Genomic DNA, 42017 nt, shown 5'->3' on the forward strand with positions numbered 1-42017 from the left:
GGGTCAAATCCAGCCGATACCGACCAGACGATCAGCTGCTGGCCTTCCTCGAGTCGCTCTGAATATGCCGAATGACCGCATGGCCAAGGCCAACGTTCTCAAGCCGGGGCACTGGCCATGCGGCATAATCCCGATCCCGGCATAATATGCCCTGACCTGCTCCCGGCCGCGCCTCGACGCCTTCGGCGGTGGCGCGCATGTCATCGACCTCGGCGCGCGCAAATCCATCGGCTGGACCAGCAGCCAGCAATGGCTGGCCGCCGCGCTGAACGGGGAGGACGTCGATGCCTGAAGTCATCTGCACCACCGTCTACCAGTTCCCCGAACTCTCGGATGCCGCCAAGGAAAAGGCGCGCAGCTGGTATCGCGAACTCGGCCCCCACGACGACTGGTGGGATGCGGTCTATGACGATTTCGAGCGGGTCTGCGACATCCTCGGCATCCGTCTGAAGACCACCCCCGTCCGCCTGATGGGCGGCGGGACGAGGGCCAAGCCCAGCATCTGGTTCTCGGGCTTCTGGAGCCAGGGCGACGGGGCTTGCTTCGAAAGCTACTGGTCCCACGCCAAGGGCGCGGCCGCGCGCATCCGGGACTACGCGCCCACGGACGCGACGCTGCACGGCATCGCCGACCGGCTGCAGGCCATCCAGCGGCGGAACTTCTACCAGCTCGCTGCCGAGGTCAGCCATCGTGGCTGCTACTACCACGAATACACCATGTCGGTGGACGTCACGCGGGACAGCCCGACCTGGCAGCCGCCGACCGAAGACGCCGAGGAGATCGTGACCGAGGCGCTGCGTGATCTGGCCCGCTGGCTCTACCGCCAGCTTCAGGCTGAATACGACCACTTGACCTCGGACGAGGCCATCGAGGAGGGGATCATCTTCAACGAGTACACCTTCACCGAAGCTGGGCGACGGTTCGGGTGAGAGCGCGGGTGGTTCATTTGATCTTTACAAGCGGTCCATATGAACTATGTTGGAGCCATGGAGGACGCCATGTACGTTGCTGAGAAAATCCGGGAACCTGCACAGGTTAACGCCGTCGCGTTGAGAGCTTACGCCCGCGTGGCCGATGCCTGGGGCCTCAACCTGAACGAAGCGGCTAGCCTTGCCGACATGACGGTGAGCACGTGGAAGCGTGCCAAGAAGCCGGATTTCGCGGGGGAGCTGACCAAGGATCAACTGCTGCGGCTCAGTGCGGTGATCGGCATCTACAAGTCGCTCGAGCTCTACTTCTCCGAGCCGCTCGCGCGAAGCTGGTTCACCCGACCGAACAACGGCCCGCTGTTCGGGGGCCGCCGACCGGTTGACACCGCCATCGACGGGGGCTTGCCGCAGATCCTCGCGGTGCGGACCTATCTCGATGCGTTGCGTGGTGGGGCATGAAGCAGACCGAGGTTTCCGATCGTGGTCTCGTTCGTCTCCTGCCCGCCACCTACCACAAGCCACCGTCCTTGCGGGGTCTCGTCGATACCGATGACGAGATGGAGATTCTGGCGGAGATCGAGGGCCTGACCAGCGGCCGTCTTCTGGCGGAACGTGGCCGCAACCCGCATCTGGACCCGCGCGAGCTGGCCTGGCAGCGCCGAAGCCGAGATTTGCGCATCTATGGCGACAGTCATGTCAACGCGGCCTTCACCTATACCCGCGCCGGCGGAAACCGCTTCAACACCGAGGAGCGCGGCGCGTGGTATTGCGCATGGGATGTGATGGTGTCCGTCAGCGAAGTGGCCTGGCACCGCACCCGTGAACTCGGCTTTACCGGCAGCTTCCATGACAGCGCTCGCTATGTGGAACTTCTGGCGGATTTCATCGGGATCTTCGATGATCTGACCGATGAGCCGGAACACCCAGCGCTGCATCCCGATCCGGCTGTCGGCTATCCCGAGGGCCAGAGCCTCGCCCAACATCTCCGTCGAGCGGGATCCCGCGGTCTGATCTACCCTTCGGTCCGTGCTCCTGCACAGGGCGGGAATTGCCTCGTCTGCTTCGAGCCCCACGCCATCCAGAACGTCCGGCCGGGCGCATCCTGGGATCTTGTTTGGGATGGGACGCCGCACTACTCGGTTACGGCTGTTGCTTGACCGGTCAGATTCCGGGCGCCCTTGGAGGGCCTGAGAAATGAAAGCACCTGGCAGCAACAACCCCGACATCACAAACTTGAAGCCACGCGACTATCAGGCGTTCTTCGAGGATTTGGCTTCGCCGGCCTCACCGTCCGAGGCGTTGCGTGCTGCTTTTCGTCGACGGAAAGACTTCCCTGTTGGTCTTTTCGGTATCGAGCAAGCCGACGACTCGTAGTAGTCATCTGTTCCCGTCGATCCACTTCGACATCAGCCCCTTGTCGCGGAAGCATTCGTCCGGGACGGCGCGCCGTTTGATCCGGGCGAGTTTCTCCGCGAAGGCCACCTGCTTTGACGTAGGCAGCCGGTCCATTTCGGATACCGGCTTCAGCTGGGCCTGCGCCTCGATCCAGGCGCTCAGCGACCGGCGATCCTGCTGGACCTCCCAGGGCAAGAGGGTCTGATTGCGCAGGGCGAGCGAGCGCGCGTAGGCGATCTGCTTGGGTGTTGCGGGTACCCGGCAGATGCTGTTCCCGTGCTGGTTGGCCACTACAAGATGCAACCGCCCCGACGCCTGGACCATGCGAAGGCAGGTTGTCTCGATTATCCATCCGCCCCTTGCGTCTATCAGTGGCGTGGTGAAGGTGTTCTTAAACCAAGCAATATTGTTGCAGCAGACTGAAGTTCTGCAAATCGATCTTGCATCACCGTGACCCGCGTTTGCACCATGCTCGCATCGGTAATGCGAACGGGGGCCGCGTTGGCGGAAAGTCAAACTAATGATGCAAGTAGCCCTCGGATTTTCCATGCTACGAAATCGATGGCCGAGCGAAAATTCTGACCTTTTTCTTGACGATATCAACGTCGAAGCGCGTGATGGAATAGGGATGCTCGTCAAAGGTCATCTCATATTGCCCATCGTTCATGAGCTCGAGAAAACTTCTTAGGCAAACATCACGGTCGCGGATTTTTGCACTGTCTTGCAGTGTCACTGATGCTCTGAAGCTACGAGTGGGATCTGTGGCCTCTGGCAGCTCAAGATACTCAGGTCGCTTCATGCAATGCTCCAGCAAAGGGCTTGACGCTTGTGATCCTCAGGATGGCTGCGCCTACTTTCCCGTGCAAGCGGTTATGTCGACCGACGATAGGGCATCTGTCTGTCCGCTTTTGACGCGCGCCCATGAGACCTAATTCTGGTGAACAGGAGATCGCGTATGAATCCTCAGTCAAATATTTTGGGCGAGCATCAAGAGACCAAAATTTTCTACTGCCATGGTTGGGGGTCGCACTTCGACCCCACCAAGGGGAAAATCCGTAGTCTGGCCAGGATGGGCCACGTTTCCGGCATTACAGTCGATTATACCCTGCATCCGCAAACAGTCTTTGAAGACTATACGAGAGTCTTGAAGCAGCGCCCCCAAGCGTTGATCGTCGGAACAAGTCTGGGTGGCTTTTACGCAGCTTGGCTGGGTGCGGAACTTGGCCTTCCGTTCATTGCGATCAACCCGGCCGTAGAACCGAGCAAAACTCTGCGCGCCTACCTTGGTCGCGGTGTCAACCATGTCGGAGAGCATTTTGAACTGACAGAAAGCTGCGTGCTGGCCTACGAGGCGCTCAGCTTTCGCCTCGATGGATGTGGTACAATTTCCGTCGACTTGGGCGATGAAATCCTGGACGCACAGGCAACGCTTAATCTTGTCAATGGCCGTCTCCCTGTGGTCGCTTTCGAAGGTGGATCCCACCGGTTCGACCACATGGAAGACCTGATCGAGAGGCGACCAGATCTGTTTAACCCCCAGCGAACATCCAAGAACACTTAGTTCCAGATTGCGGCGCAAACCTGAAAACGCAGCAACGCAAGGGATCACAATGGCTGAAGAACTTGAAACTATTGACGGAATTGCGCGGCGTCTGAACCGAGACGTGTATTATCTTGCCCTCTTTGACGATGCGGGTGACTATCGCGATATCTACACGGATATCTCCGAAGCCACAGAATGGCTTGATGCTCATCAGATCGGCTGGAAACTCTGCTCTGGATTTAGCAAAGACACCGTTTGGCTTGAAGGTGGTCCAGGCTGCATCTTTCTAGATATTCACCCTGAGACGGCCACGGAAGCGATGCACCGGGTCGAAGCTCATTTCATGAATGCTGATGGCAACCCAGCCGTCCCAGGGTTTGCGCCAGCTGTGCTACGCATCGATGATGCGCGACAGTTTGCCTATAGGGACGATCCAGACTACTGGGAAAGATTCTAGGACTATGCCGACGAAACCGGCACCGTGCGTCAAGCGGATCGGCTTGTGCGCGCCTAAGAGAAGGAGCCCCGGTTGCTTGGAACCGTCGACCAAATAGCACGGCGAATGCGACCACGCGTCGGCGGATCAGCCAACGCATCTCATATTTAGGGGCAAGATAAATCAAAAAACGCGCCGCGTCTCGGATTTAAGGGCTCTGCCTCAATCTGTGTGGCGGAACGGTAGCATTCTCGCCCGCAACAATTCTGGACCAGCTCGACCGTACATGGCGCGTTTGAGCGTCTTCAGGCGATTGACCTGACCTTCTGCTTGGCCGTTGCTCCATGGCATCTCGATGGCGTTTTTGACTGCATCGAAGTCCCGGTTCAATGTGCGGGCAAAGCGCACGATGGGCGCCAGATCGGTTTCGATCGCGTTGTCGATCCATGCTGGGAGCGGGTCTGCTTGGCGGCTGCGCAGGATACCGTTGAACCGCATGGCGAGACTTCGCATCGTTGCGAAGGCGGGAGAACCGGCCTTGAGCGCGTCGACTTTCCGCGCCTGATCCGGGGTGAGCTTTCCGCGGGGTTTGATGCACAGCGCGGCCGCGATGACCGGGGAAATCGCGTGCCCCGTTTCCGGGTCCCGGATTGGCTTAAGGATTTTGTGCTCTACCTTGGGGCGGCTCCCTTGCTGTTCCGCTCTTCGCCAACCCGCCAACAGACGCTGCAAATGCGATTGGCTTCCCTCGTAGCCACGTTCTTGGATCAAACGAAACAGGGCGCTGCCAGTTCGAGTGCCCTCCTTCCAGCTTTGGCTCAGGAACTCTTCAAAGTACCATGGCGATGTCGGCTTCAAAGCGGCCCGCCTGCGGTCCGGTGGTGTCTCGAACTGCAACCACTTCGCGATGCTACGACGCGGGAACCCTGTTCGCCGCCCGATCTCGCTGCAGGAAAGCCCCTGATTTCGGAGCGCATGGATGGTGGCGAAAATCTCTTCCCGAGAAGTCCTGTGCGCAAGGCGTGACTTCAGAAGGCTGCCGGCGGCGGCTAAGTTGTCGGCGTCGGACAGCAGCGCCCTGCCGGTCGCACGGCCGTGAAGGTTCATTTGCTCCTCGATGGCCTGCCGCAGGTTTTGCACGATATGGAACCGGTCAGCGACCTGCTTCGCCTGCGGTGCGCCTTGCCGTGCAGCCTGGGCGTAGAGCCCACACCGATCTCTGCTGATCACTTCAACCTCGGGGTGTCGCTTCAGCCAGTTGGTGCAGGTGACGACATCTCGATCTTCGAGAATGTCGATGACCACGCGACGCTCCAAATCGACAATGATCGTGCCGTAGGTCTGCGACTTCCGCCAGCTCCAGTCGTCGATCCCAATGACCGTTGGCGACTCTGCGGCGCCGTGAGCACACCTCTTCAGCTGCCTGAGCACCGTGTCATCGCTGAGCCCAAGGCCCAAACGGTGCAAGAGCCGCTCGGCAGGCCGCCCGCCGGCCGCATGCCCAAGATGGCTGACAATCTCCCCGACACGCGAAGTACGACGTGCAAATGGATGCGCAATCGAGGCGATCTGGTCTGAGAAAGTCCGGCGTGGGCAAGCAGACGCCTGACATCGCCTACGGCAAATCGCTAGATCAACCGTTACCTCGCCTCCATGCGCGGGATAATCCTGCAGCCGCCGACGCCGCCAGCCGTGACGTCGGCGTGAATGCAATCCACAGTCTGGGCAAATGCCGTTGGGCGCCAAGACACCGAATACAATCCACCCGCCGCTTTCACTTCGCTCAACGCTTTGAACGGCAACATCGCTCCCGGGCGACCAGTGCTTCTTCGAACTCACAACTATCCCTCCTGACATTTCCCAGTTTCAGGATAGTTGCGCCACACAAAGTGAGGCAGAGCCGATTAAAGGGCAACGCGACACCAGGGAATTCCAGCCACAGGACGCGTCGACCGCGCCAGCCATGGCCATGTCATCGCCTTTCGCCAGCAATAACGTCGCACCCAGAGTTTCGAACCCGGCCAATGTGGCCGCGACATCCGCCTGGGCCTCTGCAACCCGTGCGTCGCAGATCTTCTTTGCATCACGCCAAACAGCTCCGACAATACGATCATGGGTCTCGACCACGGCGTCGGCGATCGCAGCCATCCATTCAACAACGCAGACAGCCAGGATGGCCAGTCGGCGTGCGCTCGTGATGTCCTGAAGGCCATCGGTGAAATACCGTTCACCCTGACGGCGAAGCCGCGTGACCCGGTGCGCAGGAATGTCGGCAAGCACGTCTGGCAACAGTTCGATCCCTTGCAGGAATTCAAGCCTGTCGAGCAGGCGATTGGCATCGGCGGAGTTCTTGCCGATCTCAAATTGCCGGAGCCAGACGAACCGGCTGGTGCGCCCATCCACCTTTTCGGCAAGCAGGCCGTTAAGGCGCATCCGCATTGTGCTGTCGAGGCGTGCGGCAATGCGGGCGTCGATTCTGCGCTCAGCCGCGACAAGCGCATCGGCGCAGCATCGCTCGATCGTGGCCGTGCTGGGTAAAATGATCATCCGCCGCCGGCATTCCTCGACAAACCCGCGCACCAAGCTTTCGCTGTTGACGGCAACCTCCGCTTCGCGGTCCAGCCAGGCGCGCATTTGCTTTGCGCGCTTACCCTTGAACATCACATACCCATAGATATTGCGCAGGGAGCCAAGATGTTCGCGCCGCGTTTTCTCGCGGATGGCATATCGCAGAAGATCATCAGGCTGCAGCCCCAGTTGCGCCGCCAGAAACCGGGATATTTCTTCCGGAATTACCTCACCCGGCCTGAGCAAGCGCCCGGGAAATCGAAACCCGCAAAGCTGAAGCGCAAAGCCGATCTGGTTCTCAGGGCGCCGGCGAGATCTAATATGGGCGATGTCGTCGTCATCCAGAATATAGTGCCGCAGCAGCGATGCTTCATCTGTGGGCAAGGCAAAGAGGTTTGCGCGCTGGCGCTCGGTCAAAACCGCTCGGTGAGCCATTGGCAGGTACTTTCATCTTCTGGGGCGTCGCGGAAAGTAGACATGGTGAGACCATTCGCTTGCCATGTCTTTTTCAATGTCTCAATATGGAAGTCGCGCAACCACTTAATCTAATCGAGACCCAATGGCCAAAGTCGGATACGCGCGCGTCAGTTCAGTAGGGCAATCTTTGGACGTGCAGCGAGAAAAGCTGGGTGATTGCGACAAACTGTTCGAGGAGAAGCGCAGTGGGACCACCGATGCTCGCCCCCAGCTCAAGCAGTGCCTCGACTATGTCCGCGATGGCGACCAGCTGATCGTCACCCGCATTGACCGTCTCGCTCGATCCACGCTCCATCTCTGCCAGATCGCCGAGACCCTAAGCGAGAAAGGCGTCGATCTGGTCGTCCTGGATCAGAACATCGACACGTCCGACGCGACTGGTCGCCTGTTGTTCAACATGCTCGGCGCCATCGGCCAGTTCGAGACCGAAATTCGAGCCGAACGCCAGATGGATGGGATCAAGAAAGCCAAGGACCGCGGGGTACAGTTCGGAAAACGGCCCGCTCTAAACGACGATCAGATCGCGGACCTGCGCGAAAAACGAAAACAGGGCGCCCTGATCAGAGAACTCATGACCGAATACCGCCTCTCAAAGGCAACGATCTACCGATATCTCGCCGAAAACGGCGCCTAACCGCAGTTTTGGAACCCGCAACCAACCTTAGCGCCCTATCTCACACTCTACCGGAATCGACCCCTAGGTCGCAATAGCTTGCAACCCTGTGCGGGATCAGGGACGAACGAGTTGATTTCATTGCCTGTCTTCCGATAGTCGCGGGGCGGCTGAGCTAGCGGAAGTATCGGCGCAACGGAAGAGCGTCGCTGCATCTTCTGATTGCGGGTTCAGTGAGAGCAATCAGGCTCTAGCGTAGTGCTGCGTCGTTGCAGATCGTACTCTGTCGTAGAATATCGTGCAAAATCGTAGAAATGGTTGCGGGGGCGCGCTACCTACGAGACCGACACTCGATCCAAGCGGCCATCTGACCGACCGTATATAGCCGCCTGAAAGCACCTGAGGCGTCCGATCAATCGTGTTGAAATCTCCGCACGAAACGCGGAAATCCCAACATGACTTATACAGGATCGCAGTTGGCAAGCTGACTTAGATAGTGGTCTAGATGGGACGCCAGCCGAATACCCCATCTGAACAACCAGGCAGCATTGCGTTCATCAGGGCGGTTTGCAGCATCTGTCGCTGATCCGCCTCGGGGATAGCCAGCAAATCCGCAGGCCCGAAAATCGCACGATGGGTCACGAAACCGCTGAGAAGGCTAAGCGCGAAATGCGCCCGTCCCGGATCCGCATGGCCAAACGCCCTGCTTAGAGGCAGGGCTAGTGACGTGCCAAAGAATTGCGCAATGATCGCCCGCGCCTCGCTGCAGAGGCTGGACTGTGTCAGTAAATGAAGCGGCCTGACATCTTCTACCTTGCGCGGATCACGCAGGAAGGCCAGATCGCAGATCCGGTTGATCATGGTCGCGCCATCGGGGTCCCCTGCGGCGATGTCATCGAGGGGCGCAAGCGCCAGCAAGGCCTGACGGAATATCTCGGCCTTCGACCCGAAGGCGCGATGGACATAGGCCACATCGACCCCAGCCGCGGCGGCGATGTCGCGCAGGCTGGTGTCGGAATAGGGCATCCGCGCGAAAAGCAGCATCGCCGATGCAAGAATGCGTTCTTTCCCGGTTGCCTGCCCCGGCATGCGGTCGGTCGAGTTGGCTGAGTTGAGCGTCCTTGGCATGGGTGGCTTGTGTTCGTCCGGTGGCTTCGACGCGAAGAAACTGAAAATGCTGCCCCGGAGCAGAGGTGCGGCAAGGTGCAGCCCACACCGGGTCGTGTTGTTTAGCTGGTTTTTCAACAGCAAACAACCAGCAGCCGCTTTTGCGCGACAATACAGGTTTTCACCCTGTCATTGAGCGTTGACAACAGGGGAGCGTAGGGCGAAAACCGCATCGGGACATGCGCGAAGCATCCATCAGCACAGCAATCAGAGGCAGATCATGGCAAAGCCCGGCAGAAACACCATTATTCTGGGCGGCCTGGCCGTTGTCGCCGTGCTTGGCTGGCTGGCCTGGGACCGGCTGCAACCCGCCGGTCTGCCGGCGGGTTTTGCCAGCGCCAATGGCCGGATCGAGGCGACCGAGGTGGATATCGCGGCGCTCACCGGCGGCCGAATCGCCGAAATCACCGCTGCCGAAGGTGACATGGTCAGCGCAGGCGATGTGCTGGTGCAGATGGACGTGGTGCAGCTGAACGCACAAAAACGTCAGGCCGAAGCGCAGCTTGCCCGCGCCGAAATCGGCGTCGAGACAGCAAGGGCGCTGGTCGCTCAGGCCGAGGCACAAGAGCGCGCGGCCCGGGCCGCGGTTGATCAGGCAGGCTCGGTTGCCGATGCCGCGTCGCGCAGGCTTGAACGCTCTGAGCAGCTTGCAAAGACCAGTGCGATCTCGCAGCAGGTGCTGGATGATGACCGCGCCCGGGACGCCCAGGCCCGCGCCGGTGTGGCCTCGGCCGAAGCCAGCCATGCGGCAGCGCTGGCAGGGGTCAGCAGCGCGCAGGCGCAGGTGGTCGATGCAAGTGCGGCCGTCGAGGCGGCAAAGGCGTCGATTGATGCGATCCAGGCCTCTCTGGACGACGCCACGCTGAAAGCGCCGCGCACGGGCCGGATCCAGTATCGCATCGCACAAGAGGGCGAGATTGTCGGCTCTGGCGGGCGGATCCTCAGCCTTGTCGATCTGGGCGATGTCTATATGACGGTTTTTCTGCCGACATCGCAGGTCGGCCGGGTGCAGGTCGGATCAGAGGTGCGCCTTGTCATGGATGCGGCGCGGGAATTCGTGATCCCGGCCACGGTTTCCTATGTTGCCGATGTGGCGCAGTTCACGCCAAAGACGGTCGAGACCGCCGATGAGCGCGAAAAGCTGATGTTCCGCGTCCGTGCCCGCATCGACCCCGAGCTGCTGTCGCGGCATATCGAATATGTCAAAACCGGCCTGCCGGGCATGGCCTATCTGCGGCTTGATCCGGATGCCGCCTGGCCTGACTTTCTTTCCAATGTCGTGAAATGACCGGCTCAGTTGCCGGGGTCTCCGGCCTGACGCTGCGCTATGGCAAGGTCACGGCGCTTGACAATGTGACGCTGGAGATCCCTGAGGGGCGCATGGTCGGGCTGATCGGGCCAGACGGGGTCGGAAAGTCCAGCCTTCTGTCGCTGCTGGCCGGGGCACGTGTGATCCAGCAGGGCAAGGTCGAGGTTCTGGGCGGCGATATGCGCGATGTGGCGCATCGCAACCGCGTCTGCCCCCGCACCGCCTATATGCCGCAGGGTCTGGGCAAGAACCTCTACCCGACGCTTTCGGTCGAAGAGAACCTTGATTTCTTCGGCTCGCTTTTCGGTCATGACAAGGCCGAACGCGAGCGGCGGATCACCGATCTGCTGGCTGCGACCGGCATGACGCCGTTCCGGTCGCGCCCGGCGTCAAAGCTGTCGGGCGGCATGAAGCAAAAGCTGGGTCTGTGCTGCGCGCTGATCCATGATCCCGATTTCCTGATTCTTGACGAGCCGACCACCGGCGTCGATCCGCTGTCGCGCCGCCAGTTCTGGGATCTGATCGACCGCATCCGCGCGACACGGCCGGGGATGAGCGTGATCACCGCCACCGCCTATATGGAAGAGGCCGCGCGCTTCGACTGGCTGGTTGCGATGAATGCGGGCCGGGTGCTGGCCACCGGCACCACCAGCGATCTGCTGTCGCGGACCGGGGCCGACACGCTTGATGCAGCCTTCATCGCGCTTTTGCCCGAAGAAGACCGGGGCGAAGACAGTGCCGTGGTGATCCCGCCGCGGACCACCGATGACAGCGATATCGCCATCGAGGCCGAGGGGCTGACGCAGCGCTTTGGCGATTTCGTGGCGGTCGACAATGTTTCCTTCCGCATCCCCAGGGGTGAGATTTTCGGCTTTCTGGGTTCGAACGGCTGCGGCAAGACGACGACGATGAAGATGCTCACCGGGCTTCTGGAGCCGAGTGAGGGCCGGGCAAAGCTTTTCGGCCATGAGGTCGATGCAAGCGATCTGTCGGTGCGCCGCCGGGTCGGGTTCATGTCGCAGGCCTTCTCGCTCTATTCCGAGCTGACGGTGCGTCAGAACCTTGATCTGCACGCGCGGCTTTTCGATATGGCGGCCGAGAAGATCCCCGCCAGGGTTGACGAGATGATCGCCCGGTTCGATCTGGGCGACGTGACCGACAGCCTGCCCGAGGCGTTGCCGCTGGGTATCCGCCAGCGGCTTTCGCTGGCGGTGGCGATGATCCATGCGCCCGAGATCCTGATCCTTGACGAGCCGACCTCGGGGGTGGACCCGGTGGCGCGCAACGGCTTCTGGCGTATTCTGGCGGAACTTTCGCGCAAGGATGGCGTGACGATCTTTGTCTCGACCCATTTCATGAACGAGGCGGAATGGTGCGACCGCATCAGCCTGATGCATGCGGGCAAGGTGCTGGTCTCGGACACCGCCGAGGGGATCACGAAAGCCAAAGGTTGCGCCACGCTGGAAGACGCGTTCATCGCCTATCTTGAAGAGGCGATTGGCGAGACGGCACCCGCCCCCGCCGCTGCGCCCGAGGCCGCGCCCGAGGCCCCCGCAGCCGGGGTGACCCATCACGCGCAGCAATCCGGCTTCAGCCTGCGGCGACTGCTTAGCTATTCGCAGCTGGAAAGCCTGCAATTGCAGCGCGATCCGATCCGGCTGACCATGGCGTTGGTCGGCAGCCTTCTTCTGATGATCGTGGTGGGGCTGGGCATCAACATGGATGTCGAGGATCTGACCTTCGCCGCCCTTGACCGCGACCAGACCACCACCAGCCGCAATTATATCGCCGATATTGCGGGATCGCGCTATTTCATCGAACAGCCGGCCCTGACAAGTTACGACGAGATCGACGCAAGAATGCGCTCGGGCGAGCTGGCGCTGGCGATCGAGATCCCGCCCGGCTTTGCCGCCGATATCGCGGCAGGCAGGGATGTGCAGGTCGGGGCCTGGTTCGACGGCGCCAACCCCAGCCGCGCCAATACGGTGCAGGGCTATGTGCAGGGCATGCATGCCGACTGGATCACACGTCAGGCGCGTCAGCTTTACGGTGACAAGGCGAGCGGCGGCAGTTTCGAACTGGTGACCCGATACCGCTACAACCCCGACGTGCGCAGCCTGAATGCGATGGTCCCGGCGATCATCCCGCTGCTTTTGCTGATGATCCCGGCGATCCTGACCACGCTTTCGGTCGCGCGTGAACGCGAACTGGGCTCGATCATCAATTTCTACGTCACGCCGGTGACGCGGCTGGAATTTCTGCTTGGCAAACAGCTGCCCTATATCGCGCTGGCCATGCTGAATTTCTTCCTGATGATGGCCATGGCGGTCACATTCTTCGCAGTGCCCTTCAACGGCAGTTTTCTGGGCTTTACCCTTTCGGCGCTGATCTATGTCACCGCGACCACGGCGCTTGGTTTTCTGGTGTCGGTCTTCATCGCAAGTCAGGTCGCGGCGCTGTTCGCGACCGCCATGCTGACGATGATCCCGGCGGTCAGCTATTCGGGTTTGATCTACCCGGTCTCTTCGCTGTCGGGTTTTGGCCGGGTTCTGGGCGAGATCTACCCCTCGACCTGGTTTATCACCGCCGCGCGGGGGGCTTTCTCCAAGGCCTTCGGAATGGCGGAACTGGCCGGGCCGATGCTGGCCATGGGCATCGCCATTCCGGTGATTATCGGGCTGGCGGCGGCCTTCCTGGAAAAACAGGCGAAGTGAGGGGCGGATGAACCTGCGCAACACCTTCAATCTGGGCGTCAAGGAATTGCGCGGGCTCTGGCGCGATCCGGTGATGCTGGTGCTGATCGTCTATTCCTTTTCGCTCTCGATCTGGACCTCTGCGAACGTCTCGCCCGAGGCGCTGACGAATGCCGCGATCTCGATCGTGGATGAGGATCAGTCGCATCTCTCCGCCCGCATCACCTCGGCCTTTTATCCGCCCTATTTTGTCGAGCCGCAGATGACCACGACGGCCGAGATGGATCGGCGGATGGATCAGGGGCTGGATACTTTTGCGCTGAACATCCCACCGGATTTCGCGCGCGATGTGCTGGCCGGAAAAAACCCGGCGATCCAGCTGAATATCGACGCGACAAGGATGAGCCAGGCCTTCACCGGCGGCGGCTATATCCAGCAGATCGTGTCCTCCGAGGTTTCGGAATATGTGGCGGGCTACCGGGCCGAGACCGCGCTGCCGGTCGATCTGGCGCTCCGCGCGCGGTATAATCCCTCGCTGGATCCGAAGTGGTTCGGCGCGATTTCCGCCGTGATCCGGTCGATCACCATGCTGTCGCTGGTGCTGACCGGCGCGGCGCTGATCCGCGAAAAGGAACATGGCACGGTCGAGCACCTGCTGGTCATGCCCGTCACCCCGACCGAGATCATGTTTTCCAAGATCTGGTCGATGGGGCTGGTGGTGCTGCTGGGGTCGATCTTTTCGCTAAGTGTTGTGGTGCAGGCGCTGATGGCGGTTCCGGTGCAGGGCTCGGTCGTGCTGTTTCTTGCGGGCGCGGTGCTGATGGTTTTCGCCATGACGGGGCTTGGAATTTTCCTTGCCACCATCGCCGGGTCGATGCCGCAATTCGCGCTTTTGCTGATGATGGCGCTTTTGCCGCTGCAGGTGCTGTCAGGCGCGATGACGCCGCGGGAATCCATGCCAGAGATCATCCAGACCATCATGCTTGCAGCCCCCAACACGCATTTCATCATCCTCTCGCAGGGCATCTTGTTCCGAGGTGCGGGGCTTGACGTGGTCTGGCCCCAGTTCGCGGCGCTGGCGGCGATCGGGGTGGCGCTGTTCTGGCTGGCACTGATACGATTCAAGAAATTCCTGCGGTAAGGCATATGTTGGGCCGCCTGCTTCTGATCCTGACGCTTGCGCTTGCAGGCTGCGCTGCGCGTCCGGGGCCGGAAGTTCTGGCCCCCGATGCCGGTGCCCTGCCCGAGGGCGCCCGCCTTGTCCGGGTGCTGACCATGACCACCCGCGCGCCCGAGGCAAATCTGCCGGGGGCCTTTGGCGACTCTCGCTCCATCCGGCCAAGCTGGCTGGAATACGAGGTCTCGGTGCCGCCTGGCCATCGGCCGGGAAAGATTGAATGGCCGGATCGCAATGGCAGCAGCGCCGACCGGAATTTCGTGATGCGCAGCCGGCAGACGCTTAGCCGTGACGCCTTTGCAAAGCGTCTCTCGCGCGAGGGGGTCGGGCTTTATGTCCACGGCTTCAACACCCGCTTTCATGAGGCCTTGTTCCGTACCGCGCAGCTTTCGGTCGATGCGCATATCGAGGAAAAGCCCGTCCTTTTTACATGGCCCTCGGCAGGCTATCCGGGCGCCTATCTGGCTGATCGTGACGCGTCTGACTTTTCCCGCGCGGCGCTTGCCGATCTGCTGCGGCTTTTGACAAAGGGTCGGTCCGCTTCCGACGCGGTGCCGGTGCTGGCTCACAGCATGGGCGCGCGGCTGACGATGGAGACGCTGGTGCAACTGCGTCTTGCCGGGCGGGACGATGTGCTGGACCGGATCGAGGTCATCCTTGCCGCCCCGGATATTGATATCGATCTTTTCCGCGCCCAGATGGTCAGCCTTGGGCCGATGAAGCATCCCATCACGGTGCTCGTCTCCTCGGACGATCTGGCGCTGAAACTGTCGTCGCAGCTTTCGGTACGTCGGATACGGCTTGGGCTTGTCGATGTGCGTGATCCGGCGGTCCAGCGCCTGGCGGTCGCGACCGGAATACGGATCGTGGATATTACCGATATTCCGACCGATGATCCCGCCCACAGCCGCTATGTCGGCCTGCTTTCCGGCGAGGCCGGGGCTGTGGTTGAAAACACCCTTTTCGGTGAGGTACGCTTGGCTGGGGCCATTGTCTTCAATCAGGTCGGTGGTGTCTTCACTGGCATCGGTGATGTGCTGGCGGATTGAGGCCGCGGCCTTGGCCCGGCGTTGGTGCCAGCGGCATTGGCCGGGTCATGGCCTCGACGTCGCGCCGTTTTGCCGGTAATCGTCCATGATGATCAGGGCAGGGACAGGGGATTCCGTGTCCGCCGCCGGACGCCGATGCTTTGCCTGTTCAGTCCGGGGGCGGCTGTTTCGGCGGTTTGACGGCGCTTTACGACATGTCGTCGGCATCGGGCCTTGGGCGCAATGCCTATGTTCAAGAAAAATCTTGAACTCTTTGATTTCGATCAACACTCGTTGATAGTTCTGTGCTAACTTCCGCCGGTAAATTGGAGACGCGACATGGCCCTTACTCCCAAATCAGATGGCTCGGGTGCAACCGGCGATGAAAGCCTTGGCATCGAGGCTTTTCAGGCCGTTGACCGCATACGAGAGGCGCTCTCGGGACAGCTCAGCGGCGGGGTCTCGCCCGGCTCGCTGATGATGGCCTATGTCGACTGGGCCTTTCATCTGGCGCAGGCACCGGGCAAGCAGATGGAACTGGGCGTCAAGGCGGGCCGCAAATGGCAGCGTCTCATGGCGCATCTGATGGCCTCGGCGATGGATCCGCAGGCCGCGCCGGTCATCACGCCCTTGCCGGGCGACCGCCGTTTCGCCGGTGAAGCCTGGGCGAAACCGCCCTTCAGCTGGATGTCGCAGGCTTTCCTGCTGCAGCAGCAATGGCTGCATAACGTCACCCATGAGGTTCCGGGCGTGACGAAGCACCACGAGGATGTGGTGTCTTTTGCCGCGAAACAGATCCTTGATGTCTGTGCGCCTTCGAACAACCCTTTTACCAATCCCGAGGTTGTGGCACGGACCTGGGCTACCGGAGGCATGAACCTTGTGAAGGGCTGGCAGAACTGGCTGCAGGACGTCGTCCGCCAGATCCGGCAGGAGCCGCCAGAGGGTGTCGAGGCCTTTACACCGGGTCGCGATGTGGCGGTGACGCCGGGCAAGGTAATCTTCCGCAACCACCTGATCGAACTGATCCAGTATACGCCCACGACAGAAACCGTGCACCCCGAGCCGGTGCTGATCGTTCCGGCCTGGATCATGAAATACTATATCCTCGACCTCAGCCCGGAGAATTCCCTGATCCGCTGGCTGGTGGCGCAGGGCCACACGGTTTTCGCCATTTCCTGGCGCAATCCGGGTGCAGAGGATCGTGATCTGACGCTGGAGGATTATCGCCGGCTGGGCGTGATGGCCGCGTTGGATGAGATCACCCGTCTAATGCCCGATCAGAAAATCCACGCCACCGGCTATTGTCTGGGTGGCACTTTGCTGTCGATCGCGGCGGCTGCCATGGCGGGGAAGGGGGACGCGCGTCTCGCCTCGCTGACGCTGCTTGCCGCGCAGGTCGATTTCGCCGAACCGGGCGAGCTTGCGTTGTTCATCGACCCAAGCCAGCTGCATCTTCTTGAAAGCATGATGTGGAACCGCGGCTATCTCTCTGCCGATCAGATGGCGGGGGCGTTTCAGCTTTTGCGCTCGAATGACCTCATCTGGTCCCGGATGGTGCGCGATTACATGATGGGCGAGCGGACGGCGATGAATGATCTCATGGCCTGGAATGCCGACAGCACCCGGATGCCCTATCGGATGCATGCCGAATATCTGCGCAGGCTTTATCTGAATAATGAGCTTTCTTCGGGACGCTTCACCGCCGGGGGCAAGACAGTTCTGTTGCAGAACATCCGGGTGCCGATCTTTGCCGTCGGGACCGAGCGCGATCATGTCGCACCCTGGAAGTCGGTCTACAAAATCCACCAGTTCACCGATTGCGAGGTGACTTTCGCGCTGACGTCGGGCGGGCATAATGCGGGGATCGTCTCTCCTCCCGGTCACCCGCGCCGCCGCTACCGGCTGGCGACCCGCGCCCATGACGACGCGCTTTTGCCGCCCGAGACCTGGGTCGAGGCCAATCCTGCAACCGAGGGTTCGTGGTGGACGCCCTGGCAGGCCTGGCTTGCCGCGCGTTCGGGTGCCCCCGCCGCGCCGCCCGCAATGGGCAACGCGCTGGCAGATGCGCCCGGCACATATGTTTTCCAGAGGTGACAAGATGACCGGCACTCTGACCAACTATCTGTTTCACCAGATGAAAATCGGCGACCGCGCCAGTCTTGTCCGCCACGTCGGTCCCAAGGATATTGAATTGTTCGCCGCTGTTTCCGGCGACGCCAACCCCGCGCATCTGGATGCCGGTTTCGCCGCCCATGGGCCGTTTGGCCATGTCGTGGTGCACGGCATGTGGACTGCGGCGCTGATTTCGGCGGTGCTGGGCACCCGCCTGCCGGGGCCGGGGACGATCTATCTCGACCAGCAGATCCGCTTTAACAAGCCGGTTTCGCCAGGCGATACCATCACCGCCGAAGTTGAAGTGGCCGAGCTGATCGAGGGCAAGAACCGTGTCCGCCTGACGACCACCGCCCGCAATCAGCGGGGCGAGGTGGTGCTTTCGGGCGAGGCGCTGGTGCTGGCCCCGGTCGAGCAGGTGACCTGGGTGCCGGGTGACCTTCCCGAGGCGGTGGTCTTGCCGAAGGGGCGCTGGCAGGGCTTTGTCGAAGAGGCCCGCGCATTGCCCCCGGTGCGGGCGGCGGTGGTGCATCCCTGTTCGAAATCCGCGATCCTTGGCGCGATCGAGGTGCGCGACGAAGGCCTGCTTGACCCGATCCTGATCGGTCCCGGCGCAAAGATTCGCGCGGCGGCCGCCGAGGCCGGGGTCTCGCTTGACGGCTTCCGGATCGAGGAGACAGAGCACAGCCATGCAGCGGCGGCGCGGGCGGTGGAACTGGCGGCCTGTGGCAAGGTCCAGGTGCTGGTCAAGGGCAGCCTGCATTCCGATGAACTGCTTGCGGCGGTGGTTTCGAAAAGCGGCGGCCTGCGCACCGAACGCCGGATCAGCCATGTCTATGCGATGGATGTGCCCGCCTATCGCAAGCCGGTGATCGTCACCGATGCCGCGATCAATATCGCACCGACATTAGAGCATAAGCGCGACATCTGCCAGAATGCCGTCGATCTGATGCGGCTTCTGGGGCGCGATCAGCCGAAGGTCGCGGTGCTGGCGGCGGTCGAGACGGTGAACGCGACGATGCCCGCCACGCTGGATGCCGCCGCGCTGACGGTGATGGCGGCTCGAGGCCAGATCACGGGCGCGCTGGTTGACGGGCCGCTGGCCTTCGACAATGCGATCAGCCCCGAGGCGGTGGCGACGAAGGGCATCGTCTCGCAGGTGGCGGGCGAGGCCGATATTCTTCTGGTGCCGGATCTCGAGGCCGGGAACATGCTTGCCAAACAGTTGATCTATTTCGCGGGCGCCACGGCCGCGGGGCTGGTTCTGGGCGCACGGGTGCCAATCGTTCTGACAAGCCGGGCGGATCCTTTATCGGCCCGCATCGCCTCGGCTGCGCTGGCCAAGCTGGTCGCGGTCCGCAAAGCGGAGGGGAAGGCGTGACCCGCGATCTGATCCTGACATTCAACACCGGATCCTCGACTATCAAGCTGGGGTTTTACGCACTGGAGGCCGCCGCGCCGCGCCCGCTGGCCTCGGGCGTGATCGATTTCCGCGATGAGCCTTTCGAAGTGCGCCTGACGCGCGAGGGCAAGACCTTTTCAGGCCCGATCACAGCGGATCCCGGCGATCTGACAGCCGTGCTGAACCAGGCTTTTGCCTGGCTGGCCGGGCATTTCAATCTTTCGCGCCTTGCGGTGATCGGCCATCGGGTTGTGCATGGCGGCGATGTCTTCACAGGACCAGCCCGGATCACCGATCAGGTGATCGCGCAGATCGACGCGCTGGCGCGGCTTGCGCCGCTGCATCAGCCGCAAAGCCTTGCGCTGATCCGGGCGATGCGGGGGCTTTACCCCGATGTGCCACAGACAGCCTCTTTCGACACGGCGTTTCATGCCACCAACCCGCCCCTGATCCGCCGCTTTGCCCTGCCGCGCGCGCTTTATGATCAGGGGATCAAGCGCTATGGCTTTCATGGTCTCTCCTACCGCTATATCGCCGGGCAACTGGGCGATCTGGCCACCGATGCAAAGGTGGTCGCCGCACATCTGGGCAGCGGCGCAAGCCTTTGTGCGATCCGGGGCGGCAAGAGCATCGACAGCTCGATGGGGTTTTCGACGCTGGACGGCATCCCGATGGCGACGCGTTCGGGTGCGCTGGACCCCGGCGTGATCCTGCATCTGATGGGCGAAATGGGGCAAAGCCTGAAACAGGTCGAGACCATGCTCTATCGTGAAAGCGGCCTTCTGGGCGTGTCGGGTTTCGAGGCTGACAGCCGCGAGCTGATGGCCAGCACGCGCCCAGAGGCTGCCGAGGCGATCGACCTCTTTTGCCTGCGCATCGCGGGCGAGGTGGCACGGTTGGCGACCAGCATGGGCGGGATCGATGCGCTGGTCTTCACGGCAGGAATCGGCGAGCATCAGCCCGGTATCCGCGCCCGTGTCGCCGCGCGGCTGGCCTGGCTTGGGGCAGAGCTTGACCCCGATGCCAATGAAGCAGGGTCGCGCAGGATCAGCACCGCCGCCAGCCGGGTGCAGCTTCTTGTCATTCCGACCGATGAGGAAAGCATCATCGCCCAGGAGGCCGTCAGCGAAGAGGCAGCGACATGATTGATCTGAAAGGCAAACGCGGCCTCGTGGTTGGCGTGGCGAATGAGGCCAGCATCGCCGCCGGTTGCGCCAGGGCCTTTCGCGCGGCGGGGGCAGAGCTGGCGCTGACCTTTCTTAATGAAAAGGCCCGGCCATGGGTCGAACCCGTGGCGCAGGAAGTGGGTGCGCCGCTGTTCCTTCCTTGCGATGTGCGTGAACCCGGCCAGTTGGAAGCCGTGTTTGACCGCATTACCGCTGAATGGGGGCGGCTTGATTTTCTGCTTCATGCCATCGCCTTCGCCCCGCGCGAGGACCTGCACACCAGCGTTGTCAACGCTTCGGCCGAAGGTTTTGCGACGGCGATGGATATCTCTTGCCACTCCTTCCTGCGCATGGCGCGGCTGGCGCGGCCTTTGATGCAGGCGGGTGGTTCGCTGATCACGGTCAGCTTTTACGGCGCGGATCGGGTGGTCGAGAATTACAACCTCATGGGTCCGGTAAAGGCCGCGCTGGAGGCTTCGGTCCGCTATGCGGCGGCCGATCTGGCGGGCGAAGGGATTCGTGCCTTTTCGCTTTCAACCGGTCCGGTCAAGACCCGCGCCGCCTCGGGGATCGACCGGTTCGATGCGCTGATGGATAAGATTCGCGCCCGTACGCCTGCGGGAAAACTGGTAAGCATCGAAGAGATCGGTACGCTGGCGGCCTTTCTGGCAACCGAGGCCGCAAGTCCCATGAGCGGATCGGTGGTCTATGCCGATAACGGATTTCACACCACCGCCTGAGGCAGGCGCGGGGCCCCGCCCTTGACCGGAAGGCGGATCCGGGGCAAAGCGGAATCAACATCAGTTGACAGCATTCTGACAGGCGCCGCCGCGTGACCTTCTTTACGGTTCATCCCTTCCATTCCTTCAATCTTGCCGTGGTCTTGCTGATCGCGGGCAAGATCGGCGTTGTTGCAGAACTCCCGCTTCGGGAGTGAGGAGTAACGCGCGAAAGTTGGTGATGCCCTGAGGGGCGGCATATCATGGCGGTGTTCAGACGCCGTCAATTCTCAGCCGAGAAAGGGATATGATGGTGTGGATGCCGCCGCCCGGCGTCATCGCAACATATCGTCATGCTGATGGCAGCGTGGCAAAGGAATGAGGCACCCACATGACTACAGCAACCATCATCGGCCTTGATCTGGCAAAGAACGTTTTCCACGCGCATGGTGCCTCCGAAGCCGGTGCCGTCGTGTTTCGCAAAAAGCTTTCTCGAAGCCAGGTTCTGCCGTTTCTCTCGGAGCAACCCAAATGCATCGTCGCCATGGAAGCCTGTGCGACCGCCCACGGTTGGGCGCGGGAGATTGAACGCCTCGGCCACAGTCCACGCTTGATCCCACCGCAATATGTGAAGCCATATGTCAAACGCCAGAAAAATGATATGGCAGACGCGGAAGCCATTGCCGAGGCGGGCTCACGTCCGACCATGAGGTTTGTCGAGCCCAAACCCGAGGATCAGCAGATCAGCGCGATGGCCTATCGGACGCGGCAGATGTTCATTGGCCAACGCACCCAAACGATCAACGCCTTGCGTTCGCATCTGGCGGAACACGGTGTGATTGCCGCGACCAATATGTGTGGCCTGAAGAAACTGTCTGCGATGATTGAAGACGAAACGGTGTCCATGCCATGCAAAGTCCGCGAATTGGCGCATGTCTATGTCGACCATATCGCGCAGCTGACAGCGCAGATCGCAGAGATGACGGGTGAGATGCGGGAAATGGCCAAGAAATCCGCGGTGGTGAAGCGCTTGCAGACTGTCCCCGGGGTTGGACTGCAAACCGCAATGGCAGTCGAAACATTCGCGCCGGATCCGGGATGTTTTTCCCGCGGGCGGGATTTCTCGGCTTGGCTGGGACTGGTGCCCAGACAGAATTCCACAGGCGGGAAAAGCCGCTTGGGGAAGGTCTCGAAGATGGGGCAGGTAGACATTCGCAGCCATCTCATCAGAGGCGCCATGTCGGTTATTTCAGCAGCGACCCGTTTTGGCATCAAGAAGGGCTCGTGGCTTGAACGGCTTCTGGCTCGGAAACCAAAACTCGTGGCGGCGGTCACCCTGGCAAATAGAATGGCCCGTGCGATCTGGGCGATGCTGACGAAGAACGAGGATTACAAGAACCCCGAGGCGGTCGCGTAACAGCGAGACGCGCCAATCTCTGCCTCGGTCGATGTGTGAGGAGGTCACCGAAGCTTTTATGGGAAACTGATCGGCCAGATCCGGACCGGGAAAACCATCTATGCGGCATTGGGCGTCCAAGCCCTCGGATATGATTTGGACCCGGTACGCGCATCACCATATCGGCCCGCGGCCATGAACAGTGCCGCAACGACAAGGCCTAATACATGACCGCACCCGATCGCACCCAAAGAGGTTCAAAATACCCCTTGCACCAAAGGCGGCATCCATACATGCCACATGTCGGAGACTACCATCAGCACGCTGCCCGATCCATCGGGGTTTTCGCCGGATCCGCTGACGGACCTCATCCGGGAGGGTGCGCGCAAGCTTATCGAACAAGCGGTTGAGGCCGAGCTGGCAACGCTCCTCGCCGCGTTCGCTGAGGAAAGGCTCGATGACGGCCGGGCCAGGCTGGTGCGGCACGGACATTTGCCGGAGCGCGAAATCCTGACCGGGATCGGTCCGGTCGCCGTGAAGGTGCCGCGGGTGCGGGATCGCAAGCCGGGAGCGGAGAGGATCTCCTTCACGCCCAGCATCCTGCCGCGCTACCTGCGCAAGGCCAAATCGGTCGAGGAACTGCTGCCCTGGCTCTACCTCAAGGGGGTCTCCACCGGCGATTTCGGCGAGGCGCTGGCCGCCCTTCTGGGGCCGGACGCCAAGGGCCTGTCGGCCAAGACCGTCACCCGCCTGAAAGCCAACTGGTGGTCCGAATACGAGGCTTGGGAGAAGCGCGACCTCGGAACCCGGCGGTTCCTCTACATCTGGGCCGACGGTGTCTACTTCAAGCCGCGCATGGCCGAGGAAAAGCAATGCGTTCTGGTCATCGTCGGGGCGGATGAATACGGCCGGAAGGAACTGCTGGCCATGACCGACGGCTTCCGCGAGAGCACCCAGAGCTGGCGCGAGGTGCTGCTCGATCTCAAGCGGCGCGGCCTCACGCAGGATCCCAAGCTCGCGATCGGCGACGGTGCCCTCGGCTTCTGGACGGCCCTGCGCGAAGTCTTCCCCACGACGCAGGAGCAGCGGTGCTGGCTGCACAAGACCATGAACGTGCTGAACGCGCTGCCGAAATCGGCGCAGGCCAGGGCCAAAGGACACCTGCACGACATCTGGCAGGCCGGGACAAAGGCCGAAGCCAACGTCGCCTTCAACTTCTTCGTCGAAACCTACGGCGTGAAATGGGACAAGGCGGTGGCCAAGCTGGTCAAGGACCGGGACGCGCTGCTGACCCTCTACGACTATCCGGCCGAGCACTGGAAACATATCCGGACGTCAAATCCGATCGAGAGCACCTTCGCCACCGTCCGGCACCGCACCCGGCGAACCAAGGGCTGCCTGAGCCGAAAGACCGGGCTCGCCATGGCCTTCCGGCTGATGATGTCGGCGCAGAAGAAATGGCGGAGGCTCGACGGCCGGAACCGCCTGCCAGAGGTCATCAGCGGGGTTGAGTTCCGCGACGGCGTCCGCCACATTCAAGCTGCCGCCTGATCAAGCGTCACCAACTTTCGAGCATATCTCGCGCCGCGGCATGACACACGCCTTTCAGCAAGGCTAACTCAAATTGATGGGAATCCTGATCAGTCTGAGCGAACGGCGACACATGGAGCAAGCGCTGTGATCACCCCTCTTGCATTGCTACTGCTGATGATATTCGCGGCCCGGACCAAAGCTCAGACGCTTGTCTACGTTCCCCTGAGGAGCATGAGTCTATTCCGCAGCACTGGTAGACTGCATATGATGGAACATCTTGCTAGCCGACGTCCCGCATAAGCGCACGAATGGGAGTTGGAGCGGGTCGCACGGCGAGAGCATTAAGGCCACGATTACGTGGTTTTAGATGAGTTCCTCACGGCAACGTTGCTTTGCTTCCGGCTGAATTGGCAGAAGACCAGCAAGATAGCCCCGGCCGTGATCCATACATCTGCAAGGTTGAACACAAAAGGGTGCCATGCCCCGAAGTGCAGATCGAGATAGTCGGTCACTGTTCCATACACCGCACGGTCAATGACATTGGCGAGCGCCCCTGCCACGATGGAAGAGGCGGCGATACGTTCCAAGCCTTGCGATCTAAAAGCCCAGAGCGCGAAACTTGCTGTTAATGCGGCCGTAGCAAGCAGCAGCGTGAGCCGTGCAATCTCACCCTCGAATGAAAGCAGGCTGAACGAAACCCCATGATTGAAGGTCAGACGCAGCGCGACAAAGGGCAGAAATTCGGTTGCTGCGCCATAGGGTTCGAGGGAGGCGCGCGCCCATAGCTTTGCTGCAAGATCGAGCGCAGCTCCAAAGGCGATGATGAGTATAGGCCAAGCCATTTTCATGCACGGCCCGCCTGTTTGAGGTCGGAACGCGCATCTCGGATGATCGACCACGCCGATTGCAGGAACAGGCCCGCCACGGCGAACGCCACCAGAAGATCAGGCCAGGGCGAGCCGAGCGCCCAGACGAGGACGGCCGCGACGACCACAGCAAGATTGCCAATCGCATCGTTGCGCGAGAACAGCCAGACAGCGCGCATATTGGCATCCCCTTTGCGGTGCGGCAGCAGCACCAGGGCGGCAGCCACATTGACGATGAAGGCCACGACCGCGAAGCTGCCCATGAGGAAGGTTTCCGGCTGATGCTCGACAAAGACGCGGTAGAGCGTCGAGCCAATCACGCCAAGCCCGAGGAGGCCCAGGAACACACCTTGCAGCAGCGCCGCCTTGGCGCGAGCTGCGAGACCCCATCCCACTGCGATAAGGCCGAGGAAGGAAATCAGGCCGTCGCCTACAAAATCGAGCGCATCCGCCTGTAGGGCCTGCGAACCCGACAGAAAGCTGCCGATAATCTCGATCACGCCATAGCCGACATTAAGCAGGACGACGATCCAGAGTGCGCGCTTGTAGGCGGAGGTAACGTGCGACAGGTCAGGGATCTTGTCGTCATCCTCATCAGCCTCCACCCCGTCCACCTTGGGCTGGCCAATGCGGTCAAGCTGATAACCCAGGCTTGTTACCACTTGCTCAACAACAGGAAGCCGTGCCTGTGGATCATCGACATTGAGCGTCATGATCTGCGAGGCAATCGACACCTTCACATCGCCCACCCCTTCAACCTTGCGGGCCGCGCCCTCGATCTTGGCGGCGCAGGACGCGCAGTCCATGCCCGTGACGTGATAGCGGATTGTGTCGGTTGCAGCGGCCATTCGTTGGTCCTCGAAACTCTAGCCTTGCCCTGCTACAACCTGTAGCGACTACAGGAGCAAGGCAAAAAGATGCAGATCGGAGATTTATCCCGGCAGGCGGGCGTGAACATCGAGACGATCCGCTATTATGAGCGCATTGGGGTTTTGCCCAAGCCTGCCCGCCAGCTGAACGGACGACGCACCTACAGCCCCGTCGATGCTGAACGCTTGGGCTTCATCCGCCATGCGCGCGAGCTTGGCTTTGATCTGCCAAGCATCCGCATCCTGCTGGCCTTGCAAGAGAGGCCGGAAGCATCATGTGAGGATGCGAGCCGTATTGCCCAAGAGCAGCTTGAGGCAGTCGAAAGCCGTATTGCCCGTCTACTTCTTTTACAGGATGAACTGGCCCGCATGGTTAGAGAATGCAAACGAGGCAAGGTATCTGAATGCCGGGTATACGCGCCCCTCCAAGGTCCATACCAACCGGATACTCGAAACAAACCCGATCCCTGTGATCTGGACAACCAATTCCATCGTCTCCTGCGATCCTGCTTTTCTGCGCCGCATGAGTTACTCGATCCATTTGCCCCCCCCGTCGGGGCGGGTACGGTCAAGGATCTGGCAACGGCTTGAGGCTCGCCACTGCATCGGGCTTTCATCCGCAGCACTGGCCGATCTCTCGGAGAAGCATGATCAGGCACCGGCGCTGGTGTCGGATGCGATGCAGCTTGCCAAACTTTGTGATGGTGGCGAGGCGGTGTTTGCCCAGGTTCTTGACGCGGCAGCGCGCTTGGCAAGGGGTGGTATGGAGGCTGCACCTCGTCATCATGCCGAAGTGCCATGGCAATCTGAACTTGCCCGCGCTGATCAGGATCTCTCGCGAATCGAAGCGCGGCTAAGTGGTCCTGAGGCCCCTCGGCGCATCAGCTTCTGTCTCGATGGACCTGCGGGCACTGGCAAAAGCGCTTGGGCCCGGCATCTCGCGCACCGAATGGGGCTGCAAGTTGTGGAGAAGCGCGCCTCCGACCTGATGTCAAAATGGGTTGGGGAAAGCGAACAGAACATCGCGCGTGCCTTTGCCGAAGCCCGGGCCAAGGATGCGATGCTGATCTTCGATGAGGCCGATAGCCTGTTGGCCGATCGCAGGAGCGCAGAGCGCAGCTGGGAGGTGTCGCAGGTCAATGAAATGCTCACCTGGATGGAAAGCCACCCTCTGCCCTTCGTCTGCACCACCAACTTCGTCGAAAAGCTCGATCCGGCGACGCAGCGGCGGTTCACCTTTCGGATCCGTTTCGACTTTCTGTCGGAAGCTCAATTGCCACTGGCTTGGGCCGCGCATTTCACATCACCGGCTCCCGCAGGATTGTGGTCGCTCGATCGCCTCGCCGCTGGGGATTTTGCGAATGTTGCCAGACGTATGCGCGCTTTGGGCGAGAATGACCCTCAGGCCATTCTGCAAGAGCTGTCACGGGAAATGGAGGCCAAACAGGGATCGGCACGTCCGATCGGCTTTGGTCGTTGACGGCTGCCCTGGCGGGTCGCCACAGTGAACTGGATGTTATGGGAGGCTCCATGCGTTACGCCCGCCAGGAGGATTTACAGAAGCTCGCCCTGATGATGCAGGGAAGCGCAGAAGGTGTCGGCTTGACCGATATCGAGCGCGCTTTCGGCGTTTCGCGCCGGACCGCCGAACGGATGCGCGACGCGGTGCGCAACATCTATCCACAGATCGAGGAACTGGTTGAGGAAAGCGGCAGGAAATACTGGCGTTTTCCTCCCGGATCCTTGGGGCGGATGGTCGAGCCGACCCTTGACGAGTTAACGGCAGGTCACCGCGCCGTTGCCCTTGCAAGGCGCGAGGGGGATGAAGCAACGGCCGAGACGCTTGAGCGACTGCTGGTCAAGGTCCAAGCCATGTTCCGCGCAGACAGGCGACGGATGATTGCTGCAGATCTCGAAGCTCAACTCATGGCGGATGGCGTAGCTTTCCGGCCGGGACCCCGCGAGCGGATTGCCCCCGAAATTCTCACCGCGCTGCGGGAAGCCATTCTCGCCGGGGTGATGATTTCTGTGGATCATCGTTCACGGGAAACAGGCAAGTTGTCGCGCAATGCGCGGCTTGGCCCCATTGCCATGCTCTTCGGCGAGGGTCGCCAATATCTCCTGGCCTGGAGTGAGTATCAGGATGCACTCCGTTTGTTTGCCTTGGCCGGGTTTGAACGCATTGCGCAAGAGCAGGATGCCTATCAACGCCCGGAAGGTTTTGATTTGCAGGAATGGCTTTCGGAGAGCTTTGGGGTCTGGCGTGAGCCTCCGCAGGACGTGGAGTGGCGCTTCTTGCCCGAAGTGGCCGATGAGGCGGCAAGCTATGTCTTTCATCCAAAACAGAAGACAGAGCGTCTGGAAGACGGCTCTTTGATCGTCCGCTTTCGCGCTGGTGGCCAGAAAGAGATGGAATGGTATCTGGCCCGCTGGGAGGACAAGGTCGAAGTGCGCGTGGCGAAGTCAGCAGGAACAAGTCATCTGGCCAATTGAAATTCATACGACCGAATTTGGCGTACATATACCCCAATCTTGGCCAAATCTCTTTGATTGGAGTTACCCGTGTCTCTCTACGGCCTGATGCACGACGGAAAGATCAATAGACTGGCACTTGACCGGGTGTGGATCGCGCCTTTCGGCACCAAAGACGCCGCGATCCTTGGCTCCTGCGAGCAGTTCATGAACCGAGTGGATCAAGTGCCGGTGATTGACGCACACTCCGCCAAGGCTTGGTTCTGACGATGCCGTATACTACTTCGTCGCACATGGGCACATGGCATGACTGCCGCAGAGACATTGACGAAAACCAGCTCTTTGTTCTCGGTGATGTTCACGGGCAAGCCCTCGCCTTGGAGGAGGCTCTGACCACCATCGCAGCTATTCCCCGCGCGGCCGCACGGCGCAAGCTCGTCTTTTTGGGGGACATCATCGATCGGGGGCCGCAAAATCTGCAGGCGATCCATCTTACTTTGACCGCGCAGGAGGCCGCTCGTGTCGACGAGGTCGTCCTTCTGCCCGACAATCACGAGCTGATGTTACTCGATGCACTTGACGATCCCATGCGCTACATGGGCGACTGGCTGGATAACGGCGGGGCGACCGTCATTGCTGAAGCCAAACCCCCGGCGTCGGTTCGGCTCCTGCGCGACTTTGCAGAAATCGTCCAACGCATTGTGCCCTCCGCCTTTCTGGCGGCCATCCGAGAGGCTCCCAGCCATCACAGGGTCGGAAACCTTCTCTTGGTTCATGCGGGCCTTTCGCCGGATCAAACACCCGAGGCGTTCCTCAAACTTCCCAAGGAGGGTGCCTACGGCACGCATTGGGCGTGGAGCAGGCGACCGTTCCTGGACTGGAGGGGCGGCTGGGGGCCAGAAGGGCAGTGGTTGGTCGTGCATGGGCATACGCCCGCCGTCAGAAGGCTGGGCGATCCCTCGCGCTTTCTGGCCTTGGCGAACCGAAGGCGCACACATGGCCGCATCTGTCTCAACGCAGGCGCCGCCTATGGCCTGCCTCAGGTCGGCTGGGCAGAGTTTCGCACTGACCGATTCCGCTTGGCAGTTTCCCGTGCCAGCTGAGACGCAATAATTATCACGTCAAAACGGCAGATTAGCTTGTTTTCTGAACGATCCGATGCAGGAATGGTCGGATAAGTCGAGGGACACCATGCACTATCCTTTTCTGGTCTGCGATCCGCGCTCTGGTCTGCACTATCGGCTGACAGATACTGGTGTTGCGGAACTGTCCCTCGCGCCAAAACCCGTGCCTTGGGTTCCCGGGCAAGCAATCGTCGAATACGCAGATCTTGTATGGCGCGACAGCCTCGCCAACGCACCGATCGAGACGATCTCTGCCGTGACTGCGGCCCTGGAAGATCTGATCCTGGCCACGACCGACCTGCGTTTGCCAAAGCTCGGGTCTTTGCCAAACAGCCGGGCTGGTCTCCATCTTGATGCGCTCATCCGACTTTGGGGCCGCCTTGGCGATGCGCTGCCAGAGGGCCTTGCGCCCGTGCGCCATGTTCTCGAACTACCGTATGGCCAGTTTCTGGATGCTCTGCCCGTGGTCAACGGTTCGCTCGATCCCCATGCGCCGGCCATCATGGCCGCGCTCTATGCGCGTCTGGAGCAGGAATTTGGCAGCGTGGAAGGACCCGCCACAAGCCGCGCGGCCCCAGTTGGAACCGGGCTTCATGCACTACAGGGCAGTATTGCCGCCCCGCAAATAGACGCCAAGGCAAAGGATGACAGCCTAGCGTTCTACGGGCTGCGCGATCTGGCGGCCTGTGCGGATTTCGCCGCGGCGCGCGCTCGAACCCTGATCGAAGCTGGGGTTGCCGCCCGCGACATTGCTGTCCTGACTGGCCATGACCCGCATCAACTGGCACGCGCCTTCGCGCATCAGGGCGTGCCGCTCTCTGGCCTGCCCGCCAGCTTGCCGGAACGCGATATCGTCGGCGAAACCGCGCTCCACCTTGCACTGGCCAAGCGACCCCCAACGCCCGCCATGGTTTTGGCAAGCCTCGCACTCTCACCCCTGATGCCTTGGTCGTCACAGACTGGACGCGACTTGGCCGAAGCTTTGATGGCAGGGGATTTTCGTGGCGGTATCCTGTCGAGCACACCGGCGCACAAGGAACTGTGGGACGATATCCGCGCAAGTGCGGGAAGCCTTGCGCAGTTGCGCTTCCTGATCGACCGCATTTGCGGCCAGATTGCTCAAGGCGCAGAAGTCCGCGCTCGCCTGCCAATCCCACCCAGCGATGGCAGCCCGGATTGGGAAGCGATCCTGCGCGGCATCCAGATCGCGTCGCATTCTGCGGGCGATCCGGAGCGCAATCTTGAAGGGGTGAGCCTTTGGTCGGCGCAGGAAAGCCCTTGGAGACCGTGCCGACATCTGATCGTGGCCGACTTTACCGATGGCTTGTATCCGACGCGCCCTCGGGCCAATCCAATGTTCCTCGACAGTGAGATTGCGCAAATTCGTGAAGCAACCGGTCTGCATTTGCGCGGCCGGGCCGAAGGACTGGCACAGTCCCTCTCTCTGTTCGATCAACAGCTTCAGGCTGTAGCTGACTCTGCCACCTTCTTGATCCCGTGGCGGGATCTCTCTGGCGCACGACTTCAGCCATCGGCAGGGCTATCTCTGATTGCGCGCTTTATCTCGGATGTCGAGGATGGGGCGGACCTGATCGCAGATGTGTCGCGCATGCGGCCAGAGGATTGGCCCGTCGCGCATCACCGCCTGCCTCCGTTGCCCGAGCCGCCTGAATTGCCCGAGGCCCTTCAATTCGCAGGTCGCAACCTTCTGGCTTTGCGTCGCAAGGACGATGGGACGACAAAGCCGCAATCGCCGTCTCGGCTGGAAACGCTTCTGGTCAGCCCGCTGGCCTGGCTTCTGGCTGAGGTCGAGGCCAATGATCTGTCATGGTCAGCCGAGGAACTGGATGTCATGGCGAAGGGCAACATCGCGCATGATGTGTTTGAGCATGTGTTCCTCAAGGATCAGCCTATTCCCGACCGCACCGCTCTCACTGACGCGGTGATCGCCGCTTATGACAGCGCACTGACCCGTCACGCCAATTTCTTGCGAAGCGCGTCTTGGGACATGGAGCGCCAGGGATTGGAGCGCGAAATCCTTCAGGCCGCTCTGCGTTGGCGTGACCACTTGCTGGCGCTTGGGGCAAAAATCATCGGGAATGAGATTTGGCTTTCGGGCGAAGCCCATGGCATCAATTTGCACGGCAAGGCCGATGCGATCCTTGAATTGCCGGACGGGGGCCTTCTGATCGTTGACCACAAGAAAAGTGGCACGTCGGGCCGACGCAAACGGATGGAGGCAGGCTGGGATCTGCAGGCAGCGCTCTATCGTGACATGATCGCCCGACCGATCCGTCGAGAGGGAGACGGGATGGACGCCTTGATCGGCCGTTCTGTCGGCATTGCCTATCACTTGATGAATGACGGCGGTCTGCTGACATCGGGGCTGGCGTTGGCGGATGGATCGCCAGCGAAAGACATGGGCGATGCGATCAACGCAGCCGCGGTTGGACGGCTTGCCGAACGGCTTGCAGAACTGGGTGCAGGGCGCGTGGTCCTGAACACAACGGCTGATGTGGATTTCTTCAAGAAAGAGGCGGGCTTTACCCCCTATGCGCTGACCGATGGTTCTGCCCTTGTCACCGCCTTTATCCGCAAGATTGAGGACAGCGAAGCATGAGCCAGAACCCGTCAGATCTCGGTTTGGTCATCGTGCCCGCTGGCGCAGGGGCTGGGAAAACCCATCGAATCAAGACTCAGCTCTCCGACTGGGTCAAGCGCAAGGTCGTGCGGCCCGAACGCATCCTTGCCGTGACTTTCACCGAGGCCGCCGCCGGCGAATTGCGCGAACGCATCCGGGCGGGACTTCTTGCCGATGGTCTGGTTGAGGAAGCTATGGCGGTCGAGCGGGCCTATGTGTCGACCATCCATGGGCTGGGTCTGCGGCTCTTGACCGAACATGCCCTTGCTGCCGGCGCCTCCCTGCAGCCACGCCACTTGGGCGATGCGGAACGTGACCTGCTGATCAGGCAGGCGCTGGCGCATGCACGCGCGCTCGACCCGATCAAGGCTGCGCCAGAGCGGTTCGGGTATCAACCCAACTGGCAAAAGGGTGAGACGATCGAGGATTCCTTGCGTGCGCGCGTGCTGGCCATGATCGACCTCTTGCGAGGGCTGGGCGATAAAGGGCGTGATCCGGGCCTGATCGCCCCGGCTCTTGCGCGGCTTGACCGGGTCTATGGTGCGACACTGGCTGACCCAGCTGCCGCGCGCGATGCGTTGCTGGCGGCAGTCCTTGCCATGCTGGCAGCTTTTCCGGACGGAGGTATGGCCACCGTGACGGCCAAGGGGCCGCGCGAGACCTTGGAAAAGAACCTTTCGCTGTTTCGGCGCATTGAACGGGACCCCGCGCTTCTGGATCAGGACTGGGGCGTCTGGCAGTCACTGCGCGGCCTGTTCATTTCGAACAGCCGCACCAAGACGCCGGAAGGCTATGATGATCTGGCAACAGCGATCATGCAGGCCGCCGACGTCTTGCCTTCCCATCCAGGCCCTCTCGCAGACGCAAAACTGCATCTGTCTTGTCTGATCGCCTGCGCCCAAGAGGTGATGGAAGCCTACGAGACGCGGAAGAAGGCCCTTGGTCTGATCGACTTTGCCGACATGATCGCCGGGGCCGAACGCCTGCTGCGCACCAATCCCTCTGTGCGGCAGGCCGTTCTGGACGAAATTGATTGTGTCATCATTGACGAGTTCCAGGACACGAACCCGGTTCAGTTCGCCCTGCTTTGGCAGTTGGGGGCGCATGCGCCGCGCACCTTGCTGGTAGGTGATGTGAAGCAATCGATCATGGGGTTTCAGGGGGCTGATCCGCGCTTGTCTCAGGCACTGGCCGCGGCAAACCCCGAAGCTACGCAGCCGCTGGATCGCAACTGGCGGTCGACACCTGCCGTCATGCAGTTCGTCAACGCCCTTGGCGCGGGGCTATTCGGGGCGGGCTATAATCCTCTTGCCCCAACCCGCGATCCCGTGCTCGGACCGGCGATCGAGGTGTTGCAGGTAACGAAAGGGCGCGGAGTGCGGACATCCTCCAAGCCTCAAGAGCATGTGGCAGAACGCATTACGCGCATCCTCACCAATGCCGAGACGGTCACCGACCGGCAAAACGGCACCACGCGGGCAGCGCGCCCATCTGACATCGCGCTTCTGATCTGTCGCCACGCAACGGCGGCTCGATATGCCGAAGAGCTGCGGGCCCGCGGCGTTCCCGTTCGGATCGCCGAGGATGGCTGGGCGGCCAGCCCCGTCGTGCAGGCAGCTCGGGCGGCGCTCAGCTATGCGGCCAATTCTGCAGATGCCCATGCTGGGCTGCTTTTGCGCACGCTTGGCCCAGACCCGCTCTCCTTGCAGGAGGCAATGGCCGCACAGATCGATGGGCGGCTGGCAGATGATCCTGTCCTCATGCAGCTGGCGGCTCTGTTTGACCGCCTTTCACGTCTGCCTGTCAGTGTCGCGCTGAACATCGTGCTTGACGCGGCTGGTCTGCGCCAATGGGCGGCGCGTCAGCCCGATGCGGCCCAGGCGCGTGCTGATCTCTTGCGCCTTGAGGCAGAGGCAAGCGATTTCGAAGCCGCGCATCGCGATCTTAAGGCAGCCTCGGGGTTTCATGGAGAGACCGCCAAGGTGTTCCTCGGCTGGCTCGACGCCCGCTCGGGCGACCGCGATTTCGACCGTAGACCGGACCCATCGGCGGACAGTGCCGAGGCGGTTGAAATCGTAACGTGGCACGCGTCCAAAGGGAGGGAGTGGCCCATCACGGTGGTCGCAGAATTCGACCATAGAATTGAAGAATGGCCCGGTACCACTGCCACCCGGTTCGAGGCGCTGGACAGGATTGACGACATGTCTGCGGTGCTTGCTTCCGCCGCACTGATCCACACGCCGGGATTTGCAGCACCTGAAGCGGCGCGGCGCTTTATCGAGGACCGTCGGGCGGATTTCGAGGCCAATGCCAAGAACCTGCTGTATGTCGCCCTGACACGGACGCGCGACCGGCTGGTCCTGGAGTGGCCGAGCTTTCTGAAAGAGCGTCACGAGGAAGCCACGGAAGCCACCTGTCTGTTCCATGTTCTGGAGGATTGTTGCAAACCGCAAACCTCTGGCGGGATGCTGCGGATTGGTGGGGTGGAATGTCCGGCGGTAATCACCGCGATGCCAGAACATGCAAGCGCCACCGATTTTGCTCCCACAGCAAACACAAAAGCGCCTTTGTTCGGAAAACAGGCGCCGATGCCTTCTACATCGTTGACGCCCTGGCGGCTTCAACCATCACAGATGAAAACGGCAGCTCCTGCACCTGAAAGCCGGAGCATCATACTCGGAGCGTCGTGGTCACAGACGGTCAGCGATGCGACCCGTGGGACAGCGCTGCATCTTGCCATGCGGGTGTTACTCACGCGGCCCGAATTGGCGCCGGCATTACCCGCTGCCACCGGACTGGAGGACGCGGCGCTCACCCTGATGGCAGAGCGGGCAGCGGCGCTGAGAGCTTGGCTCTTAGATCAAGGATACTCCGACCTTCATTGTGAAATCCCCGTTCTCGGACACAGCCCAGAAGGTGGAGAAATTCCCGGCACAATTGATCTTTTGGCAATTGGGCCCCAAGGCAGCCTTCTCATCGACCACAAAACGGGAGGCCGAGGTGATGGATTTGGACCCTATTGGCCGCAGCTGTCCAGCTACGCAGCACTGGTAGCAAGACTGTTCCCGCAGCACACGCTGCAAGGTTTAGCTGTGTTCTGGATAGACCATGGGCGGCTGGACCTGGCGCAGCTACCCGCCGCCAAACAGATGGTTATTATTGAATGACAATACAATGGGGCATGCTGGCGCCTGAAAACGTCAAGCCGTCACGCAGAAGACTGACACTAGGGCTTGGCAAGGCAGTCATGCTCTATAATGAAGCTGCAGTTCCTGGACTTGGCGGGATGTGGTTCATACGCCAAGCGGCGCTCGCGCTTCTCGGCATTAGAATCGCAGAAGAGACCCCACATGCAGGAAGCAAGATAGAAGTCGCCAACGCCATAGAGGCTCTGGCCTGCTGGATCGGCTATCAGGAGAGAGGCTGGAGCCGTGGAGATTGGAGACTGCGGGGGTCACGCAAGCTCAAGGCACTGCAAGATCGAGGGATTGATCGTACCTTTCGCCGGCTGAAGTCACAGTCGGCCTATGTAACCCAACCCATGCGCATGGGCTGTGTCCAAGCGCTTCCCGCGCTTGGGCTTGTTGATGCGAGCGGATCCAGATTCAACAGTTTTTCTGTCAACGTTCGCGGACAGCAGCTTATCGATGCCGTTTTCGGCGAAAGAGGCCCAGGGAAGCGGCCCCTTCCCGATTACCTCCGCAAGTGGGTGCTCAATGAGCCGGTAAACTTCACCGCCTCACTTCGCGGAAAACTCAATCCAACGGCCGATGCGGGAGATGATGCCCGCATGGTAATGCGTGAGGCGCTGGCATTCCCCGGAGCAGGCGCAGAGCGTCGTCGGAACGCTCTGATCTGGATGCGGAAAATCGATGTAGGGGACGATTTTGTTACGATCCCGGACACCGACTGGGGGAATCAACCCGCCGAGATTGACGATAACCACTGGAAGGATCTGAAAGCAGGAGCATCGCTTCTTCAAACCCGCGACGCCGCTATCGGCGTGCTAGCAAATATCGAACAGGAACTTATCGGTCATTCACGACTTGACCTGACTCGAGCTCTTCCTGAAGGGGTGTCGGCCTCGTTGGAAGCGTGGCGCAAGGAAGCGCAGCGCTTTCTGGCACTTGATGGTCACGGGCCGAATGAAGCGGCTGCAGCGGCACGCGAGTTTTGCACAGAAGCACTTCAATCCGACATTCATGCGATCACGATGCTCGTAAACCGCGAGAACCACATGTTGCGGGTGACGGGCAGTGTTGTCGTCCCGACTGCTGCGTGGCGGACAGACGCCGCTCTTCGTGTTGACGACGCTACGCACGAGGGGGCCGATATCGAAACAGACCCCGAGGGCAGAGAGGACGGTGCGCCCATGCGCGCCGAGCGTAATGTCCTGCCCACTTCGATCTCTCCGCGCATAATTTACCTGCGACGCCTGTCACTAGACCTTGAGGGACGGCTCGGCACGTTCATCGAAGCGCAGGGGCAGAACTGATGGCCGCTCCACATCTGCCCCTTTCCCTCGTGGAGCATGCTGCACCCCCGACTGACATGACCGGCCATGCAGGATGGATTTGCGGATTTTCTGCCGACGCAGATTTCATGGAGGCGTTCGTCGAGCGTTTCACCGGCCAGGGTCGATCGGCACGCGCTGAACTTGGCCGCACGTTCATCGGGCTCTGCCTTGACCGTTCGCAGGCACAGATCCCTCCTGGCGAGGTGCCAGGCGTCTTGCATCTGCCCGCCCGCAACGACGCCCCGCCGTATCGCCTCATGCATGCGAAGGTGGCGCTTTTGGCATTTCGCAACCCGACCGATGAAAGCAAATGGGCTCTGCGCTTGCTTGTTACCACGGGTAACTGGACCCGGCAGACCACCGAAGATAGCATCGACCTCATCTGGCGGCTCGATCTGGCCGCGGAAGATGTTCTTGCGCAGGAGTCCGATGACGCGCTTGAGCAAAACCGGGCCGACTTGGCCGCGGCGCGCGATTTCTGGCGTTGGTTGCGGCAGCAATACCAGTGCCGACTTTTGGAAGTGGATGCTGGGGCGGGAAAGGCCCAGGAAATTCAAGGTGCGGCATTTGCAGAGTTGGAGCGCTGGACGAGCCGGCTAAAACCCCGGCCAAATACTACGCCTCGCTTCATCGATACGAGGCAGCAAGCACTAATCGCCCAACTGGCGAGTCGAGTCAAAGCACATGCCGGGTCGCAGCGCCGCAACAACCTTGTTCTTGGGTCTGGATTCTGGGAAGGCGGGCAAACGGCGGGCTTGCCACTTGTTCCCAGCACGATCGCCAAGTCACTGATTGATGCCTCTCTCCTGACACGATCCGCGAAGATCACGCTTGTTGTTGAGAGCGACAAATGCGCAGCACTGGCAGAGCAGCTTGTTTTCAGTAGCATGCGCGAGGCGAAATGGTCGCTCCTACGTCCGCTGAAGGCTGATGGCGACATGAGGCGCCTGCACGCCAAATTCCTGTTCTCGGCAAACCGGCAAACAGATGGTAAAGGCTGTGCCTCCGCCTGGGTTTACCTGGGTTCGGGCAATCTCACGCCTGCCGGTTTTCTCGCTGCGCCAAGCCGTGGCGGCAACCTAGAAGCCGGGGTCATAATGGCGGCAGACGGTTTGAGCTGGGAACCCGCCGGGACCAAGTCCCGCCTGACTCCTGTTGGGCACGTTCTACCGGTCGACTGGGACGCTCACATCACCGACCTTTCAGCCCTAACGGCAGGAGACGGCCCACCCGTCCGAGAAACGCGCTTTATCGCCCCGCCTGTCTCCCATCTTGTCTGGAAGCCTGGCGAGATGGCCAATTTCCTTGCAGTGCCTCAAAGCGAGGATGCGACAGGAATAGTGATACTGGGACCGAGCAATCAAGCGCTTACACCGAACGGGTTCGGGCATTTCCTATGGGATGGCGAGCAGCCGGCGCATGTCGGCGTGCGTCGCCTCGATCAGAACGACAGTGCATCGACCGTCCTGGTTCCCGTGTTGGACCACTACGGACGGCTTGCTGCGCGGCCACTGGAGCCGATAGATCTAGAGCAGGCCATTGAACTACTAGACAGCTTTCCTGCAGTGCCAGATGGAGGGAACACCGGAGACGACGAGGATCCGCCTGCACCGCAAGACACCGGAAATTTGCCGGGCGCGGCTGGGCGAGCGGCACCGGACGCGCGGTATGTCATTCGGGGAACCATGAAACTGATCGAGGCCATTGCCGAACGCCAGACCATGGTGCCCAAGGCTGATTGGACTAGTTGGACACAGCGGCTGCAATGTGTGCTGATGCAATTAGGCACCTTGCCCGAACGTGGGAAGCTTGGCCGGAGGCGAAACGACGCCAAAGGGCCGACGAGAGGCGCACTGGTCGAGGCTCTGCTTCCGCTAAACATCAACCCGCTTTCCTGCCTGAGGGAACCGCCGTTCCTGCCGGACTACGTCAAGCGGGGCAGCACCGAGTTCTTGGCCCTTGACGAAGCCTTGAGTGCCGCTGAGGTCAACTGGGACGTATCCGAATTCGATGGACTGGAAAGCAGGGTTTCTGATGTCGGCTAAGATGGGCAAGTTCGCGGGATGGGAATCTGTTGCCGCCAACATCAGCGGACCACAGGAATCGCCATTGTTTCCGCAAGGCTATCTCGATGCGGGTCAGATCGACGCACTAAAAGCTTTGGCGGCATCCTTGAGAAATCACGGTGCCGTGCTCGCCGATGAGGTAGGAATGGGCAAGACGCGGATCGCGGTTGCTCTGGCCCTCGCTGTCAATCGGAGCGGCGGCAGGGTTGCCTTGGTTGTTCCGCCGGTCGTCGCCCCGCAATGGCGCGACGAGATCGCTAAAGCAGGCGAAAGGTCTAAAGACATTTTGCGCAGCTTCGACGGCCTGATGCGTGAATATGAAACCGATTACGCGGCAAGAATGGATGATGCCCTCGTGATCCTTTCCCACCGTTTTGGCGACCTGCGTGTGCAAACGTCCGGAATAAGGTGGCGTGCCAATCTCCTGAAGCTGATCGTCCGCAATGTAGATAAGAAAATCAGAAAAGGGTGCCAGCTCGCACATTGTCGAATGCCGGGCGTCGAACTAGCGGCAAAAGAAATTTTGGAGCGGGCAAAGAGATGCCAACTTACGAAGACTTCAGTTGAAGCGATCGTCCAGGAATTTCGAGACATCGATAACCGCTCTGAGCTCGATGATTTTCAGTCTGACCGCTTTGAGAACTATTCGACCGAGCTCAAGTTGCTCGAGCGCACTCTTGGGCTTGCTCTCGGCCCGTTCGACCTCGTCATCATCGATGAGGCCCATAAGTCTCGTAGTGAACGGGGAAAGCTATCGGCGCTTCTCGATAGCATCCTTTTCCCGAGTGGCAAAACATGCCGCCGTCTGGGCCTAACGGCGACTCCGGTCGAACTTGACGTGTGGCAGTGGAAAAGCATTTTAAAGCGCGTTTCCATGCCTAACCGCACCTGGATGTCGATCGAACCTGCCGTGCTGAAATTTCGCGAAGCTGCCGAAGCGGTACGCAGGCGGTGGCGTACAGACGAAGCAACGCATCATCGTTACAAGGCGGCGGCGGCAAAATTTCAAGAAGATCTCGCGGCCTGGGTAGTACGCCGGGACAAGCGGCGTGATGAAACCATCATGCTGTTCGACAAGCATGCACCCATTGGAATGAGCTACCGGCGCGAGCACCCGATCGAAGTTCATGCCGGCAATTTGTCGCCGGGTTGGCGCCGGATCGTCTTTGCCGCCGAGGCACTGTCAGTCATCGGCCAAGCGGCGGCCGATACAACTGCGGCCCGTGCACGGCTAACGATTAGCAACGGGCACGGAGTGGCAGGAATCATCGACAAGCTGGCGAAGCGGCAGGCTGGAGACGGTCGCCATGAAGATGAGGAAGCTGACCGCCAGCAGATAGAAGAAGATGGTGCCGAAGAAGGCGTCGAAGCGAGTGCAGAGCACACCGCCGAGCAATATGGCGTGCACAAGCGAAAACAACGCGCAGATTGGTGGAAAAACGCGCTGACTGCATCATTCGTTGATAGCACTGAAAGCCTATTTGAGCATCCAGTTCTGTCGGCGGTCGTTGATGAAATTGAAAACTACACACGCAGCGGGGAGAAGGTTCTTGTGTTTGGCCGCTTCACGCGGCCCATGCGCGTATTGACCGATCTTCTCAATGCTCGGGCCCTGTTGCGGGCAGTGCGGGACGGAACGCCATGGCCACAGGAAAAGACGTCAGACGACGATCAAGGGGTACTGCGCGCAGCGGCCAAACAACTTGAACTCGAATACGATCGCAAGCGCGTCGATGACATCCTAACCGCTTCCTACAAAGTCTTTGAAGCGCAACGTCAGACGCTGCGCAACCACATCCTGGCCCTGATTGAGAGCGGGGCGACTGGCCAGTCAACACTGTTGCAGGCGATTGCGAGTGACGAGAATTTATCTGAAATCGTCACGCCACTGGCTCGGGCAGCCGAGCCCTTGGTACGGGAGGAGGCTTCGGGGGCCAAAGTATCACGCGAAGCGGTAGTGGAAGCGCTCACTCAGGTATTCGATGCCCTCCGCGAACGCGGCGAAGGAGGCGCGCAGGACGAGGAACTAGACGGCATATCTGCGAGGGCATTGTGGGCAAAACTTCGTGAGAGACTGATAGAGGAGTACAATTCGCCTCGAGCCTCATTCGCTCGGATGCTTTACGGCAAGACACTCCCTTCCACGCGACGTCTAGTTCAGCTTGCCTTCAATCGTTCGGCGAGCGAACCACATGTGCTCATCGCCCAATCCATGGTCGGGCGCGAAGGACTCAATCTTCACGAAAGCTGCCGGATCGTCATTCTACTCCATCTCGAATGGAACCCGGGAGTGGTAGAGCAGCAAATCGGCCGCGTCGACCGCAAGAACAGCTATTGGTCGCGTCTACTGAAGGAAGCGATAGATGCAGGTAGCCAGGATTTACCGCGAATTGAAGTCCGGCCCGTGATTTTTCGGGGTACGTATGATGAGCATCATTGGTCAGTTCTATCACAGCGCTGGGACGAACAACGCTCACAGCTTCACGGACTTATTGCGTACGGAGAAGATCGTGAAAATCTGAACGAAGAGGAAAGTAGGCTTCTACAGTCGCTCGAAGAAAAAAGCCCTGACTTCTGGCCAAAGCCACCGGTGCAGAGCTAAGCTCACGGTCACTGCTTATTACCGCCGAAGCCTCACCGAAACGAAGATGCATCTGACGGGAAGTCCTTCGGGGAGTTACCCTCTGTCGCCAACCACATCGGCAAAGTCTGCCGCGGCCTTCAGTTCGTAGCACGCCACATCCGATACCTGCCCTGCCCAGTCAGTTCGCGGACCAAACCCCGCGCTTCCATCCAGGTGAGGTTACGCTGAACAGCGGCGCGGCTCGAACCTGTCAAGGCCTCGGCCATCGGAGCGGATACAAGTGGCCATTCGGTCAACACGGCGCGCAAGGCGATCGGGGTCTTGCCCGAGAGCGGGTTCATCTCGGCTTCTGTCCGCGCAGACCATGTCTCGATATCGTCTAGGTGCCGCATTGCGGTCAGGCAGGCCGTTTCCATCCCGTCGAGCCAGCGCGCCAGGCGGGCAGCGGGTGGGCCGCTGTTGCGCAGCCCCCCTGCCCCACCCATGGCAAGAGGCGCAAAGACTGTGCCTCTCCCCTCGCTTGCAGCGATCCGCGCAGCCGTGACGGCCGCTTCCATTCGATCGCCCTGCTGCCCAAGGCCAGCAAGGCTCCAGAGGTGATAACCTGCGCAGGCACGTGTTATCGGATGAAGATCTGCGGCTTGTGTCATCAGCTCGAGCCAACCGCCCGCGCGGTCTGCAAAGGGCTCGGCTTCATCCGCCATGTTCTCGGGATCGCGGCGGTCGAGGAAGGCGAACAGGTCCACCTCTGGGCCTGGCCCCCCCGTTAGACGACGTACCGCCCAACCGACCCGCGCGAGTGCGGCGGTGTCGTCTTGCAGGCCGGAAATGCGCATGGAGATCCAGAGCGCCAGCCGATCCGGGCCGATACGATCGCCCGTGAACCAGCTGAGGTCGGCAGCCTCTATCAGGGCAAGCCTGTGCCGCCATCCTTCCGGGCCGCGCTTCAGCCGGTCATCCAGTGCGCCGACGCGACCGGCCACACGGGCAAGACGCGCGGCATGACCCGCCTCTGCTTTCCGCCAGTCGTCGAGGACCTCGGCTTCTCGCAATTCGGCCCGTGGTCCGGGCGGCAGATAATCCGGCTCCTCTTCCATGGGACCGGGCAGGAACCAAAGTGTTGAACGGCTTGCAATAAGGACCCCGCTTCTGGGGTGATCGGCGTCCAAAAGGGACCCCACCGACCGGGGGTTGGGTCCATTGTGCCTTCGAT

General features: G+C 60.9%; 35 protein-coding genes and 1 pseudogene. 27 read left to right on the plus strand and 9 right to left on the minus strand.

Annotated features, from left to right (window positions below; all coding sequences use genetic code 11):
- Positions 1-31 precede the first annotated feature (31 nt).
- On the minus strand, positions 32-298 hold the full coding sequence (locus C8N34_RS26055) for a hypothetical protein (protein ID WP_146177486.1): 267 nt from the start codon (positions 296-298) through the stop codon (positions 32-34).
- Between C8N34_RS26055 and C8N34_RS22810 the strand changes: the two genes are divergently transcribed.
- The 4 genes from C8N34_RS22810 to C8N34_RS22825 are packed head-to-tail and all read left to right on the plus strand — an operon-like array spanning position 285 to position 2303.
- Positions 285-929 carry an antitoxin of toxin-antitoxin stability system gene (locus C8N34_RS22810; protein WP_108130625.1) on the plus strand — a complete coding sequence of 215 codons (645 nt, stop codon included), beginning with the start codon at positions 285-287 and terminating at the stop codon, positions 927-929. The two genes, C8N34_RS26055 and C8N34_RS22810, sit on opposite strands and share 14 nt — an antisense overlap.
- A gap of 57 nt (positions 930-986) precedes the next feature.
- The gene (locus tag C8N34_RS22815) at positions 987-1388 is read left to right on the plus strand and encodes an MbcA/ParS/Xre antitoxin family protein (protein ID WP_108130645.1); all 402 of its coding nucleotides are present in this window, start codon (positions 987-989) and stop codon (positions 1386-1388) included.
- Entirely contained in the window at positions 1385-2086 is a 702-nt protein-coding gene (locus C8N34_RS22820; protein ID WP_108130626.1) for an RES family NAD+ phosphorylase, read from the plus strand. The genes C8N34_RS22815 and C8N34_RS22820 overlap by 4 nt, the downstream gene beginning before the upstream one ends.
- 37 nt (positions 2087-2123) lie before the next feature.
- Positions 2124-2303, plus strand: coding sequence for a type II toxin -antitoxin system TacA 1-like antitoxin (locus tag C8N34_RS22825; protein WP_108130627.1), 180 nt, complete (start codon positions 2124-2126; stop codon positions 2301-2303).
- A 3-nt stretch (positions 2304-2306) separates the two neighbouring features.
- Here the strand turns inward: C8N34_RS22825 and C8N34_RS22830 are convergent, their stop codons facing one another.
- Together C8N34_RS22830 and C8N34_RS26060 are read right to left on the minus strand one after the other, a co-directional pair.
- Positions 2307-2648 (minus strand): hypothetical protein, encoded by a 342-nt coding sequence (locus C8N34_RS22830; protein ID WP_242013895.1) that lies wholly within the window; start codon positions 2646-2648, stop codon positions 2307-2309.
- A 226-nt stretch (positions 2649-2874) separates the two neighbouring features.
- A complete protein-coding gene (locus C8N34_RS26060) occupies positions 2875-3123 on the minus strand; it encodes a hypothetical protein (protein WP_145693833.1) in 249 nt (82 codons plus the stop codon).
- Between the two features lie 156 nt (positions 3124-3279).
- On the opposite strand from C8N34_RS26060, the gene C8N34_RS22835 reads away from it, so the two are divergent.
- Positions 3280-3885: a YqiA/YcfP family alpha/beta fold hydrolase gene (locus C8N34_RS22835; RefSeq protein WP_108130628.1), complete on the plus strand. Its 606-nt coding sequence runs from the start codon at positions 3280-3282 to the stop codon at positions 3883-3885.
- Between the two features lie 49 nt (positions 3886-3934).
- Entirely contained in the window at positions 3935-4324 is a 390-nt protein-coding gene (locus tag C8N34_RS22840) for a hypothetical protein (RefSeq protein WP_108130629.1), read from the plus strand.
- Between the two features lie 201 nt (positions 4325-4525).
- Here C8N34_RS22840 and C8N34_RS22845 read toward each other — a convergent pair whose 3' ends face one another.
- On the minus strand, positions 4526-6142 hold the full coding sequence (locus C8N34_RS22845) for an ISL3 family transposase (RefSeq protein WP_422387681.1): 1617 nt from the start codon (positions 6140-6142) through the stop codon (positions 4526-4528).
- A gap of 84 nt (positions 6143-6226) precedes the next feature.
- Positions 6227-7306 (minus strand): annotated as a pseudogene (locus C8N34_RS22850) (DUF4158 domain-containing protein); the annotation flags it as partial.
- Between the two features lie 124 nt (positions 7307-7430).
- Between C8N34_RS22850 and C8N34_RS22855 the strand changes: the two are divergent.
- Positions 7431-7982: a recombinase family protein gene (locus C8N34_RS22855; RefSeq protein ID WP_108130631.1), complete on the plus strand. Its 552-nt coding sequence runs from the start codon at positions 7431-7433 to the stop codon at positions 7980-7982.
- 480 nt (positions 7983-8462) lie between these two features.
- Here the strand turns inward: C8N34_RS22855 and C8N34_RS22860 are convergent, their stop codons facing one another.
- Entirely contained in the window at positions 8463-9089 is a 627-nt protein-coding gene (locus C8N34_RS22860; protein WP_078543000.1) for a TetR/AcrR family transcriptional regulator, read from the minus strand.
- 259 nt (positions 9090-9348) lie between these two features.
- Here C8N34_RS22860 and C8N34_RS22865 point away from each other — a divergent pair, with 259 nt between their 5' ends.
- The 10 genes from C8N34_RS22865 (at position 9349) to C8N34_RS22910 (ending at position 23684) form a co-directional block, all read left to right on the plus strand.
- Positions 9349-10416, plus strand: coding sequence for an HlyD family secretion protein (locus C8N34_RS22865; protein ID WP_035745651.1), 1068 nt, complete (start codon positions 9349-9351; stop codon positions 10414-10416).
- On the plus strand, positions 10413-13151 hold the full coding sequence (gene rbbA / locus C8N34_RS22870; RefSeq protein ID WP_035745650.1) for a ribosome-associated ATPase/putative transporter RbbA: 2739 nt from the start codon (positions 10413-10415) through the stop codon (positions 13149-13151). Before C8N34_RS22865 ends, rbbA begins: the two co-directional genes overlap by 4 nt.
- A gap of 7 nt (positions 13152-13158) precedes the next feature.
- Positions 13159-14271 (plus strand): ABC transporter permease, encoded by a 1113-nt coding sequence (locus tag C8N34_RS22875; protein ID WP_050527161.1) that lies wholly within the window; start codon positions 13159-13161, stop codon positions 14269-14271.
- A 5-nt stretch (positions 14272-14276) separates the two neighbouring features.
- Positions 14277-15356, plus strand: coding sequence for an alpha/beta hydrolase (locus C8N34_RS22880; protein ID WP_108130632.1), 1080 nt, complete (start codon positions 14277-14279; stop codon positions 15354-15356).
- Between the two features lie 318 nt (positions 15357-15674).
- The gene (locus C8N34_RS22885; protein WP_051693716.1) at positions 15675-17432 is read left to right on the plus strand and encodes a PHA/PHB synthase family protein; all 1758 of its coding nucleotides are present in this window, start codon (positions 15675-15677) and stop codon (positions 17430-17432) included.
- 4 nt (positions 17433-17436) lie between these two features.
- Positions 17437-18831, plus strand: a complete 1395-nt coding sequence (locus C8N34_RS22890) for a bifunctional enoyl-CoA hydratase/phosphate acetyltransferase (protein WP_089258481.1) — start codon at positions 17437-17439, stop codon at positions 18829-18831.
- Positions 18828-19997: an acetate/propionate family kinase gene (locus C8N34_RS22895; protein WP_035745643.1), complete on the plus strand. Its 1170-nt coding sequence runs from the start codon at positions 18828-18830 to the stop codon at positions 19995-19997. The genes C8N34_RS22890 and C8N34_RS22895 overlap by 4 nt, the downstream gene beginning before the upstream one ends.
- Positions 19994-20758, plus strand: coding sequence for an enoyl-ACP reductase FabI (fabI, locus tag C8N34_RS22900; protein WP_035745640.1), 765 nt, complete (start codon positions 19994-19996; stop codon positions 20756-20758). Before C8N34_RS22895 ends, fabI begins: the two co-directional genes overlap by 4 nt.
- Positions 20759-21128: 370 nt before the next feature.
- The gene (locus C8N34_RS22905; protein ID WP_078542988.1) at positions 21129-22154 is read left to right on the plus strand and encodes an IS110 family RNA-guided transposase; all 1026 of its coding nucleotides are present in this window, start codon (positions 21129-21131) and stop codon (positions 22152-22154) included.
- Between the two features lie 279 nt (positions 22155-22433).
- Positions 22434-23684: an IS256 family transposase gene (locus C8N34_RS22910; RefSeq protein ID WP_017469024.1), complete on the plus strand. Its 1251-nt coding sequence runs from the start codon at positions 22434-22436 to the stop codon at positions 23682-23684.
- Between the two features lie 335 nt (positions 23685-24019).
- Here the strand turns inward: C8N34_RS22910 and lspA are convergent, their stop codons facing one another.
- Positions 24020-24514, minus strand: a complete 495-nt coding sequence (lspA, locus tag C8N34_RS22915; protein ID WP_108130633.1) for a signal peptidase II — start codon at positions 24512-24514, stop codon at positions 24020-24022.
- On the minus strand, positions 24511-25380 hold the full coding sequence (locus tag C8N34_RS22920; protein WP_233557292.1) for a cation efflux transmembrane domain-containing protein: 870 nt from the start codon (positions 25378-25380) through the stop codon (positions 24511-24513). Before C8N34_RS22920 ends, lspA begins: the two co-directional genes overlap by 4 nt.
- Positions 25381-25449: 69 nt before the next feature.
- On the opposite strand from C8N34_RS22920, the gene C8N34_RS22925 reads away from it, so the two are divergent.
- From C8N34_RS22925 to C8N34_RS22970, 10 genes are all read left to right on the plus strand, one after another.
- On the plus strand, positions 25450-25992 hold the full coding sequence (locus tag C8N34_RS22925) for a MerR family transcriptional regulator (protein WP_108130634.1): 543 nt from the start codon (positions 25450-25452) through the stop codon (positions 25990-25992).
- 88 nt (positions 25993-26080) lie between these two features.
- Complete coding sequence (locus C8N34_RS22930) at positions 26081-26881, plus strand: ATP-binding protein (protein ID WP_158640795.1); 801 nt, start codon at positions 26081-26083, stop codon at positions 26879-26881.
- Positions 26882-26931: 50 nt separating this feature from the next.
- Complete coding sequence (locus C8N34_RS22935) at positions 26932-27894, plus strand: helix-turn-helix transcriptional regulator (protein ID WP_158640794.1); 963 nt, start codon at positions 26932-26934, stop codon at positions 27892-27894.
- Between the two features lie 69 nt (positions 27895-27963).
- Positions 27964-28140, plus strand: a complete 177-nt coding sequence (locus C8N34_RS26500) for a hypothetical protein (RefSeq protein ID WP_158640793.1) — start codon at positions 27964-27966, stop codon at positions 28138-28140.
- A gap of 2 nt (positions 28141-28142) precedes the next feature.
- Complete coding sequence (locus C8N34_RS22945; protein ID WP_108130638.1) at positions 28143-28976, plus strand: metallophosphoesterase; 834 nt, start codon at positions 28143-28145, stop codon at positions 28974-28976.
- A gap of 88 nt (positions 28977-29064) precedes the next feature.
- Entirely contained in the window at positions 29065-31617 is a 2553-nt protein-coding gene (locus C8N34_RS22950; protein WP_108130639.1) for a PD-(D/E)XK nuclease family protein, read from the plus strand.
- Entirely contained in the window at positions 31614-34805 is a 3192-nt protein-coding gene (locus C8N34_RS22955) for a UvrD-helicase domain-containing protein (protein ID WP_108130640.1), read from the plus strand. Before C8N34_RS22950 ends, C8N34_RS22955 begins: the two co-directional genes overlap by 4 nt.
- A 14-nt stretch (positions 34806-34819) precedes the next feature.
- The gene (locus C8N34_RS26065; RefSeq protein WP_145693831.1) at positions 34820-36133 is read left to right on the plus strand and encodes a hypothetical protein; all 1314 of its coding nucleotides are present in this window, start codon (positions 34820-34822) and stop codon (positions 36131-36133) included.
- Positions 36133-38199, plus strand: a complete 2067-nt coding sequence (locus tag C8N34_RS22965) for a phospholipase D-like domain-containing protein (RefSeq protein WP_145693829.1) — start codon at positions 36133-36135, stop codon at positions 38197-38199. Before C8N34_RS26065 ends, C8N34_RS22965 begins: the two co-directional genes overlap by 1 nt.
- Positions 38165-40822: a helicase-related protein gene (locus C8N34_RS22970; protein WP_108130643.1), complete on the plus strand. Its 2658-nt coding sequence runs from the start codon at positions 38165-38167 to the stop codon at positions 40820-40822. The genes C8N34_RS22965 and C8N34_RS22970 overlap by 35 nt, the downstream gene beginning before the upstream one ends.
- Positions 40823-40941: 119 nt before the next feature.
- Here the strand turns inward: C8N34_RS22970 and C8N34_RS22975 are convergent, their stop codons facing one another.
- The gene (locus C8N34_RS22975) at positions 40942-41901 is read right to left on the minus strand and encodes a hypothetical protein (RefSeq protein ID WP_108130644.1); all 960 of its coding nucleotides are present in this window, start codon (positions 41899-41901) and stop codon (positions 40942-40944) included.
- Positions 41902-42017 lie beyond the last annotated feature (116 nt).

The sequence above is a fragment of the Gemmobacter caeni genome, assembly GCF_003054195.1.
Lineage (GTDB): Bacteria > Pseudomonadota > Alphaproteobacteria > Rhodobacterales > Rhodobacteraceae > Gemmobacter > Gemmobacter caeni.

Coding starts and splice junctions, on each gene's coding strand:
- C8N34_RS22830 (WP_242013895.1), bottom strand. CDS start 2,648: ATGGTCCAGGCGTCGGGGCGGTTGCATCTTGTAGTGGCCAACCAGCAC.
- C8N34_RS26060 (WP_145693833.1), bottom strand. CDS start 3,123: ATGAAGCGACCTGAGTATCTTGAGCTGCCAGAGGCCACAGATCCCACT.
- C8N34_RS22865 (WP_035745651.1), top strand. CDS start 9,349: ATGGCAAAGCCCGGCAGAAACACCATTATTCTGGGCGGCCTGGCCGTT.
- C8N34_RS22875 (WP_050527161.1), top strand. CDS start 13,159: ATGAACCTGCGCAACACCTTCAATCTGGGCGTCAAGGAATTGCGCGGG.
- C8N34_RS22970 (WP_108130643.1), top strand. CDS start 38,165: ATGGACTGGAAAGCAGGGTTTCTGATGTCGGCTAAGATGGGCAAGTTC.
- C8N34_RS26055 (WP_146177486.1), bottom strand. CDS start 298: ATGACTTCAGGCATCGACGTCCTCCCCGTTCAGCGCGGCGGCCAGCCA.
- C8N34_RS22815 (WP_108130645.1), top strand. CDS start 987: ATGGAGGACGCCATGTACGTTGCTGAGAAAATCCGGGAACCTGCACAG.
- C8N34_RS22975 (WP_108130644.1), bottom strand. CDS start 41,901: ATGGAAGAGGAGCCGGATTATCTGCCGCCCGGACCACGGGCCGAATTG.
- C8N34_RS26065 (WP_145693831.1), top strand. CDS start 34,820: ATGCTGGCGCCTGAAAACGTCAAGCCGTCACGCAGAAGACTGACACTA.
- C8N34_RS22885 (WP_051693716.1), top strand. CDS start 15,675: ATGGCCCTTACTCCCAAATCAGATGGCTCGGGTGCAACCGGCGATGAA.
- C8N34_RS22855 (WP_108130631.1), top strand. CDS start 7,431: ATGGCCAAAGTCGGATACGCGCGCGTCAGTTCAGTAGGGCAATCTTTG.
- C8N34_RS22840 (WP_108130629.1), top strand. CDS start 3,935: ATGGCTGAAGAACTTGAAACTATTGACGGAATTGCGCGGCGTCTGAAC.
- C8N34_RS22935 (WP_158640794.1), top strand. CDS start 26,932: ATGCGTTACGCCCGCCAGGAGGATTTACAGAAGCTCGCCCTGATGATG.
- C8N34_RS22820 (WP_108130626.1), top strand. CDS start 1,385: ATGAAGCAGACCGAGGTTTCCGATCGTGGTCTCGTTCGTCTCCTGCCC.
- C8N34_RS22910 (WP_017469024.1), top strand. CDS start 22,434: ATGTCGGAGACTACCATCAGCACGCTGCCCGATCCATCGGGGTTTTCG.
- rbbA (WP_035745650.1), top strand. CDS start 10,413: ATGACCGGCTCAGTTGCCGGGGTCTCCGGCCTGACGCTGCGCTATGGC.
- C8N34_RS22955 (WP_108130640.1), top strand. CDS start 31,614: ATGAGCCAGAACCCGTCAGATCTCGGTTTGGTCATCGTGCCCGCTGGC.
- C8N34_RS22905 (WP_078542988.1), top strand. CDS start 21,129: ATGACTACAGCAACCATCATCGGCCTTGATCTGGCAAAGAACGTTTTC.
- C8N34_RS22925 (WP_108130634.1), top strand. CDS start 25,450: ATGCAGATCGGAGATTTATCCCGGCAGGCGGGCGTGAACATCGAGACG.
- fabI (WP_035745640.1), top strand. CDS start 19,994: ATGATTGATCTGAAAGGCAAACGCGGCCTCGTGGTTGGCGTGGCGAAT.
- C8N34_RS22890 (WP_089258481.1), top strand. CDS start 17,437: ATGACCGGCACTCTGACCAACTATCTGTTTCACCAGATGAAAATCGGC.
- C8N34_RS22920 (WP_233557292.1), bottom strand. CDS start 25,380: ATGGCCGCTGCAACCGACACAATCCGCTATCACGTCACGGGCATGGAC.
- C8N34_RS22950 (WP_108130639.1), top strand. CDS start 29,065: ATGCACTATCCTTTTCTGGTCTGCGATCCGCGCTCTGGTCTGCACTAT.
- C8N34_RS22965 (WP_145693829.1), top strand. CDS start 36,133: ATGGCCGCTCCACATCTGCCCCTTTCCCTCGTGGAGCATGCTGCACCC.
- C8N34_RS22945 (WP_108130638.1), top strand. CDS start 28,143: ATGCCGTATACTACTTCGTCGCACATGGGCACATGGCATGACTGCCGC.
- C8N34_RS22835 (WP_108130628.1), top strand. CDS start 3,280: ATGAATCCTCAGTCAAATATTTTGGGCGAGCATCAAGAGACCAAAATT.
- C8N34_RS22880 (WP_108130632.1), top strand. CDS start 14,277: ATGTTGGGCCGCCTGCTTCTGATCCTGACGCTTGCGCTTGCAGGCTGC.
- C8N34_RS22860 (WP_078543000.1), bottom strand. CDS start 9,089: ATGCCAAGGACGCTCAACTCAGCCAACTCGACCGACCGCATGCCGGGG.
- lspA (WP_108130633.1), bottom strand. CDS start 24,514: ATGAAAATGGCTTGGCCTATACTCATCATCGCCTTTGGAGCTGCGCTC.
- C8N34_RS22810 (WP_108130625.1), top strand. CDS start 285: ATGCCTGAAGTCATCTGCACCACCGTCTACCAGTTCCCCGAACTCTCG.
- C8N34_RS22825 (WP_108130627.1), top strand. CDS start 2,124: ATGAAAGCACCTGGCAGCAACAACCCCGACATCACAAACTTGAAGCCA.
- C8N34_RS22930 (WP_158640795.1), top strand. CDS start 26,081: ATGCAGCTTGCCAAACTTTGTGATGGTGGCGAGGCGGTGTTTGCCCAG.